Source organism: Pandoraea sp. (assembly GCF_004297875.1).
Taxonomy (GTDB): Bacteria; Pseudomonadota; Gammaproteobacteria; order Burkholderiales; family Burkholderiaceae; genus Pandoraea.
On sequence record NZ_SCSK01000040.1, the window covers coordinates 1 to 55,516 of the forward strand.

Annotated in this window: 55 protein-coding genes and 1 tRNA gene (1 of these 56 cut by a window edge); 25 read left to right on the forward strand and 31 right to left on the reverse strand. The window is 63.3% G+C overall.

All coding sequences use genetic code 11. The features are described from left to right. Positions 1-190 precede the first annotated feature (190 nt). Entirely contained in the window at positions 191-1,123 is a 933-nt protein-coding gene (gene rpoH, locus EPN80_RS12235) for an RNA polymerase sigma factor RpoH (RefSeq protein WP_293027388.1), read from the reverse strand. A 244-nt stretch (positions 1,124-1,367) separates the two neighbouring features. Between rpoH and EPN80_RS12240 the strand changes: the two genes are divergently transcribed. Then, positions 1,368-1,748: a nuclear transport factor 2 family protein gene (locus EPN80_RS12240; RefSeq protein ID WP_293027391.1), complete on the forward strand. Its 381-nt coding sequence runs from the start codon at positions 1,368-1,370 to the stop codon at positions 1,746-1,748. A gap of 28 nt (positions 1,749-1,776) precedes the next feature. Here EPN80_RS12240 and ybiB read toward each other — a convergent pair whose 3' ends face one another. Beyond that, entirely contained in the window at positions 1,777-2,751 is a 975-nt protein-coding gene (ybiB, locus tag EPN80_RS12245) for a DNA-binding protein YbiB (RefSeq protein WP_293027394.1), read from the reverse strand. A gap of 147 nt (positions 2,752-2,898) precedes the next feature. Here ybiB and EPN80_RS12250 point away from each other — a divergent pair, with 147 nt between their 5' ends. Continuing rightward, entirely contained in the window at positions 2,899-3,597 is a 699-nt protein-coding gene (locus EPN80_RS12250) for a fumarylacetoacetate hydrolase family protein (RefSeq protein WP_293027397.1), read from the forward strand. 52 nt (positions 3,598-3,649) lie between these two features. Continuing rightward, positions 3,650-4,297 carry a maleylacetoacetate isomerase gene (gene maiA / locus EPN80_RS12255; RefSeq protein ID WP_293027400.1) on the forward strand — a complete coding sequence of 216 codons (648 nt, stop codon included), beginning with the start codon at positions 3,650-3,652 and terminating at the stop codon, positions 4,295-4,297. Positions 4,298-4,328: 31 nt separating this feature from the next. Here maiA and ftsY read toward each other — a convergent pair whose 3' ends face one another. After that, entirely contained in the window at positions 4,329-5,417 is a 1,089-nt protein-coding gene (ftsY, locus tag EPN80_RS12260) for a signal recognition particle-docking protein FtsY (protein ID WP_293027403.1), read from the reverse strand. 135 nt (positions 5,418-5,552) lie between these two features. Here ftsY and EPN80_RS12265 point away from each other — a divergent pair, with 135 nt between their 5' ends. Together EPN80_RS12265 and EPN80_RS12270 are read left to right on the forward strand one after the other, a co-directional pair. Then, entirely contained in the window at positions 5,553-6,953 is a 1,401-nt protein-coding gene (locus tag EPN80_RS12265) for a pitrilysin family protein (protein WP_293027406.1), read from the forward strand. A 32-nt stretch (positions 6,954-6,985) separates the two neighbouring features. Then, positions 6,986-8,356: a pitrilysin family protein gene (locus EPN80_RS12270; RefSeq protein WP_293027409.1), complete on the forward strand. Its 1,371-nt coding sequence runs from the start codon at positions 6,986-6,988 to the stop codon at positions 8,354-8,356. Between the two features lie 21 nt (positions 8,357-8,377). On the opposite strand, the gene EPN80_RS12275 is transcribed toward EPN80_RS12270, so the two are convergent. Next, positions 8,378-9,163 carry an ABC transporter permease gene (locus EPN80_RS12275; protein WP_293027412.1) on the reverse strand — a complete coding sequence of 262 codons (786 nt, stop codon included), beginning with the start codon at positions 9,161-9,163 and terminating at the stop codon, positions 8,378-8,380. A gap of 40 nt (positions 9,164-9,203) precedes the next feature. Next, positions 9,204-10,118: a nodulation factor ABC transporter ATP-binding protein NodI gene (nodI, locus tag EPN80_RS12280; RefSeq protein ID WP_293027415.1), complete on the reverse strand. Its 915-nt coding sequence runs from the start codon at positions 10,116-10,118 to the stop codon at positions 9,204-9,206. Positions 10,119-10,323: 205 nt separating this feature from the next. Here nodI and rsmD point away from each other — a divergent pair, with 205 nt between their 5' ends. From rsmD to EPN80_RS12295, 3 genes are all read left to right on the forward strand, one after another. Further along, positions 10,324-10,926: a 16S rRNA (guanine(966)-N(2))-methyltransferase RsmD gene (gene rsmD / locus EPN80_RS12285; protein ID WP_293027417.1), complete on the forward strand. Its 603-nt coding sequence runs from the start codon at positions 10,324-10,326 to the stop codon at positions 10,924-10,926. A 36-nt stretch (positions 10,927-10,962) separates the two neighbouring features. Further along, positions 10,963-11,448, forward strand: a complete 486-nt coding sequence (coaD, locus tag EPN80_RS12290; protein ID WP_047215117.1) for a pantetheine-phosphate adenylyltransferase — start codon at positions 10,963-10,965, stop codon at positions 11,446-11,448. Between the two features lie 69 nt (positions 11,449-11,517). Beyond that, entirely contained in the window at positions 11,518-11,778 is a 261-nt protein-coding gene (locus EPN80_RS12295) for a YfhL family 4Fe-4S dicluster ferredoxin (RefSeq protein ID WP_293027422.1), read from the forward strand. A gap of 63 nt (positions 11,779-11,841) precedes the next feature. Here EPN80_RS12295 and pth read toward each other — a convergent pair whose 3' ends face one another. The 7 genes from pth to EPN80_RS12330 all read right to left on the reverse strand — a co-directional run bounded on the left by pth (position 11,842) and on the right by EPN80_RS12330 (position 17,762). Then, positions 11,842-12,435, reverse strand: a complete 594-nt coding sequence (pth, locus tag EPN80_RS12300) for an aminoacyl-tRNA hydrolase (protein ID WP_293027425.1) — start codon at positions 12,433-12,435, stop codon at positions 11,842-11,844. A 135-nt stretch (positions 12,436-12,570) separates the two neighbouring features. Continuing rightward, positions 12,571-13,194: a 50S ribosomal protein L25/general stress protein Ctc gene (locus tag EPN80_RS12305; RefSeq protein WP_293027428.1), complete on the reverse strand. Its 624-nt coding sequence runs from the start codon at positions 13,192-13,194 to the stop codon at positions 12,571-12,573. 142 nt (positions 13,195-13,336) lie between these two features. Continuing rightward, positions 13,337-14,287 (reverse strand): ribose-phosphate pyrophosphokinase, encoded by a 951-nt coding sequence (locus tag EPN80_RS12310; protein WP_293027430.1) that lies wholly within the window; start codon positions 14,285-14,287, stop codon positions 13,337-13,339. A gap of 48 nt (positions 14,288-14,335) precedes the next feature. Continuing rightward, a tRNA-Gln gene (locus tag EPN80_RS12315) sits at positions 14,336-14,412 on the reverse strand. 47 nt (positions 14,413-14,459) lie between these two features. Beyond that, positions 14,460-15,317, reverse strand: a complete 858-nt coding sequence (gene ispE, locus EPN80_RS12320) for a 4-(cytidine 5'-diphospho)-2-C-methyl-D-erythritol kinase (protein WP_293027433.1) — start codon at positions 15,315-15,317, stop codon at positions 14,460-14,462. A 19-nt stretch (positions 15,318-15,336) separates the two neighbouring features. Further along, the gene (lolB, locus tag EPN80_RS12325) at positions 15,337-15,939 is read right to left on the reverse strand and encodes a lipoprotein insertase outer membrane protein LolB (protein ID WP_293027436.1); all 603 of its coding nucleotides are present in this window, start codon (positions 15,937-15,939) and stop codon (positions 15,337-15,339) included. Positions 15,940-15,950: 11 nt separating this feature from the next. Next, the gene (locus EPN80_RS12330) at positions 15,951-17,762 is read right to left on the reverse strand and encodes a tetratricopeptide repeat protein (RefSeq protein ID WP_293027439.1); all 1,812 of its coding nucleotides are present in this window, start codon (positions 17,760-17,762) and stop codon (positions 15,951-15,953) included. Positions 17,763-17,841: 79 nt separating this feature from the next. Between EPN80_RS12330 and mutM the strand changes: the two genes are divergently transcribed. Together mutM and mutY are read left to right on the forward strand one after the other, a co-directional pair. Continuing rightward, positions 17,842-18,672: a bifunctional DNA-formamidopyrimidine glycosylase/DNA-(apurinic or apyrimidinic site) lyase gene (gene mutM, locus EPN80_RS12335; protein WP_293027442.1), complete on the forward strand. Its 831-nt coding sequence runs from the start codon at positions 17,842-17,844 to the stop codon at positions 18,670-18,672. 29 nt (positions 18,673-18,701) lie between these two features. Beyond that, the gene (gene mutY, locus EPN80_RS12340; RefSeq protein ID WP_293027445.1) at positions 18,702-19,817 is read left to right on the forward strand and encodes an A/G-specific adenine glycosylase; all 1,116 of its coding nucleotides are present in this window, start codon (positions 18,702-18,704) and stop codon (positions 19,815-19,817) included. A gap of 8 nt (positions 19,818-19,825) precedes the next feature. Here mutY and rapZ read toward each other — a convergent pair whose 3' ends face one another. From rapZ to EPN80_RS12395, 11 genes are all read right to left on the reverse strand, one after another. Further along, a complete protein-coding gene (rapZ, locus tag EPN80_RS12345) occupies positions 19,826-20,698 on the reverse strand; it encodes an RNase adapter RapZ (RefSeq protein ID WP_293027448.1) in 873 nt (290 codons plus the stop codon). 140 nt (positions 20,699-20,838) lie between these two features. Next, positions 20,839-21,123, reverse strand: a complete 285-nt coding sequence (locus EPN80_RS12350; protein WP_293027574.1) for a PsiF family protein — start codon at positions 21,121-21,123, stop codon at positions 20,839-20,841. Positions 21,124-21,209: 86 nt separating this feature from the next. Then, complete coding sequence (gene hprK / locus EPN80_RS12355) at positions 21,210-22,178, reverse strand: HPr(Ser) kinase/phosphatase (protein WP_293027450.1); 969 nt, start codon at positions 22,176-22,178, stop codon at positions 21,210-21,212. Positions 22,179-22,221: 43 nt separating this feature from the next. Then, positions 22,222-22,677, reverse strand: coding sequence for a PTS sugar transporter subunit IIA (locus EPN80_RS12360; protein ID WP_293027453.1), 456 nt, complete (start codon positions 22,675-22,677; stop codon positions 22,222-22,224). Between the two features lie 219 nt (positions 22,678-22,896). Beyond that, positions 22,897-23,241, reverse strand: a complete 345-nt coding sequence (gene raiA, locus EPN80_RS12365; protein ID WP_293027455.1) for a ribosome-associated translation inhibitor RaiA — start codon at positions 23,239-23,241, stop codon at positions 22,897-22,899. Between the two features lie 123 nt (positions 23,242-23,364). After that, the gene (locus EPN80_RS12370) at positions 23,365-24,852 is read right to left on the reverse strand and encodes an RNA polymerase factor sigma-54 (RefSeq protein ID WP_293027458.1); all 1,488 of its coding nucleotides are present in this window, start codon (positions 24,850-24,852) and stop codon (positions 23,365-23,367) included. 108 nt (positions 24,853-24,960) lie between these two features. Then, complete coding sequence (lptB, locus tag EPN80_RS12375) at positions 24,961-25,734, reverse strand: LPS export ABC transporter ATP-binding protein (RefSeq protein WP_293027577.1); 774 nt, start codon at positions 25,732-25,734, stop codon at positions 24,961-24,963. Beyond that, positions 25,721-26,362: a lipopolysaccharide transport periplasmic protein LptA gene (gene lptA / locus EPN80_RS12380; protein ID WP_293027460.1), complete on the reverse strand. Its 642-nt coding sequence runs from the start codon at positions 26,360-26,362 to the stop codon at positions 25,721-25,723. The genes lptB and lptA overlap by 14 nt, the downstream gene beginning before the upstream one ends. A 19-nt stretch (positions 26,363-26,381) precedes the next feature. After that, entirely contained in the window at positions 26,382-27,005 is a 624-nt protein-coding gene (lptC, locus tag EPN80_RS12385) for an LPS export ABC transporter periplasmic protein LptC (protein ID WP_293027463.1), read from the reverse strand. A 9-nt stretch (positions 27,006-27,014) separates the two neighbouring features. Continuing rightward, complete coding sequence (locus EPN80_RS12390) at positions 27,015-27,557, reverse strand: HAD family hydrolase (protein ID WP_293027464.1); 543 nt, start codon at positions 27,555-27,557, stop codon at positions 27,015-27,017. Further along, a complete protein-coding gene (locus EPN80_RS12395; protein ID WP_293027466.1) occupies positions 27,554-28,537 on the reverse strand; it encodes a KpsF/GutQ family sugar-phosphate isomerase in 984 nt (327 codons plus the stop codon). Before EPN80_RS12395 ends, EPN80_RS12390 begins: the two co-directional genes overlap by 4 nt. Positions 28,538-28,661: 124 nt before the next feature. On the opposite strand from EPN80_RS12395, the gene EPN80_RS12400 reads away from it, so the two are divergent. The 4 genes from EPN80_RS12400 (at position 28,662) to EPN80_RS12415 (ending at position 32,770) form a co-directional block, all read left to right on the forward strand. Then, positions 28,662-30,641, forward strand: a complete 1,980-nt coding sequence (locus tag EPN80_RS12400; RefSeq protein WP_293027467.1) for a monovalent cation:proton antiporter family protein — start codon at positions 28,662-28,664, stop codon at positions 30,639-30,641. 42 nt (positions 30,642-30,683) lie between these two features. Further along, the gene (locus EPN80_RS12405; protein WP_293027470.1) at positions 30,684-31,268 is read left to right on the forward strand and encodes an adenine phosphoribosyltransferase; all 585 of its coding nucleotides are present in this window, start codon (positions 30,684-30,686) and stop codon (positions 31,266-31,268) included. A 57-nt stretch (positions 31,269-31,325) separates the two neighbouring features. Continuing rightward, positions 31,326-31,946: a LysE family translocator gene (locus EPN80_RS12410; RefSeq protein ID WP_293027473.1), complete on the forward strand. Its 621-nt coding sequence runs from the start codon at positions 31,326-31,328 to the stop codon at positions 31,944-31,946. Between the two features lie 68 nt (positions 31,947-32,014). Beyond that, positions 32,015-32,770, forward strand: coding sequence for a DeoR/GlpR family DNA-binding transcription regulator (locus EPN80_RS12415; protein ID WP_293027475.1), 756 nt, complete (start codon positions 32,015-32,017; stop codon positions 32,768-32,770). Positions 32,771-32,779: 9 nt separating this feature from the next. Here the strand turns inward: EPN80_RS12415 and EPN80_RS12420 are convergent, their stop codons facing one another. After that, positions 32,780-33,682, reverse strand: a complete 903-nt coding sequence (locus EPN80_RS12420; RefSeq protein WP_293027478.1) for a LysR substrate-binding domain-containing protein — start codon at positions 33,680-33,682, stop codon at positions 32,780-32,782. 98 nt (positions 33,683-33,780) lie between these two features. Between EPN80_RS12420 and EPN80_RS12425 the strand changes: the two genes are divergently transcribed. The 4 genes from EPN80_RS12425 to purU all read left to right on the forward strand — a co-directional run bounded on the left by EPN80_RS12425 (position 33,781) and on the right by purU (position 38,669). Beyond that, a complete protein-coding gene (locus EPN80_RS12425) occupies positions 33,781-34,164 on the forward strand; it encodes a carboxymuconolactone decarboxylase family protein (protein WP_293027481.1) in 384 nt (127 codons plus the stop codon). A 164-nt stretch (positions 34,165-34,328) separates the two neighbouring features. Next, positions 34,329-36,809: an FAD-dependent oxidoreductase gene (locus tag EPN80_RS12430; RefSeq protein ID WP_293027483.1), complete on the forward strand. Its 2,481-nt coding sequence runs from the start codon at positions 34,329-34,331 to the stop codon at positions 36,807-36,809. A 74-nt stretch (positions 36,810-36,883) separates the two neighbouring features. Next, on the forward strand, positions 36,884-37,735 hold the full coding sequence (locus EPN80_RS12435) for an NUDIX hydrolase family protein (RefSeq protein ID WP_293027485.1): 852 nt from the start codon (positions 36,884-36,886) through the stop codon (positions 37,733-37,735). 61 nt (positions 37,736-37,796) lie between these two features. Further along, entirely contained in the window at positions 37,797-38,669 is an 873-nt protein-coding gene (gene purU, locus EPN80_RS12440; RefSeq protein WP_293027486.1) for a formyltetrahydrofolate deformylase, read from the forward strand. A 28-nt stretch (positions 38,670-38,697) separates the two neighbouring features. Here the strand turns inward: purU and EPN80_RS12445 are convergent, their stop codons facing one another. From EPN80_RS12445 to EPN80_RS12465, 5 genes are read right to left on the reverse strand one after another with little or no spacing between them, the layout of a single operon-like run. After that, positions 38,698-39,831: a 2-aminoethylphosphonate--pyruvate transaminase gene (locus EPN80_RS12445; protein WP_293027488.1), complete on the reverse strand. Its 1,134-nt coding sequence runs from the start codon at positions 39,829-39,831 to the stop codon at positions 38,698-38,700. 47 nt (positions 39,832-39,878) lie between these two features. Further along, positions 39,879-40,676: an ABC transporter permease subunit gene (locus EPN80_RS12450; RefSeq protein ID WP_293027490.1), complete on the reverse strand. Its 798-nt coding sequence runs from the start codon at positions 40,674-40,676 to the stop codon at positions 39,879-39,881. Continuing rightward, the gene (locus tag EPN80_RS12455) at positions 40,660-41,538 is read right to left on the reverse strand and encodes a 2-aminoethylphosphonate ABC transporter permease subunit (RefSeq protein ID WP_293027493.1); all 879 of its coding nucleotides are present in this window, start codon (positions 41,536-41,538) and stop codon (positions 40,660-40,662) included. Before EPN80_RS12455 ends, EPN80_RS12450 begins: the two co-directional genes overlap by 17 nt. Beyond that, entirely contained in the window at positions 41,531-42,673 is a 1,143-nt protein-coding gene (locus tag EPN80_RS12460) for an ABC transporter ATP-binding protein (protein ID WP_293027496.1), read from the reverse strand. The genes EPN80_RS12455 and EPN80_RS12460 overlap by 8 nt, the downstream gene beginning before the upstream one ends. A 14-nt stretch (positions 42,674-42,687) precedes the next feature. Next, a complete protein-coding gene (locus EPN80_RS12465) occupies positions 42,688-43,719 on the reverse strand; it encodes a 2-aminoethylphosphonate ABC transporter substrate-binding protein (RefSeq protein ID WP_293027498.1) in 1,032 nt (343 codons plus the stop codon). Positions 43,720-44,141: 422 nt separating this feature from the next. Here EPN80_RS12465 and EPN80_RS12470 point away from each other — a divergent pair, with 422 nt between their 5' ends. From EPN80_RS12470 to EPN80_RS12490, 5 genes are all read left to right on the forward strand, one after another. Further along, the gene (locus EPN80_RS12470; RefSeq protein ID WP_293027501.1) at positions 44,142-44,855 is read left to right on the forward strand and encodes a phosphonate utilization associated transcriptional regulator; all 714 of its coding nucleotides are present in this window, start codon (positions 44,142-44,144) and stop codon (positions 44,853-44,855) included. Between the two features lie 55 nt (positions 44,856-44,910). Beyond that, positions 44,911-46,149, forward strand: a complete 1,239-nt coding sequence (phnA, locus tag EPN80_RS12475; RefSeq protein WP_293027580.1) for a phosphonoacetate hydrolase — start codon at positions 44,911-44,913, stop codon at positions 46,147-46,149. A gap of 56 nt (positions 46,150-46,205) precedes the next feature. Continuing rightward, complete coding sequence (gene phnY, locus EPN80_RS12480; RefSeq protein WP_293027503.1) at positions 46,206-47,660, forward strand: phosphonoacetaldehyde dehydrogenase; 1,455 nt, start codon at positions 46,206-46,208, stop codon at positions 47,658-47,660. A 186-nt stretch (positions 47,661-47,846) separates the two neighbouring features. Continuing rightward, a complete protein-coding gene (locus EPN80_RS12485; protein WP_293027505.1) occupies positions 47,847-49,604 on the forward strand; it encodes a Na/Pi cotransporter family protein in 1,758 nt (585 codons plus the stop codon). After that, a complete protein-coding gene (locus EPN80_RS12490) occupies positions 49,564-50,115 on the forward strand; it encodes a phosphonate degradation HD-domain oxygenase (RefSeq protein ID WP_293027508.1) in 552 nt (183 codons plus the stop codon). The genes EPN80_RS12485 and EPN80_RS12490 overlap by 41 nt, the downstream gene beginning before the upstream one ends. Positions 50,116-50,149: 34 nt before the next feature. Here the strand turns inward: EPN80_RS12490 and EPN80_RS12495 are convergent, their stop codons facing one another. Both EPN80_RS12495 and uvrA read right to left on the reverse strand, forming a co-directional pair. Then, the gene (locus EPN80_RS12495; RefSeq protein ID WP_293027510.1) at positions 50,150-51,151 is read right to left on the reverse strand and encodes a hypothetical protein; all 1,002 of its coding nucleotides are present in this window, start codon (positions 51,149-51,151) and stop codon (positions 50,150-50,152) included. Positions 51,152-51,173: 22 nt separating this feature from the next. After that, entirely contained in the window at positions 51,174-54,038 is a 2,865-nt protein-coding gene (gene uvrA / locus EPN80_RS12500) for an excinuclease ABC subunit UvrA (RefSeq protein ID WP_293027513.1), read from the reverse strand. A gap of 244 nt (positions 54,039-54,282) precedes the next feature. On the opposite strand from uvrA, the gene EPN80_RS12505 reads away from it, so the two are divergent. Together EPN80_RS12505 and ssb are read left to right on the forward strand one after the other, a co-directional pair. Next, entirely contained in the window at positions 54,283-55,446 is a 1,164-nt protein-coding gene (locus tag EPN80_RS12505; protein WP_293027516.1) for an MFS transporter, read from the forward strand. 32 nt (positions 55,447-55,478) lie between these two features. Further along, positions 55,479-55,516: the 5' portion of a single-stranded DNA-binding protein gene (gene ssb, locus EPN80_RS12510; protein ID WP_047215079.1), read on the forward strand. 451 nt of this gene lie beyond the right edge of the window; only the first 38 of its 489 coding nucleotides appear in the window; the start codon lies at positions 55,479-55,481; the stop codon falls past the right edge of the window.

Genomic DNA, 55,516 nt, shown 5'->3' on the forward strand with positions numbered 1-55,516 from the left:
CTTCTGAAGGGCATTCCCTTCGAGGACGGAACGCCGGTGATTGAAAGCACACCGGCTCCTCAAGCGCTGGCCGCCTGATCATGTCGACCGACCCGCATACACCACTCTTGACGATTGCTCGTAGGGTGGGGGTGACCATCTCATTACGCCCCGCGAACGGGGCGTGTACGATGTTATTTCGATCGACGACTTAAACGTACGCTTGCAGTGCTGTTTTCATTTTCTTCATGGCGGTTACTTCGATCTGTCGAATCCGTTCCGCCGAGACACCGAATTCGTCGGCCAGATCGTGCAAAGTCGATCCACCGGACCCATCGTCGCGAACATTCAACCACCGTGCTTCGATGATGCGGCGGCTTCGCGCATCGAGTTTTTCCAGGGCGCTGACGAGACCGTCGCTTTGCAGGCGGTCATGCTGGCGCGCTGCCAATACCGCGGTGGGTTCGTTATGGGTGTCAGCCAGATAAGCGATCGGCGCGAATGCTTCCTCGCCATCTTCCACCTTGCCCTCGAGCGCGATGTCGCCACCCGACAGGCGGGTTTCCATTTCGGCGACTTCCTCGCGCTTGACATTCAGTTCCTTGGCGACCGTCTCGATTTCTTCCGGCGTGAAGGCCTGCACTCCCTGTTTATGGCTGCGCAGATTGAAAAACAGCTTGCGCTGAGCCTTGGTGGTGGCGACCTTGACCATGCGCCAGTTGCGCAGGATATATTCATGGATCTCGGCCTTGATCCAGTGGATCGCATACGAGACCAATCGCACGCCCTGCGAAGGGTCGAAGCGCTTGACCGCCTTCATCAGACCGATATTTCCTTCCTGGATCAAATCCGCGTGCGGCAGGCCGTATCCCAGATAGTTGCGGGCGACCGACACGACCAGACGCAGATGCGACAGCACGAGACGACGCGCGGCATCGAGATTTTCATGGTCACGGTATTCGGTGGCCAGTTGACGCTCCTCGTCGGCCGACAGCAAGGGAATCCGGTTGACGGCCTGGATGTAGGCGTCAATATTACCCACGCTGGCGGGTAGCATCGCGGATGGAGAGAGCGTCAAGGCGCGCGCCTCCTGTGCCTTGACGGCAAGCGGAGAAAGGGACTGGGTCGTCATGGCGTCGCTCAAGCGGTGTTGCTCCTGTTCATCGGTTACGGACCATTTTAGCACTCTCGCTTCAAGAGTGCTAAGCATTAGAGGGGCTCCCGGTCAGCAAGTTTCAAACGAATTCTCTAATTAAATGTAGGGATTTTCTCTGAGAATTTTCTTGATTCATCTCAAACTCCGCCGTCATGGTATAAATTCCAGAAATTATCGCTGCTGAGATTTACCTGAGTTTATCCTTCCGACTCATGACGCGTGGGAGGCACGCATGCCTGTCAAGAATATCGACACGGTTCGCGCCCTGGAATCCGCCCGCTATGCCGCAATGATCGAGGGCGACGTGGAGCAGCTTGATGCGATGCTCTACGACGATCTCCATTATGTGCATTCGAACGGCAAGCGCGAGACCAAGGAGCAATTCCTCGGCGCATTGTCGGCGGGCCGGCGCCGCTACCGCGATATCGAGGTACAGACCCAGGAGCTGCGCGAATTTGGCGATACGGTGGTCGTCACGGGCAAGCTTCGAATCGAATTGGAGAGTGCCACCGGACCCTTGTCGTCGTCGATGACCTATATAGCCGTTCACGTGCTGCAGAAAAACCAGTGGCGACTGATTTCATGGCAGGCGACCCGCACGGCATCGGAGTGACGCAACCGCCCGACGTCCGGGCGTGAGCTCAGATAGCCGGCCTGCCGGCGGGCGGCGACTGGTGTTGCCGGCATATCTGCAGGATCGCATCGACCTGACGCGCAATAGGTGCCGGCACGGGGGTTCTGCCACTCAAAACATCCCGTATCCAAGCTGCGGTGCTGTTCGCGTCGCTTGTCGGCAGCGCTGGAATCTGCTCCAGCGGACCGGCATCGGCCGCTACCACGCAGCTTTTTCGTCCCCCCTGCAGCCAATCCATCGCCGCCTGACGGCGGGCGTCGGCGACCGGTTCGCCCTCGGTGCCGCGCGCCAGCAGAACGCCGGCCGGTCCGGCGAGCACCGGATCGGTGAACAGTGCCGTCAGGGTGTCCCGATACTCCGGGTGGGTAAAATTGACCAACCTGAGCGCTGGCTGCCGAAACGGCTGCAGTAACTTGACCAGCGTGTGTCCGGAATTGCGAACGCCAATCACCGCACGCATCTCCAGCAGATGGGCAAGCGGGGCAGACAGCGCTTCGATTGGCATAAACGCCGGGTATCCGCGCGCCAGAGCGACTTGGGCCGAATCGACCGAGAGCGCGGGAGCGTGACCCAAGGCGGCAAAAATGGCGGCGCTGGTCACCCGCGAGGAAGAGTTGCTGCTCACACCGTGTACGAGGACCGGCACCCCTTCGCGAGCCAGCAGTAACGCCAATAATGGGGTCAGATTCGGCTGTTTGCGCGCCCCGTTATAACTGGGTAAAACGACCGGCAGACCCTCGCCCGGACACGCCAGCTGCTCGATGGAAGCCTGCGCCGCTGCGAGCATGCCGGCCAGCTCGTCCGGCGTCTCACCCTTAATGCGATAGGCAACCAGGACAGCGCCGAGTTCGATGTCGCCAACCTGCCCGTTGAGAATCGCGGCGAACAGTCTTCGGGCGTCATCGCGAGGGAGCGCGCGAGCGCCGGCGCCACCGCGCGCGATGGTCTTGAGCAAATCGGAGCAGGCAAAGGGGGCAGTCATCGTGTCGAGCGCGAATGAGGAGCGGCAGCCGATCGCGCCGCCTATTAGCCGTAATATAAAGCAGTCGCCTCATCGAGGTGGCCAGCAAAAGTCAGAACGCTTCAAGTACTATGTCGGTTTGGGTGCATCCCCCTCGAGGAGACCGCAATGCGTTATGTGTTCGAACCCCCGGTGCCTGTCGCGGTGCCGGTGGTGGGCATCGATCAGCAATTTCCTGTGCATCGCATCTACTGCGTCGGCCGCAATTATGCGGACCACGCGCGTGAAATGGGGTCCGATCCCGATCGCGAACCGCCATTTTTTTTCTGCAAGCCCGCCGATGCGGTTGTCAATGTCGAGTCGGGCACGGTTGGACTGTTTCCCTATCCGCCGCAAACCAAAAATTGCCATTTCGAGTTCGAGCTCGTTGCCGCGATCGGCAAGGGGGGCAAGCACATCGACGTCGAACAGGCCAACGAGCACATCTACGGCTACGCGCTGGGATTGGACATGACGCGGCGCGATCTGCAGAACGAGGCGAAGAAAACCGGCAGGCCCTGGGACACCGGCAAAGGATTCGATCATGCCGCACCGATGGGGCCGTTGCATCGCGCCATCGACGTCGGCCACCCCGTGCGCGGCGCTATCTGGCTGAGCGTCAATGGCGAACAAAGGCAGCGCGGCGACATTGCCGCCATGATCTGGTCGATTCCCGAGACGGTCGCTTACCTTTCCAGTTTTTTCGAGCTGCAGCCTGGCGATCTGATTTTTACCGGCACACCGGAGGGCGTCGGCGCGATCGTGCCGGGAGACCTGATGGTCGGAGGTGTCGACGGCTTGGGCGAGCTGCACGTCGAGGTCGTTTGAGTCCCAAGCGGCGAGAACGACATTCCACGGACCGGTCTTTCCAAGGAGCACCATGCTTACGCTGTACACCTACTTCCGCAGTTCCGCCTCGTTTCGGGTGCGAATTGCACTCAATCTAAAGGGGTTGCCCTATGAAAGCGTGCCGGTGCATTTGGTGCGCGATGGGGGCCAACAACTCCTGCCGGAATTCCGGGCGCTCAATCCGGATGCGCTGGTGCCGGTACTGCTCGACGGTGGCCAGACGCTGCATCAATCGCTGGCAATCATCGAGTATCTGGACGAAATACACCCGACTCCCGCGTTGTTACCCAAAGCTGCGCTCGATCGTGCGCAAGTGCGGGCCTTGGCGCTGGACGTGGCCTGCGAGATCCACCCACTCAACAACCTGCGCGTGCTGAAATATCTCAAGCACGAGTTGAAAGTGCCGGAGGAAGCGAAAAACGGCTGGTATCGCCACTGGATCGAGCTCGGCTTCGCGTCGCTCGAGAAGCGGCTGAACGCCTCGTCGCCGGCCGGGGATTTCTGCTTCGGAGATACCCCGACGATGGCCGACTGCTGTCTGATTCCCCAGATATTCAATGCGCAGCGTTTCGATGTCGACTTGAGTCCCTATCCGACCATTCGCCGGATTCACGCTCATTGCATGACGCTCGATGCGTTTTCCAAGGCGGCGCCGGGCGCTCAGCCCGACGCAGAATAGCCCGGCGCGGGTTGGCTGACGCCGGCGCCGTTCAAATGCCCAGCACGGCGTCGGCGAATTCCTCGGCCGAAAAGGGTTGCAGGTCTTCGACCTTTTCCCCTACGCCAATGAAGTAGACGGGGATCGGGCGCTGCCTCGCAATGGCCGCCAGAATGCCGCCCTTGGCGGTTCCGTCGAGTTTCGTCACGATCAGGCCGGTCAGTTGCAGGGCGTCGTCGAATGCCTTGACCTGGCTGAGGGCGTTTTGCCCGGTGTTGCCGTCGATCACCAGGAGGATCTCGTGCGGCGCATTGTGTCCGGTCTTGGCCAGAACGCGCTTGATCTTCTTCAGCTCTTCCATCAGGTGCAACTGGGTCGGCAGGCGGCCAGCGGTATCGGCCATCACGATATCGATCTTGCGCGCGCGCGCGGCGTTGACCGCATCGAACACCACCGCCGCGGGATCGCCGCTCTCCTGGGACACGACCGTCACGCCGTTGCGCTCTCCCCAGATCGCCAATTGCTCACGGGCTGCGGCTCGAAAAGTGTCGCCGGCAGCCAACAGTACCGATTGTCCATACGCCTGGAAATGCTTGGCCAATTTGCCGATGCTGGTGGTCTTGCCCGCGCCGTTGACGCCCGCGATCATGATCACCAGCGGTTGCTCGCGGCCCAGGACCATCGTGCGCTCGAGCGGCCTGAGCAGCTCTACCAGCAAATCGCGCAATGCCAGCCGGACCTGCTCGCCTTCGGTCAGCCGGTCGGTCTTGACCTTTTGGCGCAACGCCTTGAGCAAATACTGGGTGGCCTCGACGCCGGCGTCGCTCATCAGCAGGGCGTCTTCCAATTCCTCGAACAGCGATTCGTCGACCTTGACGCCGACGAAAACGCCGGTCAGCCCGGCGCTGGTCTTGGCCAGGCCGGACTTCAGGCGGCCGATCCACGAGCGCTTGGCGGCCGGCTCCGGCGGCGGCGCAGCGATGATTTCACCTTCGCTTGCAGCGGCTTCCTCGCTCAGTTCGGGTTCGGGAACTGTTACGGGCTCGCTGGGAAGGGGCTCGACAACGGTCTGCGGCGCGGGATTTTCCGGCTCGTCCTGGGCCGGCGCGCCGGACTTGAAGCGTTTAAAAAAGCTGAACATGCTTGGGGGAAACTCGGCAGAGGAGCAAAGCAGGAATCGCCATACAATAATGGGCGCCGTGCTCCGTGGGAATGGGGCACATTTTATCAGACGGGATTCACGAGCGAGCCCGGTCGGGCCAAAAAAGGGGATGCGATGCGCTGGCGGCAAGCATGGGTCGGGATAGCGTTGGCGGGATTCGTGGCGCTCGGCCATGCGGGGACACTCCCGAGCGTCGAAAACAAAACGACGGAATTCACCTTGCCGAATGGTTTGCGCCTGATCGTCAAGGAAGATCACCGCGCGCCGACGGTCGTCAACATGGTTTGGTACCGCGCCGGATCGATCGATGAGTTCAACGGCACCACCGGCGTGGCGCACGTACTCGAACACATGATGTTTCGCGGTACCCGGCGGATCGGGCCAGGTGAGTTCTCGCGTCGCGTGGCGGCGCTGGGCGGTCACGAGAACGCTTTCACGAGCAAGGACTACACAGCGTACTTCCAGCAAATCGGAAAATCCCACCTGCCGGAGATGATGGCGCTCGAAGCCGACCGCATGCAGCATCTGGCCCTGTCGGCCAGCCAGTTCAATAAGGAAATCCAGGTCGTGATGGAGGAGCGGCGCCTGCGAACCGAAGACCAGCCTCGCGCGCTGCTGTTCGAGCAATTGATGGCCACAGCGCTGGTGGCCAACCCCTCCCGCCGGCCAATCATCGGCTGGATGAACGATCTGCAGCACATGCGCGTGTCGGATGCGCAAACCTGGTACCGGCGCTGGTATGCGCCGAACAACGCCGTGGTCGTCGTGTGCGGGGATGTCGATCCAGCACAGGTCAAGCAGTGGGCCGAAAAGTATTTTGGCGGCATTCCCGCTCGCCCGTTGCCGCAGCGGCGCCCCCAGACGGAGCCGGCGCAACTCGGCGAGCGGCGCATCAGCGTCAAGGCGCCGGCCGAGAACCCTTATGTGGCGCTGGCGTTTCGCGCGCCGCGGCTGAAGGACGTAGCAGCGGACGATGACGTCTACGCGCTGCAGGTGCTGGCCGGTGTGCTCGATGGCTACAGCGACGCGCGCCTGACGCGTCAATTGATTCGTACACAACGTCTGGCCAATGAGGCCGGCGCGAACTACGACGGTATCGGGCGAGGCCCGCAATTTTTCATCCTGGACGGCGTGCCGGCACAAGGCCACACTGCCGCGCAACTGGAGCAGGCATTACGCGCCCAAATCGCCGACATCGCCGCGCACGGCGTCACCGAGGCGGAACTGCGGCGCGTCAAGGCGCAAGTCGTGGCCGCCCAGGTTTACAAGCGCGATTCGCTGCTCGGGCAGGCAATGGAGATCGGGGCGAATGAGATGGACGGCATTTCGTGGCGGGAACTCGATTTGATGCTGGAGAAAATTGCCCAGGTGACGCCGGCTCAGGTGCAGGCCGTGGCCGGCAAGTATTTCAGCGACGACCGGCTGACGGTAGCGACCCTGGTGCCCCAGCCGATCGACGCGCAAACACTGAAACGCCGCGCCCAGGGCGCCGGCAATCTTAATCAGTTGCGTTAAACATGGGCCGCCCGATGAGAATCGACTCGTTGATGAGCATTGCAGTGCGCATAGCCAGTGCCGGCGCGCTTTATATGGGGCTGGCGCTTACCGTTTTCTGTGGGGTATCGAACGCTCGCGCCGCGTTGCCGATCCAGGCGTGGCATACCGCCAGCGGAGCCAAAGTATTGTTCGTGCAAAGCGATGCGATCCCGATGCTCGACGTGCGGATCGAATTCGATGCGGGCAGTCGCTTTGACCCCACCGGCAAGGCGGGCCTGGCGGCGCTGACGGCGGATATGCTCGATACGGGGACTGAGGCAGCCGGCACTCAGGCTGCGTTGAGCGAGTCGCAAATTGCCGATCGCTTCGCCGATATCGGCGCGCAACAGTCGATATTGGCGGGTCGCGACTACGCGACGGTGTCTCTGCGCACGTTGGTCACCGCCGGCGCGTTGCGGCGCGCGACTGATACGCTGGCGCAATGCCTGCAGCATCCGTCGTTTCCCGAGGCCGTGCTGACGCGCGAAAAAGGCCGTTTGATTGCCGGTATCCAGGAGGCAGATACCAAGCCCGAAGTCGTCGCTCAGAAAGCACTGTGGCGCTCGATGTATGCCGCGCATCCCTATGGCATCACTGCCTCGCCGCGCAGCGTGGCGGCAATCGATCGGAAGGATATCGTCGGCTTTTACCGAAATGCCTACAGCGCCAGGCGCGCCGTTATCGCTATGGTGGGGGCCATCACGCGGGACCAGGCCGAGCAAATCGCCGCGCAACTGAGTGCCGGCTTGCCCCCTGGCGGCGTGCTGCCGGATTTGCCGCCGGTCAGTCCGCTGCCGGGCGCGCTGTCGATCGATTTGCCGCACCCGGCGGAACAGGCACACATTCTGATCGGACAACCTGCGATCGCGCGCAACGATCCGGACTATTTTCCCTTGCTGGTTGGCAATTACATCCTGGGCGGCGGCGGGTTCGTCTCGCGCCTGACCCAGGAGGTACGCGAGCAGCGTGGCCTGACCTACGGCGTGACCAGCCAGTTCATGCCGTTACGCCAGGCCGGCCCGTTCGTGATCGGCCTGCAGACACGGCGCGACCGGGCGGCGCAAGCGTTGCGGGTCGTGCGCGCCACGCTCGATCGCTTTATCCAGGAAGGCCCGAGCGCCGCGGAGTTGCAAGCCGCCAAGGATAACCTCGTCAATGGCTTCGCGCTGCGCATCGACAGCAACCGCAAGCTGATCGCCAATGTGGCTGCGATCGGCTTCTATGATTTGCCACTGGATTATCTCGACACCTGGACGCAACGGGTCAAGCAGGTCACGCTGGCCGACATCCGACAGGCATTTGCGCGTCACCTCGACCCGGCCCGGATGGCAACGGTGGTGGTCGGACCAACGAATGTCGCGGCTGCGGCGAAGTCGCAATAGATTCGGCGCGGCGTTGACGATTCAGCGCAGCAGACGCCGACGCAACAGGGCCAAAGCGGTGAGCCACCCACCGATCGCATAGATCGCCAGGGCCGCGAAATGCAGCCACGCGTGATCCATCGGCCGGCCGAGCATCGCCGGCCGTATCAATTCAACCGCGTGCGCCAGCGGCAGCAAGCCGGTGACGTCGCGCACCCCCGGCGGCAGTTGGGAAAGCGGGAAGAATACGCCGCACAGCAGCAGCATCGGCGTGATCACCAGGGTCTGATAAAACAGGAAAAAGTCATAGTTGGGCGCCAGCGCGGTGACGATCATCGCCAGGCTGGCGAATGTCAGGCCCGCCAATGCGATTACAGGTAGCGCATAGAGCGCGGCAGGCCAGTGCGCATAGCCCAGCGCACTGGCGACCGCGAGTATGGCCAGGCCGCTGAGAATTGCCTTGCTGGCGGCCCAGACAATTTCGCCCAGCACGACGTCGCCGAGCGTCAGCGGCGCATGCATGATCGCCTCCCAGGTTCGCTGGACGTGCATGCGCGAGAAGCTGGAATACATCGCCTCGAAACTGGCTGACATCATCACGCTCGAGCCGACCGTACCTGCGGCCAGAAAGGCGATGTAGGACGTGCCGTCGACCTCGCCCACCATCAGGCCCAGGCCGAAACCGAGGCCGAACAGATAGATCATGGGGTCGGCAAGATTGCCGAACAGCGATGCGATGGCCAGTTTTTTCCATACCAGGAAGTTGCGTCGCCACACGGTAAACCAGAGTGTGGCATTCGACGGGAAGAAGGGTTGCGGGTAACGCATGAGTGCTGTCTCGTTATGATCGCCCGGCAGGGTCACGCGCTCAATCGCGCATCTCCCGACCGGTGAGTTTGAGGAACACATCTTCCAGGTTGGCCGGTCGATGCAGATACCGTATGCCCACGGTGTTTTTCAAGCTCAGCAATAACGGCTCCGCATCGCGCACGTAGCAGTACAGCGTCTCGCCGCTTGTCTCGACGCGCTCGGCCAGCGCGGTCAGTGTGTCGCGCAGATTTGCCGGGATATCGCCGAAGACTTCCACGACGTCGCATCCGATCTCCTGGTCAATCAGTCCGGGCGGCGTGCCCTCGGCGATTTTGCGGCCGTTGTCGATGATGCACAGGCGGTGGCAAAGCCGCTCGGCCTCTTCCATGAAATGGGTTGTCAGGAGAATGGTCTTGCCGTCGGCCAACAGCGACTTCAGGCGCTCCCAGATCAGGTGGCGTGCCTGCGGATCGAGCCCGGTAGTCGGCTCGTCGAGAACCAGTATGTCGGGGTCATTGACCAGCGCGCGGGCCAGCGTGAGCCGGCGCCGCATGCCGCCCGACAGCTGATTGACGCGCGCGTCAGCCTTCTGCGTGAGGCGCGCGAATTCGAGCAACGCAGGAATGCGCTTGCGCATGTCGGTCGTCGGCACGTCGAAGTAACGGCCAAATACCTCGAGATTCTCGCGTACCGTGAAGTCTGGATCGAGATTATCGAATTGCGGCACGACGCCGACCCGTCGCCGGGCGATCGGCGCATGGGCCGGGATGTCCTCGTCGGCAAGCCGGATCGAGCCGCCGTCAGGCGTCGTGAGTCCCAGCAGCAGGCGCAGCGTAGTGGTCTTGCCGGCGCCGTTGGGTCCCAACAAACCGTAGCATTCGCCGCGCGCGACGGAAAAACTCAGGCCATCGACGACGGGCTTGCCGTCATAAAGCTTGCGGACGTCATGTAATGCGAGTGCAGTGGCTGGCATGGTAATCGGGCAAAACGGCGAATTACCCCGTCCGGGGCACAGCCCGACAGTGTAGCAAGCCACGCGGCGCGAGGCCGTTGGCGGGCGCGCAATGTGGTAAGGTGGCGCTCTCGAAAGAGCGGCATTGATCGAAGATGGCTGATTTTTATCCGGAAATATTCATGCAAGGCGCCGCACAAACGACGCCGGCAGGTCGGGATTGGCGATGAATTCCGTCCGAGGGGCGAAATCGCCACCGCAACAGGTCAGGATTATCGGCGGGCGGTGGAAGCGCACACTGCTTCCTGTGGTGAGCGGCGAGGGACTGCGGCCGACGCCTGATCGCGTGCGGGAGACCCTGTTCAACTGGCTTGGGCAGGATTTGAGCGGTCTGCGGTGCCTCGATCTGTTTGCCGGCAGCGGTGCGCTGGGATTCGAGGCCGCCTCGCGTGGCGCTGCAAGCGTGGTGCTGGTGGAGAAATTGGCGGCTTCGGTGCGGCAACTCGAGGCAATTCGCCAGAAGCTGGCCGCCACGCAGGTCGACATCCTGCATGGCGACGCGCGGCGCCTGGTCGGCAAGCTAGGCGCTGGTTCGTTCGACGTGATTTTTCTCGATCCGCCGTTCGGACAGGACTGGCTGCCGCAGGTACTGCCCGACGCAGTGCGGTTACTGGCGCCGGGCGGCGTTTTGTATGTGGAGGCCGAGGCGCCGGTGGCGGCCGATTTGCTGGAGGCGACCGGCCTGCGCATTGCGCGTCAGGCGAAAGCGGGCGCGGTGCATTATCATTTGTTGCAATCCGAGTCGATCGCAAGCGACGACAATGACTGAATCGAGCAGACCCTGAGCAGGGTGGGAGACGTTGGCATGGTGGTAGCTATTTATCCGGGAACCTTCGATCCGCTCACGCGCGGACACGAGGATTTGGTGCGCCGTGCGGCGGGCATTTTCGACAAGCTGGTCGTGGGTGTGGCCGACAGCCGTAACAAGAAGCCGTTCTTCACGCTGGACGAACGGCTGGATATTGCCCGCGAAGTACTGGGCCACTATCCGAATGTCGCGGTCGAGGGGTTTGCCGGGCTGCTCAAGGATTTTGTTCGCAAGCACCAGGCCCGCGTCATCGTGCGTGGCCTGCGCGCGGTGTCCGACTTTGAATATGAGTTTCAGATGGCCGGCATGAATCGCTATTTGCTGCCGGACGTGGAAACGATGTTCATGACGCCTTCGGATCAGTATCAATTCATTTCGGGAACGATCGTGCGCGAGATTGCCCAATTGGGCGGCGATGTCAGCAAATTCGTTTTCCCGTCGGTAGAAAAATGGCTGGTCGACAAGGTCAGCCAACTGTCTTGAAGCAGCAGCGAGCGGTTCGCACCGATCCATCCGGTATGCGTGCGACCCGTATCGCAGGAGTGTGGCCGTATGGCTTTGATGATTACCGATGAATGCATCAATTGCGATGTGTGCGAGCCGGAGTGCCCGAACGACGCCATTTCAATGGGTGTGGAGATCTATCAGATCGATCCCGACAAATGCACCGAATGCGTCGGGCATTTCAATGAACCGCAGTGCCAGCAGGTGTGTCCGGTGGAGTGCATTCCGTTGAACCCGGATCGCGTCGAAAGCAAGGACGCGCTGATGCAAAAATATCTGGCATTGCAAGCCGCCAAGAAAGACGCCTAGCCGGCACCGCTGTCGGCCCAATGGTGCGTTCCCCCTCCACCCGCACGACGATACGCCTGGCGGCTAGCGGCTGCCTTGGCTGTGCAATTGCTGCATGGCCTTTTCCATGTCGCCCTTGATCGTCAGCGCGATGATTTCCTGTGCCCGGTTCATCGCCCGGTCGATCGCTTCCTGCTCTTCTTTGCGAGGCGGTTTCAGGACGAAGTCGACCACCTGCGGGTTGCCTGCGGGCAGTTGGGTGCGCGGGTGTCCGATACCGATGCGCAAGCGCCAGTATTCGGGCGTCGACAGGTGCGCGCTGATGTCCTTCAGGCCGTTGTGCCCGCCGCTGCCGCCGCCGCGCTTGAGCTTGATCGTGCCGGGAGGCAAATCCAGCTCATCGTGGACCACCAGGATTTCATCCGGCAGAATCTTGTAAAACCTGGCCAGGGACACCACGGCCAGGCCTGATCGATTCATGAAGGTCTGCGGCTCGAGCAGCCAGACCTCCGCGCCTGCGAGGCGAGCCCGGACAGCCAGGCCATGAAACCGCGCCTCGGCACGAAGTGCGGCGCCTGCGTCCTGCGCCAGCGCGTCGACGAACCAGAAGCCGGCGTTGTGTCGGGTGCTCGCATATTCGGCACCGGGATTACCCAGTCCGACAATCAGCTTGATCATAGCGTCCGATTCAGCAAGTAGTGTGGCGCCGCCGTTGGGTTGGGACGGCCGGCCACTGTGGTGACTCCACATAAAAAAACCCGCCGAACCTGTCTGGGCTCGGCGGGTTGCGAGACATGCGTCGCCGCGTGTAGATCAGGACGCTGCGGGGGTTTCTCCGGCAGCGGGTGCCGCGGCCGCTTCTTCCGACACTGCGCCGGCAGGCACGCTCACCGTCGCGATCACGGGATTTTCCTGTTCGACGTGCTGCACCAGATCAACGCCTTGCGGCAGCGGTACATCCTTGGCGTGCAGCGATTGGCCGAGTTCCAGCTTGCTCAGATCGACTTCGAGGAATTCCGGCAGCTTGCCAGGCAGACAGCTGATTTCGATTTCGTTCATCACGTGGCTGACGATCCCGCCGCCCAGCTTGACCGCCGGCGATACGTCCGCATTGATGAAGTGCAGCGGGATCTTCATGTGAATCTTGTGATTCGGATCGACGCGCAGGAAGTCGACGTGCAGCACCAATTGCTTGAACGGGTGGTATTGGACGTCGCGCAACAGCACCTGCTCGGTGGTTCCGCCCACTTCCAGGTCGAGAATCGACGAGTGGAAGGCTTCTTTGCGCAGCGCGTGATACAGCGCGTTGTGATCGAGTTCGATCAATTTCGGGTCAGCGTTCGCACCATACACGATACCGGGGGTTTTGCCGGTATTGCGCAGGCGGCGGCTCGCACCCGTTCCCTGCAGACTACGCTCGAAAGCGACTACTTTCATGATGACTCCTAGTGACCGCCCGCGACCAGGCGGTGAAGTGCCGGCAACACCCGAAATCCGGGGATCCGGCGATTAAAAGGGCAGGGATATTTCCCTGCCCACTGATATCGGCAGCACGACGCCGCCGAAAAATGCGTATCGATCAGAGATCGGCAAATAGCGACATGACCGAATCGCCGCGGCGAATGCGCGAGAACGTCTCGGCCAACAGGCCAGCACTGCTCAGTTGGCGGATCTTCTGACCCTGCGAGTCGCCGCGTAGCGGAATCGTGTCGGTGACGACCACTTCGTCCAGATCGGATTCGTCGATTCGCTTGGCAGCGCCACCCGACAATACCGGATGCGTGCAATAAGCGAACACCCGCTTGGCGCCACGCTCCTTGAGGACCTGCGCGGCCTTGCACAGCGTTCCGGCTGTGTCCACCATGTCGTCCATGATCACGCAGGTACGGCCCTCGACCTCGCCGATGATGTTCATTACCTCGGCCACATTGGCCTTGGGGCGGCGCTTGTCGATGATCGCCAGATCGCAATGAAGTTGCTTGGCCATCGCACGGGCGCGCACCACACCGCCGACGTCGGGCGACACGACCAGCAGGTCTTCGTATTTCTGCTTGCGCAGGTCGCCCAGCAGCAGCGGCGAAGCGTAGATATTGTCGACGGGGATGTCGAAGAAGCCCTGAATCTGGTCAGCATGCAGATCCATCGTGATGATGCGCTCCACGCCCGCGATCTGCAGCATGTTGGCAACCACCTTGGCCGAGATGGCCACCCGCGCCGAACGGGGGCGCCGATCTTGCCGCGCGTACCCGAAATAGGGAATCGCAGCGGTGATTCGTCCGGCCGAGGCGCGCTTGAGCGCGTCGACCATGATCATCAGTTCCATCAGGTTGTCGTTCGTCGGCGCGCACGTGGATTGCAGGACGAAGACATCCTTGCCGCGTACGTTTTCCTGAATTTCAACCTGAATTTCGCCATCCGAGAAGCGACTTACCATCGCTTTGCCGAGCGGAATGCCGAGAATGCGGACGACCTCTTGGGCCAGGGCGGGATTGGCGTTCCCGGTAAATACCATTAAGCCATCGCTACTCATCTGGCACCTGCGGGACTGGGTGTGGGCGAAGCTGAACTAAAGAGAAACTGGCAGGGGAAGAAGGATTCGAACCTTCGAATGCCGGAATCAAAATCCGGTGCCTTAACCAACTTGGCGACTCCCCTACGCTGACCGATACCTCGCCGCGACAACCGCGACGAAGAAAAACCCTTTATGACGCGAAGTCGAACAGCGGATGACGATCGAGACTGGTGCAAATACGGCCCTGCCAGTGCTCCGGTAACCTGCTGTACGCTTCCTGCGCCTGGACCCGATCGCCAAATGCCGCAAAGACACTGGCGCCGGAACCGGTCATGCGGGCGGCACCGAACGGCTTGAACCACTCGAGCACCGCAGCGACTTCCGGGTATTTCTCGGTGGCAACCGGCTGCATATCGTTGCGGCCGAAGACATCATAATTACCGTGCCCGAGAAAGTCCGTAATTGTGATTGATTTCGTATTACGTGTCAATCGGGGATCGTTGAAAATTTCGACAGTCGGCACTTGCACGGGCGGCGTCACGACCAGGAAGTACCGTTGCGGCAAATCGACTGCCTGCAGGCGCTCACCCAGTCCCTCGGCAAAGGCATTGCGACCAAACACGAAGAATGGCACGTCGGCGCCGAGCTGCAGCCCGAGTCGGGCCAGTTCGGCGCGCGGCAGATCGAGTTGCCAGAGCCGGTTGAGCGCCAACAGCGTGGTGGCGGCGTCGGAGCTGCCGCCACCGAGGCCGGCACCTTGCGGCAAGCGCTTCTCGATGGCGATATCGACGCCGAACCCCGTTCTGGTGTGAGTTTGCAGCAAGCGCGCCGCGCGCACCGTGAGGTCGCTCTCCGGCGGCACGCCGGGCAGGGGTGTTTCGTGCACGATCCGGCCGTCGGCGCGTCGCCGGAAATGTAGCGTATCGGCCCAGTCGATCAGTTGAAAAACTGTCTGCAACTCATGGTAACCGTCGGCACGCCGGCCGGTGATGTGCAAAAAGAGATTGAGCTTGGCCGGGGCAGGGCAATCGCGCAGCGTGTCGGACATGACCGGTTTGTTTATCGGATTAATTGTCGAGCACCAGCTTCACCTGGAGCGGCTCGCCGTTCAGCTCGCGCGAGAGGTTGATTCGCTTGATACGCGCCGGCTGGGTGCCCGTATAGCTGAGATAGTCGATCGTCCACCCGTCCTGTTGCAACTGCGTGATGCGCCCGGTTTGCGGGTCGCGCGTGAGCGAGCTGCGTGAATCCGGTGCGGCCTCGAGTTGCAGCCAGTAGCGCAAGCCCGCCACCGGCAGGGCGAATCCGAGCGCATCGTGCATGACCTGCTCCAGCCTGGGGCCGGTCAGCGGGGCGCGGTCGGGCAGTTCGAGCTTTGCGGCGCCTGGCGTGCTGTAGACGATGGCCTGGGTCTGGCCGAGTGGATTGAGCAATTGCAACGTGACGGCATCACCTTGTTGCCGCCACGTGAAATTGCCATACGCGTTCTTGATTTCGCCGTTTTGTTCGTAGCGCACGGCGAACCGCCCGTCGTAATCCTGAACGGCACTGCTGGCGGCGATGTTTGCCGCCGGTGGCGGCTGCAAACTGGCGCAACCGGGCAGAACGCAGGCTATCGTCAGCAATCCACTCAACAGAAAGGGGGGCAGCCAGGGCGTGGGTCTTGCCATCAAGCTCATGCTCACGGATTGAAATGGAAACGCTTGAGCGTCGCCTTGAGTGTGTCGTCATTGGGGTCGACCTTGTAGGCCTCGCGCCAGTATTTGCGCGCTTCATCCCGCTGGCCGGTTTCCCACAGCGCTTCGCCCAGATGCGCGCCGATTTCGGCTTGCGCCTGCATCGTGAATGCCTGCTTGAGCAGGGCAACCGCCTCGTCCTTGTTACCCATCCGGAATTTGACCCAGCCCAGGCTATCCATGATGTACGGATCGTTGGGTGCCAGGGCCGATGCCTTTTGCAGCAGCTTCAATGCCTCTGGCAAGCGGGTGTTGCGTTCGGTGAGCGAATACCCGAGCGCGTTATAGGCCTGCGCATTGTTGGGTTGAATCGCGATCAGGCGGCGCATGGCCTTTTCCATGACGTCGTAATGCTTATTGAGTTCTGCTGCCATGCCGTACTGGTATAGCAGGTCGCCGTCGCTGGGATACTGTTTGGAGAGCTTGGCGAGCATGTCTTCAGCCGCACCATAGCGTTTGGCCTTGACCAGAATGTCCGCCGCGCCGCGCTTGAGCGTCAATTGATCCAGCGGATCATTCGTTTGTACCGAGCGCAGCAGGGCGAGCGCGGCCCCGACCTTGTTTTGATCGCTCAGGAGCTGGGCGCGCCCGATCTGGGCGGGGATATATGCAGCACTGCCGACGGAGATACGGGTGAGCCATTGGTCGGCCGCCTGATAGTCCTTGCGGTCTTCCGCGATTTGCGCGAGATAAATATAAGCCTGAGCCGGATCGGTATTTTGCTGAACCGCCTCATCGGCATACTTGCGCAGGTATTGCTCGGCTTGCGCATTGTGCTGGCTGTGCAGATTGAGCAGCGCCAGCGCCATCAATGTCGAGAGGTCGTGCGGGTAGCGCTTTTCGAGCAACTCGAACTGCTGTTGCGCGGCGTCGAGCTGATTGTCCGCCAGCAACAAGCGGGCATAGGCAAAGCGCACTTCCTTCGCGTCGGGGTTGCGGGCCAAAAAAGCCTGCAATTGAGCAAGCGCGACAGGCCGCTCGGGAGCGCCGACCTCCGACAACTGAAGCGCGGCAGCCTGGTAATCGGGCCTGATTTTGAGCGCGGTATCGAGCGACGTCATGGCAGCGGCCGATTGGCCTGCGGCCAGTTGCGCACGAGCCATCGCCAGTTGCGCCTCGGGGCGCTGCATGTCGTTGACGAGCAATCGCGTCAGCGCCGTCAACGCATCGTTCTGGTTCGGTGCGCGGGAGAGCAGCTGCTGTAGCTCCAGGATCGCTTCGCCGCGTCGCGCCTCGGGCACGGCCGCGAGTTCTTCGGCAAGCAGCGGCTCGGCTTCCTTCAGGTGCCCTGTGCCGACCTCGAGGCTGGCAAGCAACTGGCTGGCGGGGCGGTACTGCGGATCCAGGCGGTGCCACTGGCGGGCGGCGACCAGCGCGTCGCCCAGTTGACGGGCGCCGAGAGCAATTTCCACCGAGCGGCGGGCCATGCGCGGATCGCGCGTTTCCTTGGCCAACGCCAGGTAAGTATTGTATGCAGGCGCCAGCAAGCCTCGCTGCAGGCTGATTTCCGCCGCCAGCACCTGGAACATGATTTCGCTGTTGAGCGCGACGTTGGGCAGGGCTTCCTTCTGTCCGTCCGGATGATTCGCGATGACTGACGATGCCGGCATGACCGGTGAAGGGGCATCACCCTGTGCAAAAACCGGATTTATTAGCGTCGAGACGCCGAGCAATGTGCCTGCAATGGCCAATGGGCGCAAGCAGGCGGCGAGCCGCGGCAAGTGCTGCAGAAAACGGGGGCGAATAATGGTCGGCATAGTGGTCCGATGCGTGTTTCAATGGATTGTAGCGCGCTCGCTACAATAGAGTCTAAATCCTCACGAAACGTTCGACAGTATGCCTGAGTTGCCGGAAGTCGAAGTAACCCGCCGGGGCATTTCCCCCCATGTTGCAGGCCAGCGCATCACTCGTGCCGACGTACGGGTGCCCGCCCTGCGTTGGCCCGTGCCGCCGGGCCTGGACGATCTGTTGCGCGGCCAGACACTGCGCCGCGTAGAGCGGCGAGGCAAGTATCTGCTGCTGGCATGCGATCAGGGTTGGCTGCTGGTGCACCTCGGCATGACCGGCACCTTGCGGGTGCTGCCCGACGTTGCGGCGCTGCCGGCCGCTGGCAAGCACGACCATGTCGACCTCGTGTTCGAGCGCTGCGTATTGCGGTATCGCGACCCGCGCCGCTTCGGCGCGGTGCTTTGGCATCCGGCCGCGGCCGGAGACATTCTGCATCATCCGTTGCTGAGCGCTTTGGGCGTCGAGCCTTTTTCCGATGCTTTCAGCGGTGCGCTGCTGCACGCCCGCACGCGCGGGCGCAGCGTGGCCATCAAGCAGGCGTTGCTGGCTGGCGATATCGTGGTCGGCGTGGGCAATATCTATGCGTCGGAGAGCCTGTTCCGGGCTGGCATCCATCCGCGCGCGGCCGCCGGGCGCATATCCCGGGCCCGCTACGACAGGTTGGCTCGGGCGATTCGCGAAATTCTCGCTGCCGCCATCGACAAGGGCGGCAGCACCTTGCGAGACTTCGTTGGCAGCGACGGCCAAAGCGGCTACTTCCAGCTCGATTATTTCGTGTATGACCGCACCGGAAATCCATGTCGTATCTGTCAGACGCCGATTCGCCAGATCGTGCAGGGTCAGCGCTCGACCTTCTATTGCCCGCACTGCCAGCGCTGAACCACCGTTCGTACAAACACCTTTCGCCAATGCCCCCCAGCTCGCTCAAGACCTCTTTCGCGCCTCGCCTGATCGCCTGGCAACAGCGCCATGGCCGCCATGATTTGCCGTGGCAAAACACCGCCGACGCCTATCGCATCTGGCTGTCCGAGATCATGTTGCAGCAGACTCAGGTCGCCACGGTCATTCCGTATTACGAGCGCTTCCTGCAGCAATTCCCCACCGTGGCGGCGTTGGCCGCTGCCCCGCAGGACGCCGTCATGGCGCTATGGAGTGGACTGGGCTACTACACGCGCGCGCGCAACCTGCATCGCTGCGCACAGCAAGTGGTCGTTGAATATGGCGGGCAATTCCCGCGCGATATCGAGGCGCTGGCGGGTCTGCCGGGTATCGGTAGATCGACGGCTGCGGCCATCGCTGCGTTTGCCTACGGCACGCATGCGGCGATTCTCGATGGCAATGTCAAACGTGTGCTCACCCGCGTATTCGGCATCGAAGGCTATCCGGGGCAGACGCGGGTCGAGCGAGAGTTGTGGCAGTTGGCCGATTCGCTGTTGCCCGCGACCAATTTGCAGGCTTATACGCAGGGTGTCATGGATCTGGGCGCTACGGTGTGCGTGCGCGGCAAGCCGCTGTGTTCGGCCTGCCCGTTTGCCGATGATTGCGTCGCCCGGGCTACCGGACGCGAGCGGGTGCTGCCTGCGGGCAAGCCCCGCAAGGCCATACCCGAGAAGCATTGCGACGTGCTGGTAATGTACGATGGCCAGCGCGTATTGTTCGAGCGCAGGCCGGATAGCGGTATCTGGGGCGGACTATGGAGCCTGCCGGAGTTTGCCCCGCCCACGGCGACGCCAAGCGAAGCTGTCTCGCCGAGTGATATAGCCGACCTGGCAGGCAGCTATGGCCGGGTGCGCGAGATCGAGCGCATGGCCGCGTTCTCGCACACCTTCACGCATTTCAAGTTGAATCTCCAGCCGTGGCTAATCACATTGACGCCGGCGGGCGGCCCGCAGGACGCGGACCGAGCGTGGCTGGCCTCGCATGAAATTGCCGCGGCAGGCCTGCCGGCGCCGATTCGCCGCATCGCCCAGGCGCTCGAGGACAGTGGCAAGCAGCTGTCGTTCAGCCTGATTTCTGCCGATTGAGAGGCAGACTACGATTGCACGTCGGCCGGCAGCTCCCGGTGCCGCACGATGACACTGGTGCGGCCGCTGAACCGGGTCGCCAACGTCTGCGCAATGTAGACCGAGCGATGCTGCCCGCCGGTGCAGCCGATTGCAACGGTCAGATAGCTGCGATTGTCCCGCATGAAGCTGGGCAGCCATTTTTCCACGTAGGCAGCGATGTCATCGATCATCTCCAGTACCTCCGGCACGCTGCTGAGAAAATCGATCACAGGCGCATCCCGGCCGGTCAGCGGGCGTAATTGAAGATCGTAGTACGGGTTTGGCAGCGAGCGCACGTCGAAGACGAAATCCGCGTCGAGCGGGACGCCATGCTTGAAGCCAAAGGATTCGAACATCAGGGTCGGACCTTGCTGCTCCTGCTGAACAAATTCCTTGATCCAGCGCCGCAGCGCGCTGGCCCGCAAATTACTGGTGTCGATCTGATGGCCGAGCTCGGTCAGATCGCTGAGCAAATCCCGCTCATGCTCGATGGCCTCGACCAGTGAGCCGCTATCGGAAAACGAGCCGTTCGGCAGCGTCGACAAGGGGTGGCGGCGCCGCGTTTCCGAATAGCGCTGCACGAGCGTTTGCGTGTTTGCGTTGAGAAACAGCACGCGCACATCGTGGCCGAAGCGCCGCAATCCGCCGATGATCGGCGGAAGGTCGTCGAGCGCGCCGCCGCTGCGCGCATCGATGGCCACGGCAAGTTGGCCGTGACCCTGCATATCGAGGTATTCGGCCAGCTCTGGCAGGAATCTGGACGGCAGGTTATCGACGCAGTAATAGCCGGCGTCTTCCAGCACGTTGAGCGCGACCGATTTTCCCGAGCCGGAAATTCCTGTGATGAGGATGATTTTCATGATCTGGTCTGGTCTGAAGCCAAGCGTGGTGTCCGTTGGTAACGGGTCCAACATCGCGATGTCGGTCTCGACTGGTCGAAAAAAAGGGCAGCTGGGCTGCCCTTGCGATCGATGTGCGACCTACGAGGCGACGCACTGTTTCAGTGCTTGCCGCTCAGACATTCTTTCATGAAGGCCTTGCGCTCGTCACCTTTTTTGCCGGTGGCTTCCTTGTTGCAGGCTTTCATTTTCTCCTGCTGCGACATCGGTTTCTTGGCCGACAGGCATTCCTTCATGAAGGCCTTGCGTTCATCGCCCTTCTTGCTGCCGGCTTGACGGTTGCATTCGGCCATTTTGCTTTGCTGCGAATTCTGCGCAAACGTCGGTGCCGAATAATAGAGGGGGGCAAGCAACAGCAGCATAGCCAAGACTTTCTTCATGGTTATCTCCTGACGTCGGTGAGGGGGGGGGGCGGCAAGCCGCGCAAGCATTACAGCATGAAAGCGCAGGGCGTGCAAATTCACGCCGCGCGTCAAAGCAGCCTGCCTTGGGCTCCTCCGTCGGGCTCCTGCATTGCCAGTCGTTGACGCTCCATGAAGTCCTGCAGCGTATCGATGCCGCGCAGTTGCAAAATGGTGTTGCGTACGGCAGCCTCGACCAGCACCGCAAGGTTGCGGCCCGCCGCCACTTGCAATGTAACCTTGCCGATCGGCAATCCCAGTACGTCGACAGTCTGCATTTCGAGCGGCAAGCGCTGGAATTCTCCATCCGGGCGACGGACCAGTTGGACGATCAGCTTCAACTTCATTTTGCGTCGTACCGCGGTCTCGCCGAAGATCGTCTTGATATCGAGCAGACCCAGGCCACGCACTTCCAGCAGGTTCTGCAGCAGCGGCGGGCAGCGTCCCTCGACGAAGTCCGGACCCAGTCTGACGAAATCCACCGCATCGTCCGCCACCAGCCCATGGCCGCGGCTGATCAGTTCGAGCCCCAGCTCGCTCTTGCCAAGACCCGAGTCGCCGGTCAGCAGCACGCCCATGCCGAGGATATCGAGAAAGACGCCATGCATCGTGCAGCATGGCGCGAAGACTCGGGAGATATACAGGCGCAGGCTATCGATGACCGATGCGGTCGACAGCGGCGTGGTGAACAGCGGTGTGGACGAGCGGGTGCAACGCAGTACGAGGTCGGGCGGTGCGGACAGGCCGTCGGCGACCACCAGAAACGGCGGCTCGAGCGCGATCAGCTCGGTCATGTTGTGTTTGCGGTTTTCTTCCGAGAGGCGCTGGTAGTATTTGAGTTCGGCCTCTCCCAGCACCTGGATGCGATTCGGGTGGATCAAATTCAAGTGACCGACCAGATCCGCGCTCGACGTGGCGTTGGCAACCGTCTCGGGGGCAAAGCCCCGCTCCCAGCCCTCGTGGCCGGCCAGCCAGCTCAGTTTGAGCGTGGCCGCGTTGTCGTCAAAAATACTTTGAGCATTAATGCCGTTCAGTTCCACCGTGTTCCCTCTCGAGACGTGCTTGCCGTTGGCGGGGGCGGCATCAAGGTTGCCAGGTGCTCAGCGCCTGATGAATGGCTTCCGGCTCGGTGGCGCTTGCCAGTATCTCCCGCATCGACCGATCGGACAGCAGCTGGGCAATTTCCGACAGAATTTCCAGATGCTGCTGGTTCGCTTGCTCCGGCACCAGCAGGAAAAACAGCAGGGACACCGGTAACCCGTCCGGCGCCTCGAACGGAATCGGATCGGCCAGACGAATGAACGCGGCCAGCGGATGCTTCAACCCCTTGATACGCCCGTGTGGGATGGCGACGCCTTCGCCCAGGCCGGTCGAGCCGAGCCGTTCGCGGGCGAAGAGATTGTCGGTCACGGCACCGCGCGCTTGCCCATGATTGTTCTCGAACAATAGTCCGGCTTGTTCGAATACGCGCTTCTTGCTGGTGACATTCAGCCCCAGAACAATATTTTTGACAGGTAAAAGTTTGACTAGACGGTTCATCTTGTGATGCGGCGCTCAAATGGCGTGGAACCGAAACCCCGGGAATCGACCACGCATTATAGACCAGCGAGGCGGTGTCGCCCTCGGATCAATCTTATTGTTGCATGCATCCCGATTTCGCGTATCCGGCGCATGCCGGGAACACGTAAAACAAAGGGCCGCTAGTGCGGCCCTGGTCATTTGCCGGCGTGCTGGCCGGCCCTCCATCATTGATCGAAGCTATTGAGGCAGGTCTGGCGATTGATGCTTGAGGGCTTCATGCTGATGCCCCTGAAGACGGTCCTTATGCCGGATCACCTGGCGATCCAGCTTGTCGATCAGCATATCGACGGCAGCGTACAAATTGCCGTCGCAACTTTCCACGTAGATGTCCTTGCCTTTCAGGTGCAGGGTAATTTCCGCCTTTTGCCGTTTCTCTTTTTCCTTATGGTTGTCGAGCGACAGTAGCACACTGACATCGATCACCTGGTCAAAGTGCCGGACCACGCGGTCCAGCTTGTTGACCACATACTCGCGCAACGCTGGCGTGATGTCGAGATGGTGTCCACTGATCTTGAGATTCATAGCTGCTCTCCTTGCTGGGGCGCCGCGGTGTTGGGTGTGCCGATTCAATTGGCGGTTACTTGCATCGAGCACGGATTGAGCGCCGCGGCAGGGCGACCCCGATGCGGGTTAGCGCACCGGACCTTACAAAGATTTGCGCAAATTGACTGCGGGGATCCGCAACGCTTCGCGGTATTTGGCAACAGTGCGCCGCGCCACCACGAAACCCTGCTCACCTAGCAGTTCAGCTATGCGGCTGTCGGAAAGGGGGTTCTTGGGTTCTTCTGCTCCTATCAGTTGCTTGATGAGGGCGCGAATGGCGGTCGAGGAAGCCGCCCCGCCGGTGTCGGTCGCCACATGGCTGCCGAAAAAATATTTCAGCTCGAACGTGCCGAACGGCGTGAGCATGTACTTGCTCGTCGTGACACGCGAAATAGTCGACTCATGCAAGCCTAGCGTATCAGCAATTTCCCGCAAAACCAAGGGTCGCATGCCGATTTCACCGTGCGTGAAAAAATTCTTCTGCCGCTCGACGATGGCTTGCGCGACCCGCAGGATGGTGTCGAAGCGTTGCTGGATGTTCTTGATCAGCCAGCGCGCTTCCTGCAGTTGCTGCTGGAGATTGCCGGCGCCAGGATCGTTGCGGTTGTTACGCAGAATGCGTGCATACATTTCGTTGATGCGCAGCTTCGGCATGATCTCCGGATTCAGCTCCGCGTGCCAGGTCTTGCCCGACTTGCGCACCAGCACATCCGGGATGACGTAGTCCGTCGTGGGGCCGCCATAAGCCGAGCCGGGGAATGGATCGAGCGCCCGGATTGCCGCGTGAGCCGCGCGCAAATCGGCGTCGCTCGCGCCGAGCAGGCGCTTGAGCCGAGTGAAGTCGCGGGCCGCGAGCAACTCGAGATGATCCTGCACGATCCGCAGTGCCAGCGCCCGGACCGCGTTCGGCGGCCGGCGCTGCAACTGCAGCTTCAGGCATTCCGCGGCGTTGCGGGCTCCGACACCCGCTGGATCGAAGCTTTGCAGCAAGGCCAGCGCCGCATTCAGTTCCTCGGTTTCGAGCTCGAGCTCCGACAACAGCTCATGCTGAATTTCATCCAGGGTAATTCCCAGATAGCCGTCTTCATCGAGGGATTCGATCAGGAAGCTCACCAGGGCGCGGTCCCGCTGGCTGGCCTGGGTCAAATTCAGTTGCGCGAGGAGGTGTTCGCGCAGGCTGGTCTGATCGACGTGCAGTTGCGGTTGTGAAGCGTCGTCGTCGTCCTGTGCATTGCCGTTGCGGCTGAAATCGTTGAGCGTCCAGTCGCCGGCGGCGTCCCGCGAGGGTTCGCCATAATCGCTGCCGTCCTGATCACCGCTACCCTCGGGTGGTGCCGTGTCGCGGCTGCCGCCAAGCGGCGGCTCGGCGGCGGATGTGCCGCGCTCACTGCGCAAGGACCCGTCGGTGTTGACGCGAATCGAGCCCGAGAGCCAGTCGTCGGCCTGCTCCAGCATCGGGTTTTGCGTCAACGCATGTTCCACTTCCTGCTGCAGTTCGAGCGTCGACAGTTGCAGCAAACGGATCGATTGCTGCAACTGAGGCGTCAGTGCCAGATGCTGCGAGGTGCGTAGTTGAAGCGTCGGTTTCATGTCGTGTCCTGGTTCAATTGTAGAGGCTTTGCCAGGACAAGGGAACCGATGCGCGCACCAGAAGGGCGGTGCAATCGGGGGGCGTGGCGCGGGACGTGCCCGCCCCGGCTACATGCGGAAGTTCTCGCCCAGATAAACGCGTCGCACGCTCTCGTCGGCGACAATCTGGTCGGGCGTGCCCGCGGCCAGCACGCTGCCTTCGCTGATGATATAGGCGTGGTCGCAGATGCCGAGCGTTTCGCGCACGTTGTGGTCGGTGATCAACACGCCGATATTGCGATCCTTGAGAAAGCGCACGATACGTTGAATCTCCAGCACGGCAATCGGGTCGACACCGGCGAATGGTTCATCCAACAGGATGAAGCGCGGCCGGGTGGCCAACGCGCGCGCAATTTCCACGCGGCGGCGTTCGCCGCCCGACAACGACATGGCCGGGTTGGCGCGCAGGTGGGCGATCTGCAATTCGTCGAGCAGCGATTCGATGCGCTCATCGATGTCGTTCCTGGGCAGCGTCTTGCCGCCGTCGCCCTGCTGTAGCTCCAGCACCGCGCGAATATTTTCCTCGACGCTCAGCTTGCGAAATACGGAGGCTTCCTGCGGCAGATACGACAAGCCCAGCCTGGCGCGCCGGTGGATCGGCATGTCGCTCAGCAGGGTATCGTCCAGGCTGATCTGCCCGGCATCGGCCGGCACCAATCCGACGATCATGTAAAAGGAGGTTGTCTTGCCTGCGCCGTTGGGGCCGAGCAAGCCGACCACTTCGCCGCTTTTGACATCCAGCGAAACGTCCTTGACGACGGTACGCGTGCCGTAGCGCTTTTTCAGGTTGCGTACCGTCAGGACGCTCTTGACGGGCGGTTGGGATGGGCTATTCACGCGGATTGCCGAGACTGTTGGAGGGTTTCAAGGCGGTGCCGGCCCCGCTCGGCGCCGCGGCGCCCGGGGCGCTGGCGGTTTTCGGCGCCAGGGTCGCGCGCACGCGGCCGCCGGGATTGTTCTCGCTGACCTGGTCTTTGCCGCCGACGGCCGTATAGACCTCGTTATACGTGTCGTAAGTGATCACGCTGCCGTGCACCTCGTCCATCACCTTGGCGCCGGCGAGGCGCTTGAGCACGGCGCGCCTGGTCAGCGTGGCGATCTGGGTCTTGCCGTTGTAATCGATTTGCTCGCCCCAGCCCTCGATGTATTCGTCGAGGCCGTCACGCTTTTGCTTCATGAACGCGAGCTTGCCCGGCGCGGCGTAGGCGGTGGCGTACTGGTAGCCCTCCGGGTCCTGGTGCACTTCGACGCGATCGGCCTTGAGCACGATGGTGCCCTTGGTGATCGTCACGTTGCCGGTGAACACGTTCACCTGCTTCAGATCGTCATAGCGCATCTGGTCCGCTTCGATGTTCATCGGTTTGTCGCGATCGGCGCGTTCGGCGCGGGCGGGCATCGAGAACAGCAACGCGCAGGCGATGACGGCCAGCGCCGCGCAGCCCAGGCGCCACAAGATTGATCGGTCGGTCATGAGTCTTGTTGTGATGGCTTTAATGTTTTGCCCCGGTTGGTTTGGCGGTGTCCCTTGAGCCGTTCAATTCGGCGGGCATGATGGTCCCGCGCACGCTGCCGAGCAATTGTAATACCCGGGTGACGTTATTGAAATTCATGCCACTGGCGGTCATTACCGACTGTCCGCGCGTCAACTGCACTGGCAGCTCGGTGCGCACGATATCGTCGTTGACCAGCACCTGGAAGTGCTGCGAGGTCGCCTTCATGCCCGGATCGGTCGCATCGGGCGCGCGCGTGATGACGGCCTGATCGTACAGGTCGACCACCGAGTCGTCCCCGTTGATCGTGCCGCGCAAGGCCGTCGCGGTCACCTCGGGCTGGCCGGGCGTAAAGGCGCGAATCGCCGGACGGGTCACGCTGGTGGTCGAGTCGTCCTCGTAGTGCACCATGGTGGCTGCGTTGATCCGGTACTGGGTTTGCCCGGTGGCCGAGAGCATCGAAATCGAGATGTTGTCGGCGTAATAGTCCGGCGTGTGATGCTTGGGCTGGTCGGGCGATGGCTGGCTGGACGGCAACGTGCGCTGCACCAGCCAATAGGTGCTGGAGGCCAGGGCGGCCAGCAGGACGGCTGCCAGGATCGAAGTCGGAGTTACGCGCTGCATCGGGCGGTGCTATGCCAGGACCTGGTTCAACAATTCGTCGTAGCTGCCCCGCGCGCGCAGCACGAAATCGCACAGCGCGCGCACCGCACCGGCGCCGCCGCTTTGCTCCGCGATCCAGTGGCAGCGCTGGCGCACCTCGGGGTGAGCGTTGGCCGGGGCCGCGGCAAAACCCACGCGCGTCAGGACCGGCAAGTCGGGCCAGTCGTCGCCCATGTATCCGCATGACGCAGGTGCGATGCCGGTGGCAGCGCACAACGCCTCCAGCGCGACACGCTTGTCGCTCGCGCCTTGCTGGACATGCGCGATGCCCAGTTCGGCGGCGCGCCGCGCCACCGTCTCCGAACGCCGGCCCGTGATGATGCCGACCTCGACGCCGCTGGCGGCCAGCAATTTCACGCCGTGGCCGTCCAGGGTGGAGAACTGCTTGCCGAATTCGCCCTGGGGGCCATACAGCAGGCGACCATCGGTAAACACGCCGTCGACATCGAAAATCATCAGTTCGATACGGGCGGCGCGCTGCTGGGCGGCAGTAAGTTCGTGCGATTGACTCATACCACTTTGGCCGCGAACAGATCGTGAATGTTCAATGCGCCGAGCAGGCGATCGTCGTTATCGGTGACGAGCAACTGCGTGATGCCGTAGCGCTCCATCAGTTCGGCGGCCTCGGCAGCCAGGTGATCGGGGCCGATGGTACGCGGCCGCGCGGTCATCACTTCGGTCAGCTTGAGCTCGCGAAAATCGAGCGTGCGCTCCATCAGGCGCCGCAGATCGCCATCGGTGAAGATGCCAGCCACCTTGTTGTCGCGATCGACGATGGCCGTCATGCCAAGGCGCTTCTTGGTGATTTCGAGCAGGGCTTGCGGCAGGCTGGCGTCGAGCATCACCTGGGGCACCTGCTCGCCGGTGCGCATGATGTCCCGGACGTAGGTCAGCAACCGTCGGCCCAGGGCGCCACCCGGGTGCGAGCGCGCGAAATCTTCCGGGCCGAAGCCGCGCGCGTCGAGCAGGGCCACCGCCAGTGCGTCGCCCAGCGCGAGCGCCGCCGTGGTGCTGGCCGTGGGCGCCAGATTGAGCGGGCAGGCTTCCTTTTCGACACTGGCGTTCAGATGCACGTCGGCCAGCTTGGCCAGGGTCGACATTGCGTTGCCGGTCAGGGCGATCAGTGCCGCGCCGGAGCGCTTGACCGCCGGCAGAATGCTGACCAATTCGGCGGTTTCGCCCGAGTTGGACAGCGCGACCACGATGTCGTCCGCGGTAATCATGCCGAGGTCGCCATGGCTCGCCTCGGCGGGATGAACAAAGAACGCAGGCGTGCCGGTGCTGGCAAACGTCGCCGCGATCTTGCGGGCGATGTGACCGGATTTTCCCATGCCGCTGACGACGACCCGGCCCTTGCATGCCAGCAACAAGCCGACCGCCACGGCAAAGGTTTCATCGAGCTGTGCGCCGATGCGTTCCACTGCGGAAGCTTCAATGCGCAACACCTCGCGGGCAAGCGCGAGTGCCCGGTCGGAATTGATTTTCGCTATCATGCGCGGAGTATAGCAAACCAACGCAAGCCGCATGGCGGGCCGCGCCGGAGCGCCTCAGGGCGCCGCAAAGCGGCAATCCAGGGCGCTTTCCCCTGTTCCGAACGTCTACCGGAAAGTCGTGCCGATGATTTCGCCCCTCGAACTGACGCTTATCCTGCTGCTGGCCGCCGCGCTGGGTGTGGTCCTGTTCCGCTTCCTGCGCCTGCCGCCGACTCTCGGCTATCTGGTCGTCGGAGTCATCATCGGCCCGCACGCCTTCGGCGTGGTGGGCGATTCCGAGCGCATGCAGTATCTGGCCGAATTCGGCGTCGTGTTCCTGATGTTCTCGATCGGCATCGAATTTTCCCTGCCCAAGCTCAAGGCGATGCGGCGTGTCGTCCTCGGGCTCGGCGTGTCGCAGGTCGTGCTCACGATCCTGGCCAGCGTGCTGGCGGGCTTCGCGATCAATTGGTGGTACCCGCTATCGTGGCAGGCATCGCTTGCGTTGGGCGGCGCGCTGGCCATGTCGTCCACGGCGATCGTGAGCAAGCTGTTGTCCGAACGCCTCGAACTGGAATCCGAGCACGGCCGCAACATCATGGGCGTGCTGCTGTTCCAGGACCTCGCGGTGGTGCCCCTGCTGATTCTGATCTCCGCGCTCGGCGGCAATCCCAAAGCGCTACTCGTCGCGTTAGGGCTGGCGGCGCTCAAAATCACCGGTGCGCTGGCGTTGCTGCTCTGGGTCGGGCAGCGGCTCGTCGGCCGCTGGTTTCACGTGGTGGCGGCACGGCGCTCGCAGGAACTGTTCATGCTGAATCTGCTGCTGCTCACGCTCGGCATGGCGTACCTGACCGACCTGCTGGGCCTGTCGATGGCGCTGGGCGCCTTTATCGCCGGCATGCTGATTGCCGAGACGCCTTTTCGGCACCAGGTGGAAGACGACGTCAAGCCGTTTCGCGACGTGTTGCTTGGCCTGTTCTTCATTACCACCGGCATGCTGCTCGATCCGCATCTGGTCGCGCGGCAGTGGCTGCTGGTGCTGGCTTTGCTGATCGGGCCGGTCGCGCTCAAGTTCTGCGTGATCGCCGGGCTCACGCGCCTGTTCGGCAGCAGCCCCGGCGTGGCGATTCGCACCGGTCTGGGGCTGGCGCAGGCGGGTGAATTCGGCTTCGTGTTGCTGAACATGATTCGTGGGCAGGGATTGGTCGAACCGGCGCTGATCCAGGCGATCCTGGCCTCGATGCTGCTGTCGATGCTGCTGGCGCCGTTCCTGATTCAGAACGCCGACCGGATCGCCCTGCGATTCGCGTCCAACGAGTGGATGCTGCAGGCGCTGCAGATGACCAAAATCGCCTCGCAAAGCATGAAGACCGCCGGGCACGTCATCATCTGCGGTTACGGCCGCTGCGGACAAAATCTGGCGCGCCTGCTCGAGCAGGAAGACATCGCCTATATCGCGCTCGAACTCGACCCCGACATCGTGCTGGCTGCGGCCAGCGCGGGCGAATCGGTGGTGTTCGGCGATGCTGCCCGGCGCGAGGCGTTGGTGGCTGCGGGGATTCATCGCGCCGCCGGCGTGGTGGTGACCTACGACAGCACGCCCGCGGCGCTCAAGGTGCTCGCCAACGTTCACGACCTCGAGCCCACCCTGCCGGTGGTGGTGCGCACCGTCGACGATAGCGACATCGAGAAACTGCTCGCCGCAGGCGCCACCGAAGTCGTTCCCGAGATCGTCGAGGGCAGCCTCATGCTAGCCTCGCACGCGCTGGTGCTGGTGGGTGTGCCGATGCGGCGCGTGCTGCGGCGCATCGAGGAAGCCCGCAATGCGCGCTACGGACTGTTGCGCGGCTATTTCCGCGGTACCGGCGACGAAGACGATACTGCCGATCACGAACAGGTGCGCTTGCAATCGGTGCCGCTCGGACAACGCGCGGCGGCCATTGGCCGAACCATTGCCGAGCTGCAGCTCGGCAAGCTTGGCGTGGCCGTGACCGCGATCCGGCGGCGCGGCATCCGGGGCCTGGAGCCGGACGTCGCCACGCGGCTGATCGCCGACGACATCGTCGTGCTGAGCGGGCCGTCCGAAGCGCTGGCCGATGCCGAGGCGCGCCTGCTCGGCGAGTGAGCCGGGCTTTGGCATAATGGCAGGCCAGTCATGAGGCGCGCGATGCACCGCGGCGCCTCTTTAACCGAGGACGCCGTGCAGATCGATCAATCTCCCGCCGATTACATCAAGAGCCAAATTCGCACCGTGCCCGATTGGCCGCAGCCGGGTGTGATGTTTCGCGACATCACGCCGCTGCTGAAGGACCCCCGCACGCTGCGGCTGTTGATCGAGGTCTTCGTGCATCGCTACATGCAGACCGAACTCAAATACGTCGCGGGCATCGACGCGCGTGGTTTTATCCTGGGTTCGATTCTTGCGCACGAGCTCAACGCCGGCTTCATCCCGATCCGCAAGAAGGGCAAGCTGCCCTACCAGACCGTGTCGGAGGAATACGAACTCGAATACGGCAGTGCCGCCGTGGAGATTCACGCCGACGCCTGCGAGGCGGGCGACAAGGTCTTGCTGATCGACGATCTGGTGGCCACCGGCGGCACCATGCTGGCCGGCAAGAAGCTGCTCGAAAAGCTGGGCGCCGACGTCGTCGAGGGCGCGGCCATCGTCGATCTGCCCGAGCTTGGCGGCTCGCGGCTGTTGCGCGAGGCCGGCTTGCCGTTGTTCCTGGTGTGCTCGTTCGACGGGCATTGATCGCCGGGCCCGCCCGGTACGGCAATTCTCCATTCCATCGCGTGTGCTGACATCGACATGACGCTACCCCATCTGCTGGTGTTCCTCGCAACGTCGATCGTCATTACCGTGGCGCCGGGTCCCGACAACCTGCAGGTGCTGGCGCGTGGCATCGCGCAGGGGCGCGCCGCCGGCCTGGTCGCGGCGTCCGGTTTTGCCAGCGGCCTGCTGTTTCATACGACACTCGCCGCGCTGGGGCTGGCCGCCGTGCTGCGCGCCTCGCCTTGGGCGTTCCAGGGCATCAGGCTGGCGGGCGCGGCCTACCTGATCTGGATCGGGCTCAAGGCCCTGACGAGTCGCGCCGGTCTCGGTGTGGCTCAGGGGCAGGCCGGCAGACCGTTGTGGCAGGTGTACCGTCAAAGCGTGCTCGGCAACCTGATGAATCCCAAGGTGACGCTGTTTTTTCTGGTGTTCCTGCCGCAATTCGTCGATGCCCGTGCCGGCCGGCCGAGTCTGCAGATGTTCATGCTCGGCCTGGTATTCATGCTGCAGACCGTGATTATCTTTGGCGCCTACGGCTGGTTTGCCGGCGCGCTGGGCGCCTGGCTCAAACGGCGGCCCGGCGTCGGGCGCTGGCTCGACAGGGCCGCCGGCGCGACCTTTATCGCGCTGGGCGTACGAGTCGCCCTGCCGGGCTGAAGCGCGGTGGCAGCGGCCCGGCGCCGGTGTATCCTGTCGCTTCCTTTTGCGATGACTTCTCCTCACCCATGCTAGCCGAGCAACGACAACAATACGTGCTGGAGCAACTTGCCAAAAGCGGCGCGCTCGCCATCAGTGACGTGGTGCGCGAGCTGGGCGTCTCGCGCGAGACCGTGCGGCGCGATTTCAATACCCTGGCCGCGCGCGGCCTGCTGCTGATGACGCACGGCGGCGCGCTGGCGACCGAGCGTGCCGAGCCCGACTCGACGCTGCGCGAGACCGTCAATGCGACCGGCAAGCGCGCCATTGGCGTGCGCGCGGCCGAACTGGTGCCCGACGGCGCTTCGCTGATCATCGACTCCGGCACGACCACCCGCGCGCTCGCGCAGGCGCTGTTGGAGAAGCACCGCCTCACGGTCTACACCAATGACTGGCAGATCGCGCGCATGCTGGGTCGCCAGCACGAGAATCGCGTGATCCTGCTGGGCGGCGAGCTGCAGGACAACGAGGACGCCGTGCAGGGCTGGGACGCCGTCAACCAGCTGGCGCAATATCACGCCGACTTCTCCTTCGTCGGCGCCGGCGCGATTACCGCCGAGGCCGAACTGACCGATTACAGCCGGGCTGCAGCCGAATTGCGCGCGCGCATGCTGCTCTCGGCGAACATGGCGGTCGTGGTGGCCGATGCCACGAAATTCGGCCGCACCACGCCGGTGCAGATTCGTCATTTCGAGGCGGCGCGCTACGTCATCAGCGATGCCGCGCCGGCCAAGCCGATCCAGCAAAAGCTTCGGCAGCGGGGCCCGGAATTGCTGATTGCATAGCCCGGTGCGTCAATTCCGGCGGGCCTGGGCCCGCACGCATCCGATGAACGCCTCGAGCGCTTCGGACGAATGCCCCTCGGCGTAGACCAGCGCCACACCCATCGATAGCTCGTTGCCTTCCTTGAGCGCGCGAAAGGCGACGCCCCGGCGCTTGATGCTGCGCAACGACGCGGGCACCAGGGCCAGGCCTTGACCGGCGGCGATCAGCCCCAGCAGCACGTGATGATCAGGGGGCTCCGGAACGACGGTGGGAGCAAAGCCGATGCGATCGAAGTAGGCTTGGCAATAGTCGTAAAACCCCGGATTCAGGCGCCGCTCGAACCAAAAGAATGGATCACCCTCCAGCTCCCGCAAGCCGATGCCGCGCTTTCTCGCAAGGCGGTGATGCGCCGGCAGCGCGACCGCCAGCGGCTCCTGCCGCACGCTTTCGATCTTCAAGCCGGGAGCTTCCGTATGCAGTCCGATCAGGGCCGCATCCATCGTGCCGTTGCGGATTTCCTTGACCAGGCCGATCGAATGCCGGCTTTTGACGATCAGCGGCCACTGCGCAAAGCGGCGGCGAAAGGCGTTGAATACATCCGTGAAGGCGCTCGGGTCGAACACGGTCGTGTGCCCCACGACCAGGCGGCGCGCGTCGCGGCCGCGCATCGCCTGGACGGCGGCCACCGCCTTGTCCGCCTGCGCAAGCGTGCGTCGCGCTTCCGGCAAAAAGACGCGTCCGGCCTCGGTCAGCGCCACACCGGTCTTGGCGCGCGTGAAAAGCGCCACACCCAGCGCCTCCTCCAGTTGCTGGATCTGACGGCTCAGCGGAGGTTGCGACAAATGCAGGCGCTCGGCTGCGCGGCCGAAATTGAGCGTCTCGGCCACTGCCACGAAGTAGCGGAACTGTCGCAGATCGATCCTGTTGTTCATACCGAAAAGGTATCACACAAATGGTATTGGAAGCGCCGTGAGGCCCGCCCTACAGTGCACCTGTTCACAACGCACTACCGAAACCAAGGAGAACATCGATGGACAGCAATCGTTATTTGCGCGGCTGGGAAAAGCTCAAGGAAATCGATGGCGAGCAAGGGGAAAAGGTCGTTGCCGCGCTCAGTGGCATCGCCCCTGATTTCGCCGATTATCTGATCGAATTTCCGTTCGGCGATATCTACAGTCGCCCGGGGCTCGAGCTCAAGGCCCGTGAACTCGCGGTCGTGGCGGCGCTCACGGCGCTCGGCAACGCGGCGCCGCAGCTCAAGGTGCATTTGCACGGCGCACTCAATGTCGGATGCTCGCGCCAGGAGATCGTCGAAGTGTTGATGCAGATGGCTGTCTACGCGGGTTTTCCGGCCGCCCTCAATGGCCTGTTCGCGGCCAGGGAGGTGTTCGAGGCGCGCGACGCGGCGGCTTGACCGACCGGCCGCATGGCGAAACCGATGCGCCTTGGATCGTGACAATTTTGTGGCAATATGGTTATTAATTTTGCAAAATATTGCAAAATTAATCGACCTTGCTTATGATGCGATCCATGGCGCCCAACGATATCGACGGCGCCTCGTCAATCGGAGAGATCGCGATGCCCGCAACCCTGCCCAGCCATGCCCGAGTCGTCGTCATCGGAGGCGGCATCATCGGCTGCTCGGTGGCATATCACCTCACCCAGCTGGGCTGGCGCGATATCGTGCTGCTCGAGCAAGGCCAACTCTCGTGCGGCACCACGTGGCATGCCGCCGGCCTGGTCGGCCAATTGCGCGCGCAGGAGAGCATGACCCGGCTGATCCGCTACTCCACCAGTCTTTATAGCCAGCTGGAGGCGGAAACCGGGCTCGGTACCGGCTGGAAGCAATGCGGCTCGCTGAGCGTGGCGCGCACCGCCGAGCGCATGACGCAGCTCAAGCGCACGGCGGCCGGCGCGCGCGCCTATGGTGTGCAGTGCGAAGTCATCTCGCCCAAAGAAGCTGGCGAGTTGTGGCCGGTGATGCGCACCGACGACCTGCTCGGGGCCGTGTGGCTGCCCGGCGACGGCAAGGCGAACCCGACCGATTTGACTCAGGCGCTGGCGCGAGGCGCTCGCGCCGCAGGCGCGACGATTGTCGAACACGTCCGCGTCACGGCAGTGCACGCCGAGGAAAAAGCCGGCAGGCGCACGGCCACCGGCGTGACGTGGCGCAGCAAGGCGGGCCAGACAGGGCGGCTCGATGCCGAGATTGTGGTGAACTGCGCGGGACAATGGGCCAAGGCGGTCGGTCGCCTGTGCGGCGTCACCGTGCCGCTGCATTCGGCCGAGCATTACTACATCGTGACGGAGCGTATCGCGGGGGTGCACCCCGACTTGCCGGTCATGCGCGACCCTGACGGCTACATTTATTTCAAGGAAGAGGTCGGCGGGCTCGTGATGGGGGGGTTCGAGCCGAACGCCAAGCCCTGGGGCATGAACGGTATTCCCGACGAGTTCGAATTCCAGCTGCTGCCCGATGATTGGGACCAGTTCGAAATCCTGATGGAAAACGCGCTGGCGCGGGTGCCGGCCCTCGAGCACGCCCAGATCCGGCAGTTCTACAACGGTCCGGAATCGTTCACACCCGACAACAATTTCATGCTGGGCGAAGCGCCCGAGCTGCGCAACTTCTTCGTCGGCGCGGGCTTCAACTCGATGGGAATCGCCTCGGCAGGCGGCGCCGGCATGGCGCTGGCCGAGTGGATCGTCGCGGGCGAGCCGACGATGGACCTTTGGCCGGTCGACATTCGCCGCTTCGCCCGTTTCAATGGCAACGATGCCTGGCTGCATGATCGCGTCAAGGAAACCCTCGGCCTGCATTACGCCATGCCATGGCCCAACCGCGAACTCGATACCGCGCGGCCGTTTCGCCGCTCGCCGCTGTACCATCTGCTGCGTGATGCCGGCGCCTGTTTCGGCAGCAAAATGGGCTGGGAGCGCCCAAATTTCTTCGCTCCCGGTGCGGCGCAGGCGGTCATCGAATATTCGTTCGGACAACAAAATTGGCACCCCTGGAGCGCCGCCGAACACCGGGCGTGCCGTGAAGGCGTGGCGCTGTTCGACATGACCTCCTTCTCGAAATTTCTCATCAAGGGACGAGATTCCGAAAGCGTGCTGCAGTCCTTGTGCACCAACGATGTCGCGGTGGCGCCGGACCGCACCGTCTACACCGGCATGCTGAACGAGCGCGGCACCTACGAGTCCGACTTCACCCTCACGCGCCTGGCGCACGACCAGTACCTGATGGTCACCGGCTCGGCGCAGGCCACGCGCGATCTCGACATGATCGAGCGGCGCATTCCGCTCGACAGGCATTGCACGGTGGTCGACGTCACCGGGCAGTTGGCGGTGCTGGCGGTGATGGGGCCACACGCGCGTGCGTTGCTGCAAAGCGTATCCAAGGCCGACTGGAGCAACCAGGTATTTCCTTTCGGGGCGAGCCGGGAAGTCGACATCGGCTATGCCACCGTGCGCGCGACGCGTCTGACCTATGTCGGCGAGCTGGGCTGGGAGCTGTATGTGCCGGTCGAATTCGCAGTGGGCGTGTTCGAGGTGCTGCAGGCCGCCGGCAAGCAATGGGGGCTGGTCAACGGCGGCTACTACGCGATCGAGTCGCTGCGCATCGAAAAGGGCTATCGCGCCTGGGGCCGGGAACTCACGCCCGACACCAATCCGTTCGAGGCCGGGCTCGGCTTCGCCTGCAAGCTCGACAAGGCCATCCCGTTCGTCGGGCGCGAGGCGCTGCTCGAGATCCGGGCGCGCGGCGTGCAGCGCCGCCTGGTGACGGTCACGCTCGACGGCGCGCCCGACAGGATGCTGTGGGGCGGCGAGGCCATCTTGCGCGACGGCGTCCCGGTCGGCTTCCTCAGCTCCGCCGCATTCGGCCATACGCTGGGTTGCCCGGTGGGACTCGGCTACGTCGGCCGTGCCGAGGGTGTTTGCGATGCCGCCTACCTCGCCGCAGGCCGCTATCAGGTCGATCTGGCCGGCGAGTTGTTCGAGGCGCGCGTACATCTGAAGGCACCCTACGATCCGCAGGGCCAACGCGTGAGAATCTGAGGCCGGCCGGCGACCAACGGTAAAATGGCGCTTTGCCCGGATTGAGCGCCGTCAGGCGCCGCGCCCCCCGCCGTATGACGCTCCCCTGTATTGCCGCCGCCCGCCATTTTCATTTCGATTCACATGTGCCGCTGGTCATCGGTGCGCAACGCTTCGGCTGGATTCGCCGTCGCGACGCCGAGCGTCTGCTGCGCTGGCCCGGGGTATTCGAGTGCAGCTCGCTCGCGGTGCGGATTCATCCGCGCTTCGATCACTGCGCCGCGCGCACCGAGGCGCTCGCTCCGGTCGTGCAGACGCTGGCGGCCGAAGGCGTGATCACCGGCTGGCGCGATGAGCAGTATGCGGTGCGCAATGCGTTTGCCGACGCGCCGATGGCCTGGATCGAGCGCGCCGCGGCCCGGTTCTTCGGCACCAACACCTACGCGGTGCATGTGAATGCGTATGTGCCGGGCCGCCACGCCGGGGTCGCGCCGCAACTCTGGATCGCCCGGCGCAGCGTGCTCAAGGCTACCGATCCGGGCCAGCTGGACAACGCCGTGGGCGGCGGTATCGGCAATGGCTATGGCGTGCTCGAGACGCTTGCCAAGGAGTGTTGGGAAGAGGCCGGGTTGCCGCCATGGATTTCGCGTCAGGCGCGCTACGGCAATACCTTGCATGTGCTGGCGGAAATCCCCGAGGGCGTGCAGGCCGAACAGATTTTTATCTACGATCTGGCGTTGCCGGCTGGTTGCGTGCCGCGCAACCAGGACGGCGAGGCCAGCGGACATTGGCTGGCGCCGGTCGCGCAAGTCATGCGGGCCATCGAGCGCGGCCACATGACAGTCGATGCGAGCCTCGTATCGCTCGATTTTCTGTGGCGCGCCGGCTGCATCACCTCTGCCGATTGCGAGGGGCTGGCGGCCCTGCGCGAACCCGCCAACGAATAGCGACGCTGGATTACCCGCGCGGGCGCGAGCGGGTGCGGACCCAGCCAACCAAGGAGCAGTGATGACCCCCGTCGAAAACAGCTACATCCTCAAACTTGCCTGCCCCGATCGGCCCGGCATCGTGCATGCCGTGTCCGGCTTCCTGGCCGCCCGGGGCGGCAACATCCTCGACTCCGCGCAATACAACGATCGCTTCACTGGCGGCTTTTTCATGCGCACCCACTTCCAGCAATTGACGGGTAACGGCGACCTGGCCGCGCTGCGGGACGACTTCGACGCCCTGGCCGGGGAGTTCGAGATGGCCTGGGAGCTGGTCGACGCCGGCGCCAAGCCCCGGGTCATGCTGATGGTGTCGAAGTTTGGCCACTGCCTGAACGATTTGCTGTTCCGCTACAAGACCGGGCAACTGCGCATCGAGATACCGGCGATCGTCTCCAACCACAGGGACTTCTATCAGCTCGCAGCCAGTTACGACATTCCCTTTCACTACATGCCGCTGACAAACGCGACGCCGCAAGCCAAGGCCGTTCAGGAGGCCAAGGTGTGGGAGCTGGTGCGGGAAAACGACGTCGATCTGGTCGTGCTGGCGCGCTATATGCAGGTGCTCTCGCCGGACCTGTGCCAGAAGCTCTCGGGCCGCGCGATCAATATCCATCACTCGTTCCTGCCGAGCTTCAAGGGCGCCAAGCCGTATGCGCAGGCATTCGAGCGCGGGGTCAAGCTGATCGGCGCGACCGCGCATTACGTCACCACCGATCTCGACGAAGGCCCGATTATCGAGCAGGAAGTCGAGCGGGTCGATCACACCATGGATCCCGATCAGCTCACCGCGATCGGGCGCGACGTCGAATGCGTGGCGCTCGCCCGCGCGGTGCGCTGGCATGTCGAGCACCGCATCCTGCTGAACGGGCACAAGACGGTGGTCTTCAGATAATCCGACCGGTCGGCCGCGGCGGGGTGCGCTAGCCGACGTTTTCCTGCGGCGCGATGTGCCGTACGCCCATGGTCTGGAGCGTGCGGGCGATGGCATCGACCGCGTTGTGTATTTCATGCTCGTCGATTGCGCCGATGCAGCCGACCCGGAACGTCTCCACGGTGGTCAATTTGCCGGGGTACAGGATATAACCCTTGTCCCGCACCGCTTCATAGAATGTCCTGAAGTCGTAATGCGAATCGGCCGGCGCATGAAACGTGACGATCACCGGCGCCTGCACTTCGGGTTTCAGGAATGGCTTGAAGCCGAGCGCCGCCATGCCGGCGATCAGTGTCTCGCAGTTACGCCGGTAGCGCGCGCCACGTGCCGCCTGGCCGCCCTGGGCAAGATACTGATCGAGGGCCGCGCGCAACGCGGCAACGACGTGAGTGGGCGGCGTGAAGCGCCACTGCGTGGTCTTTTGCATGTAGACATACTGATCATGCAAGTCCATCGCGAGCGAGTGGCTGTTGCCCTGCGAGGCCTCCAGCAGGCTCTTGCGCGCGATCACGAAACCCATGCCCGGCACGCCCTCCAGGCACTTGCCGCTGGCGGCGATCAATGCGTCGAACGGGGTATCGCGCACGTCGATCTCGAGTGCGCCGAACGAGCTCATCGCGTCGACCACGAGGCCCTTGCCATGGCGCTGGCACACTGCGGCGATCTCCCGTAGCGGATTGAGCAGCCCCGCGCTGGTCTCGAGGTGAACCTGGGCGACATGGGTGATCGACGGGTCGCGCTCGAGGGCCGCTTCAATGGCCGCTGGCGTGGCCACCTGGTCTTCCGGAATCTTCAGTTCGACATGTGCGCGTCCGAGGTATTTGCAAATCTTCAGGATGCGCTGGCAGTAGGCGCCGTTTTGCGGCACCAGCACCTTGCCGTCGCGCGGCACGAGCGTGCCGATGGCGGCCTCGACCGAGAAGGTGCCGCTGCCTTGCAGCGGCACGCACGCGTAGGTGTCGCCGCCGTGCACGATATCCACCAGATCGCGGCACAGGCTGCCGGTAATGCGGTTGAAGCCGGCGTCCCACGAGCCCCAGTCGCGCAGCATCGCCTGCCGGGTCGCGGATGAGGTCGTCAGTGGCCCCGGGGTAAGGAGAATAGGGTCGTCGCCGATGATCATGGTGGTCTCCTGCGTGGCAGCGTTAAACGATTGGACAGGGCTTTGCGCTAGCGCACCGATGCCTTGGTCGGGATCCGCGACAGCCCGATCAGCACGATCAGGGTGCACAACGCGAGAATCACTGTCAGCGCCGCCGCGTCGAAAATCGCGCCGCGGTCCGATAGCGCGAAAATGCCGACCGGCAGCGTGACCCAGCCCGGCGGGTACACCATGACAGTGGCGCCCAGTTCGCCCATCGACAGGGCGAAGCTCAGGCTGAATGCGGCGATCAGATAGGGCGTCATGAGCGGCAATGTGACGCGTCGCAGCCGGTAGAAGGGACGCGCGCCGAGACTTTCCGCGACCTGCTCGAAGTCGGCCGGCAGCCTTGCCAGGCCGGCCGAGAGGTTGCCGTAGGTGAATGCCGAGATCAACACGAAATGCGCGATCAGCACGATCAGCGTGGTGCCGTTGAGCAGCACCGGCGGGCGGCTGAAGGAGACCAGCAAGCCCAGGCCGACCGATACCGAGGGGACTGCGCTCGGAATGAAAAACACCGCGTCGAGCAATCGTTTGGGCATGGGCGCGACCCGGCGCAGCGCCAGCGCCGCCCAGGTGCCGCAAACCAGGGCGACCGCGCTGGCCGCGACGCCCGTCAGGATGCTCACGCGTAGCTGGCTGAAGGAGTCACCGTGCAATGCGTTGACGTAATGGTGCAGGTTCAGGTGCGTCGGCAAAATGCCGTTCCATTGGCCGCTGATGCTGGCCAGCCCGATCATGCTGGCCGGCATGCCATAGACCACGCAGAACAGCAGCGCGACGAGCGCCCAGGCAAGCCAGCGCCCCGTTTTAGACCAAACCAGCACGGCGACCTCCGAAGTGGGCGACGACAAGCCGGTAGAGCGCGTACAGACCGAGCGAGAGCGTCAGGTTGACCACTGCAATGACGCAGGCAGCGGTGTAGTCGAATTCCTGGATCGCCTTTTCGTAAATCAGCAGCGGCAGGGTGATCACATCCTTGGCGCCGATGAACAGGACGATGCCGAATTCATTGACCGTCAACAGCAGGCACAGGCTGCCGCCGGCGAGCAGGGCGGGCAGCGCGGCGGGCAGGATGATCTGCCGCACGATGCGCCAAAAGCGCGCCCCCAGACTGCTGGCGACCTCGATCTGCGCCGGATCGATCTGTGAAAAGGCGGCGAGCAGCGGGCGCATGACGAACGGGGTGTAGACCGTTACTTCCGACAGGATCACGCCCCACTGCGAGTAGAGGAAGTCGATCGGCGGCAGCCGCAGATGCAGCAAATGCATCAGCGACTCATTGAGGATGCCGGCCGAGCCGTAGATGAAGGTAAAGGACAGCGCGACCAGGAACGTGGGCAGCGCGATCGACGTATCGATCAGGCGCGACATCAACTTCGCCCCGGGAAACGGGATGAAAGCGATGACCAGCGAGAACACGAAACCCAGGATCAAGCAGCCGGCCGTGGCGCTCACGGCGATCGTGATGGTGTGAAACAGCGCGTTGCGAAACATCGGCGAGCCCAGCACGGCGGCGAAATGACTCAACGTCACCGTTGCTTGCCCGCCTGTCAGCGCCTGGCGCGCGATCAGGAAAAGCGGATAGAAAAACAGCGCGCCGAGCACCAGCAGCGGCGGCACCACCCAGAAGCGCCCGGTCGATCGCTCGACGGCGCGGTGCGGCACGGGGATCGCGAGTTCAGCCATGGGCGCTGCCTTCGGGCACCAGTGTTACGTCGGCCGGGTTGAAATGGAGCTTGAGCACCGAGCCCGCCGCCGGCGCCTCGCCGTGTGGCGGGCACGCCATGCGCAGCATATGGCCCTCGATCTCGAACACCATGTTGCGCACGTCGCCCTGCCATTGCACGCTGACGACGGTGCCGGTCAGCGCGTTGTCGGCGTCCGCGCCGGCCTGCAGACGCAAATTGTGAGGCCGCACGCACAGCAGGCAGTCGCTGCCCTCCGGCAGGCCGTGGTGATTGCGCGCGAGCAGCGGCTTGCCGCAGAAATGCACGCGCGCGGCATCGCCGTCGATCGCGGCGAGCGATTGCACCGGCAATAGATTGGCCGATCCGAGGAACTCCGCGGCGAACCGGTTGGGCGGGTGACGGTACAGCGACTGTGCATCACCGAATGCGACCAGCTTGCCGTCGCGCATGATGCCGATGTGATTGGCCAGCGTGAGCGCTTCACTCTGATCATGCGTGACGTAGAGCACCGTCAGATTCGGCAGGCTGCGATGCAGCTTGGCCAACTCATCGAGCATCGCGCGCCGGATCTGCGCGTCGAGCGCCGACAGCGGCTCGTCGAGCAGCAGCACTTGCGGGCGGATCGCCAGCGCGCGGGCAATGGCCACGCGCTGCTGCTGCCCGCCCGAGAGCTCGCGGGGATAACGTTTTGCATAGGCGGCCATGCCGACCATGCGCAGGCATTCCGGCACCATCTCGCGAACGGTATCGGCCGAGGCGCCGCGCGCGTGCAGGCCGAACGCGACGTTTTCCTCCACGCGCATATGCGGAAACAGCGCATAGTTCTGCACCACCATGCCGATGTTGCGGGCATGTGGTGCGAGATGCGTGACATCGCGATCGCCGATCGTGATGCGCCCGGCGCTCGGTCGCACGAAGCCGGCAACCGCCCGCAGCGCGGTCGTCTTGCCAGAGCCGGAGGGGCCGATGAGCGCAACGATTTCACCGGGCTTGATGGCCAGCGAGAGCGAATCGAGAACGATCTGGCCGCCATAGGCGACCGAGACGTTCTCGAAACCGATACCGCAACGCTCCACGCTGCCCGAGAGGCCGCTGGTCAGTGATGCCACCGACTGCGCCTGATCCACAGTCATGGTGCCGGTCATCGTTATTGGCCCGAGATCGCTTGATTGTAGGCGGCGACGTCCTGCTTCAGGTCGGCCAGCACGGTCGTCCAGTCCGGGTTCCAGATTTCAACCCCGTTGAGCGCCGCCTGCAGCTGTTTGAAATGCGCGTCGGTCGGATGCACGTCGGAGCGCACCGGGAAGCCGTAGGCCAGCGAGCTGGCTTGTTGCTGGGCCTTGGCCGAGAGCAGGAAGTCGATCAGCTTCTTGCCATTGGCCGAGTGCGGCGCGCCGGCGGTCAGGCCGATGTAGTACGGCAGCGAGAACGCGGTGGGCTGGCCGTTCGGGCCGGCCAGGAAGAAAATCTTGATATTCGGATTGTCGGCCTTTTGCGCTGCGTTCATCTGCAGGTCGCCGTTGGCAACATACAGCTCGCCCTTGTTGACCAGGCCGGTGAGCTTGCCGGTCGAGGCCGACGGGCCAACGTTGTTGGCCTGCAATTTCTTCATGTAGGCCAGCCCGGCCTGCTTGCTGCCATAGGCGTGAAACACCTGCAGCAGCATGGCGGTGCCGTCACCGGCTTGCCCCGGCGTGGAATACTGGATCTTGCCCTTGAATTGCGGTGCCAGCAGATCGTTGTAGGTCTTGGGTGCCTGTTTGAGGACCGCGGCGTTGTAGATGTAGTTCGGATAATTGCCCATCATCACCACGAAGCGATCCTTGGGGTCGCGGTCCGCGGCCGGAATCTTGTCCCACTCGGTCGGCTTGAACGGCTGCAGCAAGCCCTCGGCGGCGGCTTTCTGCATGAACGGCGGCAGGGTGACCAAAACGTCGGCCTGCGGGTTGGACTTCTCCATGGCGAGGCGGTCGACCACGCCGCCGGAGCCTGCCTCGATGTATTGCACCTTGATGCCGGTGGCCTTGGTGAAGGCATCGAACTCGGTCTGGAACCAGTTGGGCGAGCCGTCATGCAAGCCGTCGGCGCTGTAGATGGTGACCACATTGGATTGCGCCAGCGCCGGGATGGCTACCACGGCCAGTGCGCTTGCGACTGCGATGATCAGCTTTGCTTTCATGTTCGATCCTCCGGGGGATGAGTGATGACTGAATGCCAAAAAACTGGCGTGATGCGCAATCCGCTGTCGATGCCGGGCCTGCTGTGTCGGACACTCGTGTCAAGGATCGGGGCGAATCGGCCGACCCGGCTCCATGCGGCCTCCCGCGCGACTCGACAGCAATCTGCGCGGTTTCATCGTATTTGCAAAATATGTCATTTTTGTGAATTTTTAATCAAATTGGAAGAAAATGCAAAAAATATCAAAATACATTGATTTTCAATATTCTAGAAACATTTCAGCGTTACGATGTCAGTGATTTCCCTGATCAAATGTGTCAAATTTATGTTTTTTGGAAACTGTAAATTGTATGTTGTTGACAATCTAAGCGCGCTCGTGGTGCAATGTCAAGCATCCAATGCCCGGCTCCGACACGCTGCCATATGACGACTGTTTCTCCCTCCTCCAACGCCATCGAGCTGCTGCAAAGTCAATCGCTCACCACGCTGGTGCAGCACGAACTGGAGCGGCAGATCATGGCCGGTGAATTGATGCCCGGCGCCAAGCTCAACGAAATCGAGGTGGCCGGACGGCTTGGCGTGTCGCGCGGGCCGGTTCGCGAAGCGTTTCGCGCGCTCGAAGAGGCCGGTTTGCTGCGTACCGAGAAGAACCGCGGCGTATTCGTGCGGGTTGTGTCGCTGCAGGAGGCCGAAGAGATTTACGAATTGCGCGCGGTGCTCGACGAATATGTCGGGCGCACGCTGGCCGAGCGCATCACCATCGACCAGCTCAACGGCTTGCGCGAAATTGTCGAGGCGATGCACGCGGCCAACCGCAGCGGCGATGCCGAGGCGTACTACCGGCTCAATCTGTCATTTCACGAGGCGATGGTCGCGGCGGTGGGCAATCGCAAACTGCTCGAGACATATCGTGGCCTGGTCAAGGAACTGAACCTGTTCCGGCACGAGGCGCTGACCGCCAGCGCCGAGGCCGCCCCGGCTTCGGAGCGCGAGCACCGGGAAATCGTCAGCGCGATCGCTTCGCGCGATTCCGAGCGCGCGGCCCAGGTGGTGCGCGAGCACGTCGAGCGGGGGCGTGCGCGCATGCGCCAGGCGCGGGGCCAGCGAACCGGCGAGCCCGGCGCCGGGCGTGAATGATCGCAGCAGCGCTGCCGGCCTGCTTTTTTAGGAGATTGTCGTGAACGCGTCCCGAATGATTGAAGTCAACGGCCGCAGCTACCGCCTGCCTCGGCAGCCGACCGTGATTGTCTGCGTCGACGGCTGCCAATATGAATATCTGGAGGCTGCGGCGGCCGCCGGCGTGGCACCCTATATCGCACGCTTGCTCAGCGATGGCGCGGCCTTCAAGGGCGATTGCGTGGTGCCCAGCTTCACCAATCCCAATAACCTGTCGATTGTCTGCGGCGCGCCGCCGGCGGTGCACGGCATTTGCGGCAACTACTTTTTCGACCGCGGCGCCGAAGGCGGGCAGGGCAAGGAAGTCATGATGAACGATCCGCAATACCTGCGCGCGGGCACGGTGCTGGCCGCCGCGGCGGCCGCCGGCGCGAGCGTGGCGGTGGTGACCGCCAAGGACAAGCTGCGCGCGCTCCTGGGGCACGGCATGCGCGGCATCTGCTTCTCGGCGGAAAAGGCCGATCAGGCGAATCTTGCCGCCAACGGCATCGATGACGTGCCGGCGCTGGTGGGCATGGCCGTGCCGGACGTCTACAGCGCCGAGTTGTCGGAATTCGTGTTTGCCGCAGGTGTGCGATTGCTGCAGACGCGCAAAATCGACCTGATGTATCTGTCGACCACCGACTACGTCCAGCACAAGTGCGCGCCCGGCACCGAGGGCGCCAACGCGTTCTATGCGATGATGGACAAATACCTGGGCCGCATGGACGAACTCGGCGCGGTGATCGGCCTGACTGCCGACCACGGCATGAACGCCAAGCACGATGCAGCGACCGGCGAGCCCAACGTCATCTATTTGCAGGACCTGCTCGACGATTGGCTCGGCATGGGCGTGGACGCGGGCGGCGCGCGGGTGATCCTGCCGATTACCGACCCCTACGTAGTGCACCACGGCGCGCTCGGCTCCTACGCCACGGTTTACCTGCCGGCCGGGCTGGATGCGGCCGAGATCCGGGCGCGATTGAGCGCTCTGCCGGGCATCGAGCTGGTGCTCGACAATACCGAGGCGTGCGCCCGTTTCGAGCTGCCGCCCGATCGCGTCGGCGATCTGGTGATCGTGAGCCAGCAGCCCGTGGTGCTGGGCACCAGCGCGGCGCGCCACGACCTGTCGGGGCTGAACGTGCCGCTGCGCTCGCACGGCGGCATCTCGGAGCAGACCGTGCCGCTGCTGTTCAACCGTCCCACTGCCGGCATTCCGGGCAAGGCCCGCTTGCGTAACTTCGACATCCTGGATGTGGCGCTCAACCATATCTGAGCCGAATCCGTTCAGGATGCCGCGAGATTTTCAATTGACCCTGCCTGGAGACAGCGATGAGCGCGCCGCATAAAATCCACCCGCAATTTCGCGCCGAAGCGCTGCGCATCGGCGGCGAAAAAGTCGTCCGAGAGCGGGTGATCGACGTATTCAATCCCTACACCAACGAGCTCGTCGGCACGGTGCCCAAGGCAACGCTCGAGGACGTGCGCCGCGCATATGGCATTGCCAGGCAATATCGCTCCAAGCTCACGCGCTTCGAACGGGCCAACATCCTGAACCGGGCCGCCGCGCTACTGCGCGAGCGCACTGCGGAGGCGGCGAATCTGATCACGCTGGAGTCGGGGCTGTGCAAGAAGGATGCGGTCTATGAAATCGGCCGGGTTGCGGACGTTCTGAATTTCGCCGCCGCCGAGGCGTTGCGCGACGATGGCCAGGCGTTTTCCTGCGATCTCACGCCGCACGGCAAGAAGCGTCGCGTGATCACGCAGCGCGATCCGCTGCTTGGCGCGATCTGCGCGATCACGCCGTTCAACCATCCGATGAACCAGGTCGCGCACAAGGTCGCGCCGTCGATCGCGACCAACAACCGGATGGTGCTCAAGCCCTCCGAAAAGGTACCGCTGTCGGCCTTCTACCTGGCCGACACGCTTTATGAGGCGGGCCTGCCGCCGGAGATGCTGCAGGTCGTCACGGGCGATCCGCGCGAGATTGCCGACGAATTGCTGACCAACGAGAACGTCGATCTGATCACCTTCACCGGCGGCGTGCAGATCGGCAAATACATTGCCGCCAAGGCGGGTTATCGCCGGATCGTGCTGGAGCTCGGCGGCAACGATCCGCTGATCGTGATGGAAGACGCCGATCTCGACAAGGCGTCGGATCTCGCCGTGCAGGGTTCGTACAAGAACTCGGGGCAGCGCTGCACGGCCGTCAAGCGCATGCTGGTGCAGCGTGACGTGGCGGCGCGCTTCACAGAATTGGTGGTGGAAAAGACCCGGGCCTGGAAATACGGCGATCCGAACGATGGCGGCGTCGACATGGGCACGGTCATCGACGAAGAGGCCGCCCGCCTGTTCGAGAGCCGGGTCAACGAGGCCGTCGCGCAAGGCGCGCGCCTTTTGACGGGCAACCGGCGCGATGGCGCGCTGTATTCGCCGACCGTGCTCGACCGGGTCGACCCGGCCATGACGGTGGTGCGCGAGGAGACCTTCGGCCCGGTCTCGCCGATCATCACCTTCGGCGATATCGACGAGGCGATCGGCATCTCCAACGGCACGGCGTTCGGCCTGTCGTCCGGCGTATGCACCAACCGGCTCGACTACATTACGCGCTTTGCCAGCGAGTTGCAGGTGGGCACCGTCAATGTGTGGGAAGTGCCGGGCTACCGTATCGAATTGACCCCGTTCGGCGGCATCAAGGACTCCGGTCTCGGTTACAAGGAAGGCGTGCAGGAGGCGATGAAAAGCTTCACTAATCAAAAGACCTTCACGCTGCCGTGGGGGCTTTGATGCGCCGCAACCTGCCGGGGCCGGCGTTGTCGTGAGCGCGTTGCGGCCGGGCCGGCATGGGTGTACGGTGTCAACAGAGCCGTCGCCCGTGCCTTGCGCATCGGCGCAATGCGCATGTGCTGGGTATCGTGGCGACATGGGCGCCCCCTTCGGCGCGCCCGTTACGGGAACACGGGATCGCATGGCATGTTGACGTTGCTCAATCTCCTGTCGGGTGTGGCGTTACTGATCTGGGGCACCCATATCGTGCGCAGCGGCGTGCTGCGCGTGTATGGCGCCGACTTGCGGCGCGTGTTGAGCAGAAGCATTGCCAACCGATATCTCGCCTTCGTGGCGGGCCTGGGTGTCACCGGCCTGGTCCAAAGCAGCAACGCCACCGCGCTGATCGTCGCGTCGTTCGGCGCGCAGGGCCTGATCGCGCTGGCGCCGGCCCTGGCGATCATGCTGGGCGCCGACGTCGGCACCGCGCTGATGGCGCGCATCCTGATTTTCGATTTTTCCTGGCTCTCGCCGTTGCTTATTTGCTGCGGCGTGGTGCTGTTTCTGTCGCGCAAGCAGTCGCGCGCCGGCCAACTGGGGCGGGTCGCGATCGGTCTCGGGCTGATCCTGCTGGCGCTGCAGCTGATCGTCGCGGCGGCGCATCCGATGACGCAAGCCGCCGGCGTCAAGGTACTGTTCGCCTCGCTCACCGGCGATGCCGTGCTCGACACGCTGGTCGGCGCGGTATTTGCGATGGTGTCGTACTCGAGCCTGGCGGCGGTGCTGTTGACTGCCACGCTGGCGGCGTCCGGTGTCATCTCGCTGAAGGTCGCCCTGTGTCTGGTGATCGGCGCCAATCTGGGTAGCGGCATGCTGGCCATGCTGAGTTCGTCGGCGCAAAATGCGGCCGGACGGCGGGTGGTGTTCGGCAGCCTGATATTCAAGCTGATCGGCGCGGCGGCCATGCTGCCCTTTATCGATCTGGCCGGCAGTTGGGTCGGCGCGGTGTCGCTTGATCCGCAACAGACGGTGGTGAATTTCCACGTGCTGTACAACCTTGCGCGCTGCAGCATATTCCTGCTTTTCACCACCCCGATGGCGCGCCTGTGCATGCGCGTGCTGCCCGACAGGCCCGAGCAGGACGGCACGATGCGGCCGCGCCACCTCGACGAGGCAGCGCTGGCCACGCCCACGCTGGCACTGGCCAACGCGGCGCGCGAAACGCTGCGCATGGGCGACACGATCGAGGCAATGCTCAATGGCCTGCTGGGCGTGATCATCGACAGCGATGTCGAGCGCGCGCGGCAGACGCGGCGCATGGACGACGACGTCGACCAGCTCTACACGGCCGTGAAGATGTATCTGGCGCGCATCTCGCGCGAAGAGCTCGACGAAGCGGACAGCCGCCGCTGGACCGACATCATTTCCCTCGTCATCAATCTGGAACATGCCGGCGACATCATCGAGCGGGCGGTCGCCGACGTCGAGGAGAAAAAGATTGCTCACCGGCTGTCATTTTCGGAGGCCGGCTTGCAGGAAATCTGCGACATGCATCGGCGCCTGGTCGATAATCTGCAGCTCGGGCTGTCGGTGTTTCTCAGCGGTGATCTGAAAAGCGCGCAGCGCCTGATCCAGGCAAAGGAGCGCTTTCGCGATCTGGAGCGGGAGTATGCCAACACGCATCTGAATCGCCTGGCCGGCCAGACGGTGCAGAGCATCGAGACCAGTTCACTGCACCTGGACATCATCAGCGATCTGAAGCGGCTCAATTCGCTGTTTTGTTCCACCGCTTACCCGGTGCTCGACGATGCCGGCGCATTGCGCAAGAGCCGGCTGCGCGGCAAGCGCAAGAATGAGCGCGGCGCCGCACGCGCCGCCGAGGCGCCGTTCGCCTCGCCACCGCAATCGACAGAGGAAAATACCGATGGCACTGAGCATCCCGGACATCCGCAAGTTATTCGATGAATTTGGCGCAATGGCCTACAGCGGCGAGCCGGTCACGCAACTCGAGCATGCGCTGCAAAGCGCGCAGCTGGCCGAGCAGGAGAGCGCCGGTGACGCACTGGTGGCGGCCAGCCTGCTGCATGATCTCGGGCATTTGCTCAATCGCCAGGGTGAAACGCCGACCGCGCGAGGCATCGACGATCTCCATCAATATTACGCACTGCCGTTCTTGCGGCCGATGTTCGACGACGCCGTGCTCGAGCCGATCCGGCTGCACGTCGACGCCAAGCGCTGCCTGTGTGCGATCGATGCCGAATACTTCGGGCGGCTGTCCGCCGACTCGGTGCGCAGCCTGGCGTTGCAGGGCGGTGTCTACAGCGCGCCGCAGGCCCAGGCGTTCATGGCGCAGCCGTTCGCCGCGGATGCCATGCGCCTGCGTCGCTGGGACGATCAGGCCAAGCGTGCCGGGCTGCCGACGCCCCCGCTGAGCCATTATCTGGCGGCGCTCGAGCGCGTGGCGCGCGCCGCGTGATGGCGCGCCGGGCGGCAGACGCCGCGGCCCGTGCTCAGACCAGGCCGCGCCTGGCCAGCTCGCTTTTCAGGTAGCCGTAATAGATCGGCGCGGCCACCAGGCCGGGCAACCCGAACGCGGCCTCCATGACGACCATGGCCAGCAGCAGCTCCCACGCGCGCGCGCGGATTTCGGTGCCGACGATGCGTGCGTTGAGGAAGTACTCCAGCTTGTGGATGACGACCAGGAATATCAACGCCGCCAGCGCGACATACAGCGAGACCGACAGCGCCAGCACGACGATCACGGTGTTGGAAATCAGGTTGCCGATCACCGGCAGCAGGCCGACGATAAAGGTCACGATAATCATCGTTTTGCGCAGCGGCAGCTGCACGCCGAACAGCGGCAACGCCCCGATCAGGAAGATTGCCGTGAAAATCGTGTTGAGTGTGGAGATCTTGACCTGCGCGAACACGATGCGGCGAAAGGCATCGGCAAACAGTTGAACGCGTTGTGCCAGGGCTGCGGCGAGCGGCCGCATGTCACCCAGCGGGCGGATGCTGGTGAGCGTGATCAGTGCGCCGAGCACCATGCCCACGACAATATGCACGAACGCGTTGACCGCTTCCTTGCCGAAGAATTGCACTTCCTGGGTGTGGTCGCGCAAATAGCCGAGCAGCGCGTTGCTGATATCCTGCGAGTCGTCCGGCAAGCGGTTGACGATCCATAGCGGCAATTGCGTGCGCGCCTGATCGACGATTTCCATGAATTTGCCCATCAGGCGCGTCATGTGGCCGGCGTCGCTGCGAAAAAAAGAAACGACGGCGAAAATCGCCAGGGTGAGCAGGCTGACGATCAGCATCGTCAGCAAGGCCACCGCGACGAGCCGCGCGCGCTCGTTGGAAATGCGCAGCTGCAGGCGTGGCGCGAGCATATGCACCAGGTGATACACCAGCAGGCCCGACAGCAAGGCCGAAAGCAGATGGATTCGCAGCACCAGCCACAGCAGCAGCGCTGCGATGACCCAACTGGCGATGTCGATGATGCGCTGGTTCAAAGCCTTGACTCCAAGATGCGCTCTAGCGGTCCCGCTCGAGCAACGGCGCCAGGTACTTGCCGGTGAAGCTGGCCTTGTTTCCGGCGACCTCTTCGGGCGTGCCGTAGGCGATGATCCGCCCGCCGCCGGCGCCGCCCTCCGGCCCCAGGTCGATCACCCAGTCGGCCGTTTTGATCACATCCAGATTATGCTCGATGATGACCACCGTGTTGCCCTGATCGCGCAGACGATGGATGACCGTGAGCAACAGCTCGATATCGTGAAAATGCAGCCCGGTGGTCGGTTCGTCCAGAATATACAGGGTTCGTCCGGTGTCGCGCTTGGATAGTTCGAGCGAGAGCTTGACGCGCTGCGCCTCGCCGCCCGAGAGCGTGGTGGCCGACTGGCCCAGCCGGATATAGCCCAGCCCGACGTCGAGCAGCGTCTTGAGCTTGCGCGCGACCACCGGCACCGGCCGGAAAAATTCATGCGCCTGCTCGACGGTCATGTCGAGCACCTCGTGAATATTCTTGCCCTTGTATTGAATCTCGAGCGTCTCGCGGTTGTAGCGCTTGCCGTGGCAGACGTCGCACGAGACGTACACATCCGGCAGGAAGTGCATCTCTACCTTGAGCACGCCGTCGCCCTGGCACGCCTCGCAGCGCCCGCCCTTGACGTTGAACGAGAAGCGCCCCGGGTCGTAGCCGCGCTCCTTGGCCGCCGGCACGCCCGCGAAAAGTTCGCGGATCGGCGTGAACAGGCCCGTGTAGGTGGCCGGGTTCGAGCGCGGCGTGCGCCCGATCGGGGACTGGTCGACCGCGATGACCTTGTCGAAATGCTCCAGCCCGTCGATCGCCTCGAACGGCGCCGGCTCGGCCGACGAGCCATATAGATGGCGAGCCACCGCGTGATAGAGCGTGTCGTTGACCAGGGTCGACTTGCCCGAGCCGGACACGCCCGTCACGCAGGTCAGCAGCCCGACCGGCAAATCGAGCGTGACCTGCTTCAGGTTATTGCCGCTGGCCTCCGAAATACGCAGCCGATGCTCGCCCGGCGCATGGCGCCGCGCCGGCAGCGCGATCTTGCGCTTGCCCGCCAGGTACTGGCCGGTGAGCGACACATCGTGGGCGGCGATCTGGCCCGGTGTGCCTTCGGCGATCACCTTGCCGCCGTGCTCGCCGGCGCCCAGACCCATGTCGACGACGTAATCGCTGGCGCGAATCATATCCTCGTCGTGCTCGACCACGATCACCGAGTTGCCGAGGTCGCGCAGGTGCTTGAGGGTGGCGATCAGGCGGTCGTTGTCGCGCTGATGCAGGCCGATCGACGGCTCGTCGAGCACGTACATCACGCCGGTCAGGCCCGAGCCGATTTGCGAGGCCAGGCGGATGCGCTGCGCCTCGCCGCCCGAGAGCGTGTCGGCGCTGCGCTCGAGCGACAGGTAATCGAGCCCGACGTTGTTCAGGAAGGTGAGCCGCGCGACGATCTCCTTGATGATCTTCTCGGCGATGTCGCGCTTGGCGCCGGTGAGCGTCAGTGTATGGAAATATCCCAGCGTCTCGCGCAGCGGCCACACGTTGATTTCATAAATGGCGCGCGCCTTCGGCCCGTCGCCGATCTTGACGAAACGCGCCTCGCGCCGCAGCCGCGTGCCGTCGCAGTCCGGGCAGGGGCGGTTGTTCTGGTACTTGGCGAGCTCCTCGCGCACGGCCAGCGAATCGGTCTCGCGGTAGCGCCGCTCCAGGCTCGGAATGATGCCCTCGAACGCGTGTTCGCGCACGGTGGTGCGGCCGCGTTCGTTGACGTAGGTAAACGGGATCGTTTCCTTGCCCGAGCCGTACAGAACGATTTTCTGTACCGCCTCGCTGAGCTCCTCGAATGGTGTGTCGACGTCGAAGTCGTAGAACGCCGCGAGGTTTTGCAGCATCTGGAAATAGAACTGATTGCGCCGGTCCCAGCCCTTGACCGCGCCCGAGGCCAGTGACAGGCCGGGAAAGGCCACCACCCGCTTCGGATCGAAAAACGTCATCTGGCCCAGGCCGTCGCAGCTCGGACAGGCGCCCATCGGGTTATTGAAGGAGAACAGCCGCGGCTCCAGCTCCTGCAGCGAGTAAGAGCATATCGGGCAGGCGAATTTCGAGCTGAACACGTGCTCCGTGTCGTTATCCATCTCGACCGCGATGGCGCGGCCATCGGCCAGGCGCAAGGCGGCTTCGAACGATTCGGCCAGGCGTTGCTTCAGATCGTCACGGACCTTGACGCGGTCGATCACGACATCGATCGAATGCTTGTCGTTCTTCTTCAGCTTGGGCAGGTTGTCGATCTCGTAGATCTTCGCCTCTCCCTCGTGAGCCGCGCCGCCGCCCGAACGGATCCGGAATCGCACGAACCCCTGCGCCTGCATCGCATCGAACAGGTCGGCGTGTTCGCCCTTGCGGTTGGCCACCACCGGCGCGAGGATCATCAGCTTGGTGTCGGCCGGCAGCGCAAGCGCCGCATCGACCATCTGCGAGACGCTCTGCGACTCGAGCGGCTGGCCGTGGTCGGGGCAATACGGCGTGCCTACGCGGGCGTACAGCAGGCGCAGGTAATCGTGAATCTCGGTGACCGTGCCGACGGTCGAGCGCGGGTTGTGGGAGGTTGCCTTTTGCTCGATCGAGATCGCCGGCGACAGGCCTTCGATCAGATCGACGTCGGGTTTTTCCATCAGTTGCAGGAACTGCCTGGCATACGCCGACAGGCTCTCGACGTAGCGGCGCTGGCCCTCGGCATAGAGCGTGTCGAACGCCAGCGAGGACTTGCCGGAGCCCGACAGGCCGGTGATGACGATCAATTGATGACGGGGTAAATCGAGATTGACGTTCTTCAGGTTGTGGGTGCGAGCCCCACGAATACGTATGGTTTCCATCGGCGCTTCCGGAGGATCGTCGCTCGCTCCCCGCAGCGCGCCTTCGGCGGCGATCAGTCGGACGGGGGGTAAAAACCGGGCGAACAAACCTGCTAATATACCTAAGTTTGAAGTTCAGGGTCAGCTCTGCCGGAGCTGACCAGCCAGGATGCCCGCCAGGGCGTTCTCCTGTACAACGCAGTTCCTCATATTCATGGCTATCGAAACCGCTTCTCATGCGAGCCCCGCTGCCGGCGGCGATCGCATGACACCCTCCGAACGGCGCGCCAGTGCCTCCCTGGCCGCGATATTCGCCTTGCGCATGCTGGGCCTGTTCCTGATCATGCCGGTCTTCACGGTTTATGCGAAGACCGTGCCGGGCGGCAACAACACCGTCCTGATCGGCCTGGCCATCGGCATCTACGGCTTTACCCAGGCGCTCCTCTATATTCCCTACGGCTGGCTCTCCGACCGCCTGGGCCGCAAGCCGGTCATCGTGTTCGGGCTGGTGATATTCGCGCTTGGCAGCTTCGTCGCGGCGCTCTCGCACGACATCCTGTGGATCATCGTCGGCCGCGCCATCCAGGGCGCCGGGGCGATTTCCTCGGCGGTCATCGCGCTGGTGGCCGATCTGACCTCCGAGGCCCACCGCACCAAGGCCATGGCAATGATCGGCGGCAGCATCGGCATGTCGTTCGCGCTGGCCATCGTCGCCGCGCCCACCGTCTATCACTGGCTCGGCATGGGCGGGCTGTTCGGCGCCATCGGCATCCTCGCGATCGCGGCCATCTTCGTGGTGATCTGGGTCGTGCCGAATCCGCCGGCCGCGCCGAAAATCACCCATGCACCGTTTCGTGAGGTGCTGCGTAACCCTGAGCTGCTGCGCCTGAATTTCGGCGTGTTCGTGCTGCATGCGACGCAAACCGCACTGTTCGTGGTGATGCCCCGCATGCTCGAGGCCGCCGGCATTCCGGTCACTTCGCACTGGAAGATCTATCTGCCGGTGATGTTCGCGTCGTTCATCGTGATGATCCCGGCGGTGATCGCCGCCGAAAAGCGCGGCAAGATGAAAGCCGTGCTGCTGGGCTCGATCGGGCTCGTGCTGGTGGCCCAGTTCGCCATGGCCGAACTGCCGCCGACCCTGCTGGTGCTGACCGTGCTGCTGTTCATCTACTTTGCCGGCTTCAATGTGCTCGAAGCGTCGCAACCCTCGCTCGTCTCCAAGCTCGCGCCCGGCGCGCGCAAGGGCGCCGCGACCGGCATCTACAACACCACGCAGGCGCTGGGCCTGGCCAGCGGCGGCGTGCTGGGCGGCTGGCTGCTCAAGCACCACGGCCAGCATTCGATCTTTTTCGTTTGCGCCGGCATGGCCCTGCTCTGGCTTATAATCGCCGGCTCAATGAAAGCGCCGGCGCCGCGTAAAGCCTGAATCGGCCCCCGCATTAAATCTGGAGAACGTCCATGGCATCAGTCAACAAAGTCATTCTGGTCGGCAACCT

What these genes read in the sequence shown, in the direction of transcription:
- EPN80_RS12490 (WP_293027508.1), top strand. Translation starts at nt 49,564, where the DNA reads ATGGCACTGAGCATCCCGGACATCCGCAAGTTATTCGATGAATTTGGC.
- EPN80_RS12305 (WP_293027428.1), bottom strand. Translation starts at nt 13,194, where the DNA reads ATGAAAGTAGTCGCTTTCGAGCGTAGTCTGCAGGGAACGGGTGCGAGC.
- lptC (WP_293027463.1), bottom strand. Translation starts at nt 27,005, where the DNA reads ATGCAGCGCGTAACTCCGACTTCGATCCTGGCAGCCGTCCTGCTGGCC.
- EPN80_RS12425 (WP_293027481.1), top strand. Translation starts at nt 33,781, where the DNA reads ATGGACAGCAATCGTTATTTGCGCGGCTGGGAAAAGCTCAAGGAAATC.
- EPN80_RS12445 (WP_293027488.1), bottom strand. Translation starts at nt 39,831, where the DNA reads ATGATCATCGGCGACGACCCTATTCTCCTTACCCCGGGGCCACTGACG.
- maiA (WP_293027400.1), top strand. Translation starts at nt 3,650, where the DNA reads ATGCTTACGCTGTACACCTACTTCCGCAGTTCCGCCTCGTTTCGGGTG.
- EPN80_RS12505 (WP_293027516.1), top strand. Translation starts at nt 54,283, where the DNA reads ATGACACCCTCCGAACGGCGCGCCAGTGCCTCCCTGGCCGCGATATTC.
- EPN80_RS12455 (WP_293027493.1), bottom strand. Translation starts at nt 41,538, where the DNA reads ATGGCTGAACTCGCGATCCCCGTGCCGCACCGCGCCGTCGAGCGATCG.
- EPN80_RS12250 (WP_293027397.1), top strand. Translation starts at nt 2,899, where the DNA reads ATGCGTTATGTGTTCGAACCCCCGGTGCCTGTCGCGGTGCCGGTGGTG.
- EPN80_RS12435 (WP_293027485.1), top strand. Translation starts at nt 36,884, where the DNA reads ATGACGCTCCCCTGTATTGCCGCCGCCCGCCATTTTCATTTCGATTCA.
- mutY (WP_293027445.1), top strand. Translation starts at nt 18,702, where the DNA reads ATGCCCCCCAGCTCGCTCAAGACCTCTTTCGCGCCTCGCCTGATCGCC.
- EPN80_RS12400 (WP_293027467.1), top strand. Translation starts at nt 28,662, where the DNA reads ATGATTTCGCCCCTCGAACTGACGCTTATCCTGCTGCTGGCCGCCGCG.
- EPN80_RS12460 (WP_293027496.1), bottom strand. Translation starts at nt 42,673, where the DNA reads ATGACTGTGGATCAGGCGCAGTCGGTGGCATCACTGACCAGCGGCCTC.
- phnA (WP_293027580.1), top strand. Translation starts at nt 44,911, where the DNA reads ATGATTGAAGTCAACGGCCGCAGCTACCGCCTGCCTCGGCAGCCGACC.
- EPN80_RS12410 (WP_293027473.1), top strand. Translation starts at nt 31,326, where the DNA reads ATGACGCTACCCCATCTGCTGGTGTTCCTCGCAACGTCGATCGTCATT.
- uvrA (WP_293027513.1), bottom strand. Translation starts at nt 54,038, where the DNA reads ATGGAAACCATACGTATTCGTGGGGCTCGCACCCACAACCTGAAGAAC.
- coaD (WP_047215117.1), top strand. Translation starts at nt 10,963, where the DNA reads ATGGTGGTAGCTATTTATCCGGGAACCTTCGATCCGCTCACGCGCGGA.
- EPN80_RS12360 (WP_293027453.1), bottom strand. Translation starts at nt 22,677, where the DNA reads ATGAACCGTCTAGTCAAACTTTTACCTGTCAAAAATATTGTTCTGGGG.
- EPN80_RS12310 (WP_293027430.1), bottom strand. Translation starts at nt 14,287, where the DNA reads ATGAGTAGCGATGGCTTAATGGTATTTACCGGGAACGCCAATCCCGCC.
- lptA (WP_293027460.1), bottom strand. Translation starts at nt 26,362, where the DNA reads ATGACCGACCGATCAATCTTGTGGCGCCTGGGCTGCGCGGCGCTGGCC.
- EPN80_RS12240 (WP_293027391.1), top strand. Translation starts at nt 1,368, where the DNA reads ATGCCTGTCAAGAATATCGACACGGTTCGCGCCCTGGAATCCGCCCGC.
- EPN80_RS12275 (WP_293027412.1), bottom strand. Translation starts at nt 9,163, where the DNA reads ATGCGTTACCCGCAACCCTTCTTCCCGTCGAATGCCACACTCTGGTTT.
- EPN80_RS12405 (WP_293027470.1), top strand. Translation starts at nt 30,684, where the DNA reads ATGCACCGCGGCGCCTCTTTAACCGAGGACGCCGTGCAGATCGATCAA.
- ybiB (WP_293027394.1), bottom strand. Translation starts at nt 2,751, where the DNA reads ATGACTGCCCCCTTTGCCTGCTCCGATTTGCTCAAGACCATCGCGCGC.
- EPN80_RS12465 (WP_293027498.1), bottom strand. Translation starts at nt 43,719, where the DNA reads ATGAAAGCAAAGCTGATCATCGCAGTCGCAAGCGCACTGGCCGTGGTA.
- EPN80_RS12420 (WP_293027478.1), bottom strand. Translation starts at nt 33,682, where the DNA reads ATGAACAACAGGATCGATCTGCGACAGTTCCGCTACTTCGTGGCAGTG.
- EPN80_RS12415 (WP_293027475.1), top strand. Translation starts at nt 32,015, where the DNA reads ATGCTAGCCGAGCAACGACAACAATACGTGCTGGAGCAACTTGCCAAA.
- EPN80_RS12470 (WP_293027501.1), top strand. Translation starts at nt 44,142, where the DNA reads ATGACGACTGTTTCTCCCTCCTCCAACGCCATCGAGCTGCTGCAAAGT.
- EPN80_RS12270 (WP_293027409.1), top strand. Translation starts at nt 6,986, where the DNA reads ATGAGCATTGCAGTGCGCATAGCCAGTGCCGGCGCGCTTTATATGGGG.
- raiA (WP_293027455.1), bottom strand. Translation starts at nt 23,241, where the DNA reads ATGAATCTCAAGATCAGTGGACACCATCTCGACATCACGCCAGCGTTG.
- purU (WP_293027486.1), top strand. Translation starts at nt 37,797, where the DNA reads ATGACCCCCGTCGAAAACAGCTACATCCTCAAACTTGCCTGCCCCGAT.
- EPN80_RS12330 (WP_293027439.1), bottom strand. Translation starts at nt 17,762, where the DNA reads ATGCCGACCATTATTCGCCCCCGTTTTCTGCAGCACTTGCCGCGGCTC.
- nodI (WP_293027415.1), bottom strand. Translation starts at nt 10,118, where the DNA reads ATGCCAGCCACTGCACTCGCATTACATGACGTCCGCAAGCTTTATGAC.
- rsmD (WP_293027417.1), top strand. Translation starts at nt 10,324, where the DNA reads ATGAATTCCGTCCGAGGGGCGAAATCGCCACCGCAACAGGTCAGGATT.
- pth (WP_293027425.1), bottom strand. Translation starts at nt 12,435, where the DNA reads ATGATCAAGCTGATTGTCGGACTGGGTAATCCCGGTGCCGAATATGCG.
- ftsY (WP_293027403.1), bottom strand. Translation starts at nt 5,417, where the DNA reads ATGTTCAGCTTTTTTAAACGCTTCAAGTCCGGCGCGCCGGCCCAGGAC.
- mutM (WP_293027442.1), top strand. Translation starts at nt 17,842, where the DNA reads ATGCCTGAGTTGCCGGAAGTCGAAGTAACCCGCCGGGGCATTTCCCCC.
- EPN80_RS12390 (WP_293027464.1), bottom strand. Translation starts at nt 27,557, where the DNA reads ATGAGTCAATCGCACGAACTTACTGCCGCCCAGCAGCGCGCCGCCCGT.
- rapZ (WP_293027448.1), bottom strand. Translation starts at nt 20,698, where the DNA reads ATGAAAATCATCCTCATCACAGGAATTTCCGGCTCGGGAAAATCGGTC.
- lolB (WP_293027436.1), bottom strand. Translation starts at nt 15,939, where the DNA reads ATGGCAAGACCCACGCCCTGGCTGCCCCCCTTTCTGTTGAGTGGATTG.
- EPN80_RS12485 (WP_293027505.1), top strand. Translation starts at nt 47,847, where the DNA reads ATGTTGACGTTGCTCAATCTCCTGTCGGGTGTGGCGTTACTGATCTGG.
- EPN80_RS12370 (WP_293027458.1), bottom strand. Translation starts at nt 24,852, where the DNA reads ATGAAACCGACGCTTCAACTACGCACCTCGCAGCATCTGGCACTGACG.
- EPN80_RS12265 (WP_293027406.1), top strand. Translation starts at nt 5,553, where the DNA reads ATGCGCTGGCGGCAAGCATGGGTCGGGATAGCGTTGGCGGGATTCGTG.
- ispE (WP_293027433.1), bottom strand. Translation starts at nt 15,317, where the DNA reads ATGTCCGACACGCTGCGCGATTGCCCTGCCCCGGCCAAGCTCAATCTC.
- phnY (WP_293027503.1), top strand. Translation starts at nt 46,206, where the DNA reads ATGAGCGCGCCGCATAAAATCCACCCGCAATTTCGCGCCGAAGCGCTG.
- EPN80_RS12295 (WP_293027422.1), top strand. Translation starts at nt 11,518, where the DNA reads ATGGCTTTGATGATTACCGATGAATGCATCAATTGCGATGTGTGCGAG.
- EPN80_RS12395 (WP_293027466.1), bottom strand. Translation starts at nt 28,537, where the DNA reads ATGATAGCGAAAATCAATTCCGACCGGGCACTCGCGCTTGCCCGCGAG.
- EPN80_RS12430 (WP_293027483.1), top strand. Translation starts at nt 34,329, where the DNA reads ATGCCCGCAACCCTGCCCAGCCATGCCCGAGTCGTCGTCATCGGAGGC.